The organism is Serpentinicella alkaliphila (assembly GCF_018141405.1).
In the GTDB taxonomy this organism is placed as follows: Bacteria; Bacillota; Clostridia; order Peptostreptococcales; family Natronincolaceae; genus Serpentinicella; species Serpentinicella alkaliphila.
Genome location: NZ_CP058648.1, coordinates 822,401 through 880,071, shown reverse-complemented (window position 1 = coordinate 880,071; position 57,671 = coordinate 822,401). Strand labels below are relative to the sequence as shown.

The 57,671-nt window shown below is 33.3% G+C and carries 43 protein-coding genes and 1 pseudogene (2 of these 44 running past the window's edge); 31 read left to right on the top strand and 13 right to left on the bottom strand.

The genetic code is table 11. The annotated features are described in order from the left end of the window. Window positions 1-1,217 carry the 3' portion of an aminotransferase class I/II-fold pyridoxal phosphate-dependent enzyme gene (locus HZR23_RS04325; protein ID WP_132848744.1) on the top strand. The gene continues 253 nt to the left of window position 1, outside the view, so the window shows 1,217 of its 1,470 coding nt (coding positions 254-1,470); the start codon falls outside the window, past its left edge; it ends in the stop codon at window positions 1,215-1,217. Between the two features lie 107 nt (window positions 1,218-1,324). Beyond that, entirely contained in the window at window positions 1,325-2,287 is a 963-nt protein-coding gene (locus HZR23_RS04320; RefSeq protein ID WP_132848743.1) for an LCP family protein, read from the top strand. 19 nt (window positions 2,288-2,306) lie between these two features. Here the strand turns inward: HZR23_RS04320 and murC are convergent, their stop codons facing one another. Then, window positions 2,307-3,701: a UDP-N-acetylmuramate--L-alanine ligase gene (murC, locus tag HZR23_RS04315; RefSeq protein WP_132848742.1), complete on the bottom strand. Its 1,395-nt coding sequence runs from the start codon at window positions 3,699-3,701 to the stop codon at window positions 2,307-2,309. 301 nt (window positions 3,702-4,002) lie between these two features. On the opposite strand from murC, the gene purR reads away from it, so the two are divergent. From purR to HZR23_RS04295, 4 genes are all read left to right on the top strand, one after another. Continuing rightward, a complete protein-coding gene (purR, locus tag HZR23_RS04310) occupies window positions 4,003-4,821 on the top strand; it encodes a pur operon repressor (protein ID WP_132848741.1) in 819 nt (272 codons plus the stop codon). Between the two features lie 155 nt (window positions 4,822-4,976). Next, the gene (gene spoVG, locus HZR23_RS04305; RefSeq protein ID WP_132848740.1) at window positions 4,977-5,261 is read left to right on the top strand and encodes a septation regulator SpoVG; all 285 of its coding nucleotides are present in this window, start codon (window positions 4,977-4,979) and stop codon (window positions 5,259-5,261) included. Window positions 5,262-5,386: 125 nt separating this feature from the next. Continuing rightward, window positions 5,387-6,757 (top strand): bifunctional UDP-N-acetylglucosamine diphosphorylase/glucosamine-1-phosphate N-acetyltransferase GlmU, encoded by a 1,371-nt coding sequence (gene glmU / locus HZR23_RS04300; RefSeq protein WP_132848739.1) that lies wholly within the window; start codon window positions 5,387-5,389, stop codon window positions 6,755-6,757. 3 nt (window positions 6,758-6,760) lie between these two features. Next, window positions 6,761-7,708, top strand: a complete 948-nt coding sequence (locus tag HZR23_RS04295; protein ID WP_132848738.1) for a ribose-phosphate diphosphokinase — start codon at window positions 6,761-6,763, stop codon at window positions 7,706-7,708. Window positions 7,709-7,850: 142 nt separating this feature from the next. Here the strand turns inward: HZR23_RS04295 and HZR23_RS16895 are convergent, their stop codons facing one another. From HZR23_RS16895 to HZR23_RS16885, 3 genes are all read right to left on the bottom strand, one after another. After that, window positions 7,851-8,363, bottom strand: a complete 513-nt coding sequence (locus HZR23_RS16895; RefSeq protein ID WP_249536748.1) for a transposase — start codon at window positions 8,361-8,363, stop codon at window positions 7,851-7,853. 117 nt (window positions 8,364-8,480) lie between these two features. Continuing rightward, on the bottom strand, window positions 8,481-8,846 hold the full coding sequence (locus HZR23_RS16890) for an IS110 family transposase (RefSeq protein ID WP_249536747.1): 366 nt from the start codon (window positions 8,844-8,846) through the stop codon (window positions 8,481-8,483). Window positions 8,847-8,863: 17 nt separating this feature from the next. Further along, a complete protein-coding gene (locus HZR23_RS16885) occupies window positions 8,864-9,007 on the bottom strand; it encodes a hypothetical protein (protein WP_249536746.1) in 144 nt (47 codons plus the stop codon). Window positions 9,008-9,302: 295 nt separating this feature from the next. On the opposite strand from HZR23_RS16885, the gene pth reads away from it, so the two are divergent. The 10 genes from pth to yabP all read left to right on the top strand — a co-directional run bounded on the left by pth (window position 9,303) and on the right by yabP (window position 19,388). Beyond that, window positions 9,303-9,860, top strand: a complete 558-nt coding sequence (gene pth / locus HZR23_RS04285; RefSeq protein ID WP_132849772.1) for an aminoacyl-tRNA hydrolase — start codon at window positions 9,303-9,305, stop codon at window positions 9,858-9,860. 50 nt (window positions 9,861-9,910) lie between these two features. Then, a complete protein-coding gene (locus HZR23_RS04280) occupies window positions 9,911-10,297 on the top strand; it encodes a hypothetical protein (RefSeq protein ID WP_132849773.1) in 387 nt (128 codons plus the stop codon). Window positions 10,298-10,315: 18 nt separating this feature from the next. Further along, entirely contained in the window at window positions 10,316-13,822 is a 3,507-nt protein-coding gene (gene mfd / locus HZR23_RS04275) for a transcription-repair coupling factor (protein ID WP_132849774.1), read from the top strand. 53 nt (window positions 13,823-13,875) lie between these two features. After that, window positions 13,876-14,838, top strand: coding sequence for a peptidylprolyl isomerase (locus tag HZR23_RS04270; RefSeq protein WP_132849775.1), 963 nt, complete (start codon window positions 13,876-13,878; stop codon window positions 14,836-14,838). Window positions 14,839-14,977: 139 nt separating this feature from the next. Further along, window positions 14,978-15,529 carry a stage V sporulation protein T gene (spoVT, locus tag HZR23_RS04265; RefSeq protein WP_132849776.1) on the top strand — a complete coding sequence of 184 codons (552 nt, stop codon included), beginning with the start codon at window positions 14,978-14,980 and terminating at the stop codon, window positions 15,527-15,529. Between the two features lie 98 nt (window positions 15,530-15,627). Further along, window positions 15,628-17,235: a putative polysaccharide biosynthesis protein gene (locus HZR23_RS04260; RefSeq protein WP_132849777.1), complete on the top strand. Its 1,608-nt coding sequence runs from the start codon at window positions 15,628-15,630 to the stop codon at window positions 17,233-17,235. Between the two features lie 163 nt (window positions 17,236-17,398). Next, window positions 17,399-17,677: an HU family DNA-binding protein gene (locus HZR23_RS04255; protein ID WP_132849778.1), complete on the top strand. Its 279-nt coding sequence runs from the start codon at window positions 17,399-17,401 to the stop codon at window positions 17,675-17,677. 73 nt (window positions 17,678-17,750) lie between these two features. Further along, window positions 17,751-17,993, top strand: a complete 243-nt coding sequence (locus HZR23_RS04250; protein WP_132849779.1) for an RNA-binding S4 domain-containing protein — start codon at window positions 17,751-17,753, stop codon at window positions 17,991-17,993. A gap of 65 nt (window positions 17,994-18,058) precedes the next feature. Further along, the gene (locus HZR23_RS04245) at window positions 18,059-19,039 is read left to right on the top strand and encodes a SpoIID/LytB domain-containing protein (protein ID WP_132849780.1); all 981 of its coding nucleotides are present in this window, start codon (window positions 18,059-18,061) and stop codon (window positions 19,037-19,039) included. Window positions 19,040-19,097: 58 nt separating this feature from the next. Beyond that, window positions 19,098-19,388 (top strand): sporulation protein YabP, encoded by a 291-nt coding sequence (gene yabP, locus HZR23_RS04240; RefSeq protein WP_132849781.1) that lies wholly within the window; start codon window positions 19,098-19,100, stop codon window positions 19,386-19,388. 546 nt (window positions 19,389-19,934) lie between these two features. Here yabP and HZR23_RS16880 read toward each other — a convergent pair. From HZR23_RS16880 to HZR23_RS16860, 5 genes are all read right to left on the bottom strand, one after another. Next, window positions 19,935-20,081 carry a hypothetical protein gene (locus HZR23_RS16880; protein ID WP_249536745.1) on the bottom strand — a complete coding sequence of 49 codons (147 nt, stop codon included), beginning with the start codon at window positions 20,079-20,081 and terminating at the stop codon, window positions 19,935-19,937. A 142-nt stretch (window positions 20,082-20,223) separates the two neighbouring features. Further along, the gene (locus tag HZR23_RS16875) at window positions 20,224-20,517 is read right to left on the bottom strand and encodes a hypothetical protein (protein ID WP_249536735.1); all 294 of its coding nucleotides are present in this window, start codon (window positions 20,515-20,517) and stop codon (window positions 20,224-20,226) included. Window positions 20,518-20,528: 11 nt separating this feature from the next. Then, window positions 20,529-20,696, bottom strand: coding sequence for a hypothetical protein (locus tag HZR23_RS16870; protein WP_249536744.1), 168 nt, complete (start codon window positions 20,694-20,696; stop codon window positions 20,529-20,531). Window positions 20,697-20,910: 214 nt separating this feature from the next. After that, the gene (locus HZR23_RS16865; protein WP_249536743.1) at window positions 20,911-21,102 is read right to left on the bottom strand and encodes a hypothetical protein; all 192 of its coding nucleotides are present in this window, start codon (window positions 21,100-21,102) and stop codon (window positions 20,911-20,913) included. Between the two features lie 17 nt (window positions 21,103-21,119). Further along, window positions 21,120-21,335 (bottom strand): hypothetical protein, encoded by a 216-nt coding sequence (locus HZR23_RS16860; RefSeq protein ID WP_249536655.1) that lies wholly within the window; start codon window positions 21,333-21,335, stop codon window positions 21,120-21,122. 378 nt (window positions 21,336-21,713) lie between these two features. On the opposite strand from HZR23_RS16860, the gene yabQ reads away from it, so the two are divergent. From yabQ to HZR23_RS04210, 5 genes are all read left to right on the top strand, one after another. Continuing rightward, window positions 21,714-22,226 (top strand): spore cortex biosynthesis protein YabQ, encoded by a 513-nt coding sequence (yabQ, locus tag HZR23_RS04230; RefSeq protein WP_132849052.1) that lies wholly within the window; start codon window positions 21,714-21,716, stop codon window positions 22,224-22,226. Window positions 22,227-22,257: 31 nt separating this feature from the next. Next, entirely contained in the window at window positions 22,258-22,551 is a 294-nt protein-coding gene (locus tag HZR23_RS04225) for an FtsB family cell division protein (protein ID WP_132849053.1), read from the top strand. A gap of 123 nt (window positions 22,552-22,674) precedes the next feature. After that, window positions 22,675-23,109, top strand: a complete 435-nt coding sequence (locus HZR23_RS04220; RefSeq protein ID WP_132849054.1) for a S1 domain-containing RNA-binding protein — start codon at window positions 22,675-22,677, stop codon at window positions 23,107-23,109. 350 nt (window positions 23,110-23,459) lie between these two features. After that, the gene (gene spoIIE, locus HZR23_RS04215) at window positions 23,460-25,847 is read left to right on the top strand and encodes a stage II sporulation protein E (RefSeq protein WP_132849055.1); all 2,388 of its coding nucleotides are present in this window, start codon (window positions 23,460-23,462) and stop codon (window positions 25,845-25,847) included. A 74-nt stretch (window positions 25,848-25,921) separates the two neighbouring features. Beyond that, window positions 25,922-26,971: a DUF7309 domain-containing protein gene (locus tag HZR23_RS04210; protein WP_132849056.1), complete on the top strand. Its 1,050-nt coding sequence runs from the start codon at window positions 25,922-25,924 to the stop codon at window positions 26,969-26,971. Window positions 26,972-26,994: 23 nt separating this feature from the next. Here HZR23_RS04210 and HZR23_RS04205 read toward each other — a convergent pair whose 3' ends face one another. Next, window positions 26,995-27,789: a hypothetical protein gene (locus tag HZR23_RS04205; RefSeq protein ID WP_132849057.1), complete on the bottom strand. Its 795-nt coding sequence runs from the start codon at window positions 27,787-27,789 to the stop codon at window positions 26,995-26,997. Between the two features lie 151 nt (window positions 27,790-27,940). Here HZR23_RS04205 and HZR23_RS04200 point away from each other — a divergent pair, with 151 nt between their 5' ends. From HZR23_RS04200 to HZR23_RS04160, 9 genes are all read left to right on the top strand, one after another. Further along, on the top strand, window positions 27,941-29,788 hold the full coding sequence (locus HZR23_RS04200; RefSeq protein ID WP_132849058.1) for an ATP-binding protein: 1,848 nt from the start codon (window positions 27,941-27,943) through the stop codon (window positions 29,786-29,788). Window positions 29,789-29,948: 160 nt separating this feature from the next. Beyond that, entirely contained in the window at window positions 29,949-33,152 is a 3,204-nt protein-coding gene (locus tag HZR23_RS04195; RefSeq protein WP_132849059.1) for a PAS domain S-box protein, read from the top strand. Window positions 33,153-33,396: 244 nt separating this feature from the next. Next, window positions 33,397-39,516, top strand: coding sequence for an IPT/TIG domain-containing protein (locus tag HZR23_RS04190; protein WP_132849060.1), 6,120 nt, complete (start codon window positions 33,397-33,399; stop codon window positions 39,514-39,516). A gap of 33 nt (window positions 39,517-39,549) precedes the next feature. After that, window positions 39,550-42,348, top strand: a complete 2,799-nt coding sequence (locus HZR23_RS04185) for an S-layer homology domain-containing protein (RefSeq protein WP_132849061.1) — start codon at window positions 39,550-39,552, stop codon at window positions 42,346-42,348. A 15-nt stretch (window positions 42,349-42,363) separates the two neighbouring features. Continuing rightward, complete coding sequence (locus HZR23_RS04180) at window positions 42,364-43,851, top strand: S-layer homology domain-containing protein (RefSeq protein ID WP_132849062.1); 1,488 nt, start codon at window positions 42,364-42,366, stop codon at window positions 43,849-43,851. Window positions 43,852-44,106: 255 nt separating this feature from the next. Further along, window positions 44,107-45,237: an efflux RND transporter periplasmic adaptor subunit gene (locus HZR23_RS04175; RefSeq protein ID WP_132849063.1), complete on the top strand. Its 1,131-nt coding sequence runs from the start codon at window positions 44,107-44,109 to the stop codon at window positions 45,235-45,237. After that, window positions 45,237-48,359, top strand: a complete 3,123-nt coding sequence (locus tag HZR23_RS04170; RefSeq protein ID WP_132849064.1) for an efflux RND transporter permease subunit — start codon at window positions 45,237-45,239, stop codon at window positions 48,357-48,359. Before HZR23_RS04175 ends, HZR23_RS04170 begins: the two co-directional genes overlap by 1 nt. Before the next feature lie 193 nt (window positions 48,360-48,552). Further along, window positions 48,553-50,154: a CTP synthase gene (locus HZR23_RS04165; protein WP_132849065.1), complete on the top strand. Its 1,602-nt coding sequence runs from the start codon at window positions 48,553-48,555 to the stop codon at window positions 50,152-50,154. Between the two features lie 157 nt (window positions 50,155-50,311). After that, window positions 50,312-51,631 (top strand): ArnT family glycosyltransferase, encoded by a 1,320-nt coding sequence (locus HZR23_RS04160; protein ID WP_132849066.1) that lies wholly within the window; start codon window positions 50,312-50,314, stop codon window positions 51,629-51,631. A gap of 64 nt (window positions 51,632-51,695) precedes the next feature. Here HZR23_RS04160 and HZR23_RS04155 read toward each other — a convergent pair whose 3' ends face one another. Both HZR23_RS04155 and HZR23_RS04150 read right to left on the bottom strand, forming a co-directional pair. Then, window positions 51,696-52,655, bottom strand: a complete 960-nt coding sequence (locus tag HZR23_RS04155; RefSeq protein ID WP_132849067.1) for a lysylphosphatidylglycerol synthase transmembrane domain-containing protein — start codon at window positions 52,653-52,655, stop codon at window positions 51,696-51,698. Between the two features lie 83 nt (window positions 52,656-52,738). Further along, on the bottom strand, window positions 52,739-53,602 hold the full coding sequence (locus HZR23_RS04150; RefSeq protein WP_243098247.1) for a decaprenyl-phosphate phosphoribosyltransferase: 864 nt from the start codon (window positions 53,600-53,602) through the stop codon (window positions 52,739-52,741). Window positions 53,603-54,121: 519 nt separating this feature from the next. On the opposite strand from HZR23_RS04150, the gene HZR23_RS04145 reads away from it, so the two are divergent. Next, entirely contained in the window at window positions 54,122-56,404 is a 2,283-nt protein-coding gene (locus tag HZR23_RS04145; protein ID WP_132849068.1) for a stalk domain-containing protein, read from the top strand. Between the two features lie 847 nt (window positions 56,405-57,251). Here HZR23_RS04145 and HZR23_RS04140 read toward each other — a convergent pair. After that, a pseudogene (locus HZR23_RS04140) lies at window positions 57,252-57,671 on the bottom strand (IS1634 family transposase) (it continues 1,295 nt past the right edge of the window).

Below are 57,671 nucleotides of genomic sequence, written 5' to 3'. Positions count from 1 at the left end.
CTTTCTTTTTAGTTAATGGAACAACCGCAGGAGTGCAAGCCATGATAATGAGTGCCTGTAAGCCTGGGGAGAAGATAATTTTACCGAGAAATGCACATAAGTCAGCTGTATCGGGAATTATTTTAAGTGGTGCAATTCCAATATATATTCAACCAGAAATTAATGAGGACTTAGGAATTGCCATGGGAATTTCAATTGAAAGCTTAGAAAAAACAATAGGTAGACATCCTGATGCAAAGGCAGTTTTTGTTATAAACCCAACTTACTATGGAATGACAACCAATTTAAAAGAAGTAGTTTCAATTGCACATAGAAATGGAATGGCAGTTCTAGTAGATGAAGCCCATGGGGCCCATATGGCTTTTCATAGGGACTTCCCCTTAAGTGCTATGGAAGCTGGAGCGGATATGAGTGCTGTTAGTACTCATAAAACCGGTGGCTCTTTAACACAAAGCTCACTACTGCTTTTAAGACAGGGTATTATTGACCCGTTTACAGTTAAAAAATCTCTAAACTTAACACAAACGACAAGTGCCTCATATTTACTTATGTCTAGTGTTGACGTTGCAAGAAAACAACTGGCAACTAGGGGTTTCCAATTATTAAATGATGTTTTAAAGCTAGCTAGGGATGCAAGAAAAGCTATTAATCAAATTCCAGGTCTCTATGCCTTCGGTGAAGAATTAATTGGTTCACCAGGAATTTATGACTTTGATGAAACAAAGCTATCAGTAAATGTTGCTAAAATTGGATTGACTGGGTTTGAAGTGTACGATCTATTAGTTGATCAATATAATATACAGGTAGAAATGGCAGACTACTATAATATAATGGCTATAATAAGTGTTGGGGATACGGAAGAACCAATAAATGCGTTAGTACAGGCCTTAAAGCATATTGCGGAAAATCATAGAAGACCTGAGGAAGTAAAATTAAAAAACAGTGTTCTTAAAAACCCAGATGTTATTGTTTCCCCAAGGGATGCTTATTACAGTAATAAGAAAACTGTAAAACTAGAGGAGGCAGTGGGTGAAGTAAGTGGAGAGTCTATAATGGCCTATCCCCCAGGAATACCTTTAGTTGCACCAGGGGAAAAAATAACTCAAGAAATAATAGACTATATTCTTCTATTAAAGGAAGAAGAGAGTTTATTACAAGGAACGGAAGACCCATATATTGAGTATGTAAGAGTTTTAGGGTTTGGTAGTAAGTACTAGTAAAACTAACCAATACCATATAACTTATGACATAATAATAGATTTTTAGACATTAATTTGATATAATCATACAATATAAGGGCTGACTAAAGAAAAGTGGGGATAAGATGAAAACATTTTTACGGGTGTTTGGTATATCTTTTATATGCTTTGTTTTACTTTTTTCAAGTATTATTTGGGCATTTAATACATTTATGAAGGATAATCATCCAAATGCGCATGTTCCAGTTATAAGGGATGTGGACGATAGTAACTTTGAAGATATTGATGAGCCAGAGCTTAAAAAGTTAGTAAGGAAAAACAATAGAATTAATATGGTTGTGTTAGGTCTTGATGAAACAAGAAGCGATACAATAATATTTGTCTCCTTTGATCCAAAGTCTAAGAGTGCAGATATGATATCGGTACCAAGGGATACCTATTATCCTAGAGCTGGTTTCAATGGGGCTGCTAAGAAGAAAATAAATTCTGCATATGGGGATCACGGGGCTACTGGAGTTAAAGCAGTAATTAGTGACTTGTTCTTTGGAATTCCAGTTGATTACTACGTAACCTTAGATTATAAGGGAGTGGCATCAATTGTTGATTCTATTGGAGGAGTGCCAGTATATATACCTCAATTAATGAAATATGATGACCCATGGGATAAGCCACCGCTTCATATACATTTTGAAAAGGGTAATCATGTTTTAAAGGGTAATGATGCAGTGAAATTTTTAAGATATCGCCAGCCAAATGCAGGAAGTGGTGCTATGGATAGAATGGGTGATGTGGGTAGAATAAAGGCTCAACAGGAATTTGTTCAAGCAGCAATTAAAAAGGCCTTAACTTTAGGTAATTTACCTTCTTTAGCAACAAATGCAGTTCGATTTGTTAGAACAGATGTAGAATTACAAGAGGTTACTAGATTGGCTTCTAGTGTAGTTGGAATAGATACTAGTAATATTAAAATGCATACCTTACCAGGAGGGGCTTCATATCAAGGAGGAGCATCATACTTTTTCCACGATGCAACTGAAACTAAAGACCTTTTAATAAAAATATATTCTGGTGAAACAGAAACTGAATAACATACAAAAAAGACAGAGTTTACTCTGTCTTTGCTTTATTATCTAATAACATTTGGCCAACCTTATATATGTCCCCTGCCCCCATTGTTAGTACTAAGTCTCCAGTCTCTAATTTTTCATATACAAATTGAGCAATATTATCAAAGCCCGAAATATATGAGACTTTAGCGGAGTCGTTTATTTTATTTACTAAGTCTAGGCTTGTAATTTCACCAGTATCCTGCTCTCTAGCTGCATAAATATCCGTAATAATAACGTAGTCTGCCAAAGTAAAGGATTGAGCAAAATCTTCTAGCAAGGTTTTTGTTCTAGTGTATGTATGGGGCTGGAATATACACCACAGTTTATTATGTGGGTAATTTCTTGCGGCTTCTAAGGTTGCCTTAATTTCTGCTGGGTGGTGTGCATAATCATCAACAATTTTAGCACCTTTTACTTCTCCAAGAAGATCAAATCTTCGGTGGATACCTTTATATTTTGGAATATATTCTTTTAATCTATCAATTTCAACACCTAGAGCGCTTAGGGTAGTTATGGCTGCTAAAGCGTTGTATACATTATGCTTTCCAGGAATACTCAATTTAAATGGTCCGTAGGTTTGACTTAAATGCTCAATATAAAAAATAGGCAATCCTTCTTTAGTAAATTCTATATCCTTAGCCTTAAAGTCCCCTTCTTTATTAATAGAATAGGTTAATATGTTACATGCTAAATCCGAACTTATATCTCTAACATTTTGATCATCCCAATTTGCAATTAGAAAGCCCTCTTTGGGTATACTTACTGCAAACTTTCTAAAGGATGACTTTATGTGCTCTAAGTCCCTGAAATAGTCTAAATGGTCTTCATCAATATTTAGAATAATAGCGATAAAAGGATTAAATTTAAGGAAGCTTTCAACATATTCACAAGCCTCTGTGATAAAGTGTTGGCTTTGGCCAATCTTTATATTACCACCAATTTCATCTAACTCACCGCCAACCAAAATAGTAGGATCTAATGAAGAGTATTCCATTAAAAGGGAGACTAAGGAGGTAGTTGTTGTCTTACCATGACTGCCTGAAACCGCAATAGATTTATTGTATTTTTTCATTATTTGTCCCAGCATTTCTGCTCTATCGATTTCAGTAATCCCTAATTTTTTGCCTTCAATTCTTTCAGGGTTATTTTCCTTAATAGCAGCGCTATATACTATTAGGTCAGGGTTTTTTATATTTTGTGCAGAATGGCCTATAGATATTTCTGCCCCTTTTTCACGTAATCGGTTTAATAGTTTAGAATCCGAAAGGTCTGAACCAGAAATAGCATAGCCTTGGTTTAATAAAACCTCAGCAATAGCACTCATACTAATACCACCTATACCGATTAAATGAATATGCTTTATTTTATAATCATTAATGTCAAAGTTATTCAACAAAGTCACTCCCCTAATATTTAAATCCTAATATATTTTATTGTTTCCATACTTTACATTTATATGAATACGACAACAATATTATAGCACACAAGTTATAGTTTTCTATTAAATATTTTTTCATATAAAGGTATAAACAATTAATATTCATGACTTCACAAAAATTTAATTGGAAAAGTCAGGGTTTATTCGTATTTTTTCTTGTATTTATTATGAAAAGAGAATAAAATAAGGTTATATATGAGATTATGTTAATATATGGATGGACCGTATATCACATCTAGACTTGGAGGACGGAGTAATGAGCAAATTTAAAAGAAACGAAAGAATAGCCGCTATGGTTAAAATTTTATCTGATTATCCAAATAAACTTTTTACGTTAAATTATTTTACAGATAGATTCAATGCGGCTAAATCTACAATGAGTGAAGACATAGTTATGGTTAGACAGGCTATGGCTAAGCTAGGTTTAGGAAAGGTAGAAACAGTAGCAGGTGCAGCGGGAGGAGTAAAATATGTTCCCTTTTCTACACCTGATCAAAATAGAGAAGTATTAAATGAAGTTTGTGAAAAGCTTATAGAAAAAAATAGAATTTTACCTGGTGGGTTTTTATATATGATGGATGTTATATTCTTCCCATCAATTATGCAAAAAGTCGGAGAAATATTTGCTAGTCAATTTGATTATAGTAAGGTAGATTATATTGTTACTGTAGAAACCCGTGGGATTCCTTTGGCCTTAATGACAGCTAAAGCAATGAATTTACCTCTTGTTATAGTTAGGATTAATAGTGAGGTTATGGAAGGTTCTATGGTGAGTATAAGCTATATATCTGCAACAACAGGTGTGATACAAAGAATGTCACTTTCTAGGAGAGCAATAAAACCAGGTTCGAGAGTAATCATTATAGATGATTATATGAGGGGCGGCGGAACTGTAAAGGGGATTATTGATATGATGCATGAGTTCGACACAGAGGTTGAAGGGGTGGGAGTATTAGTAGCCACAAAAACTCCAGAAAACAAAATGGTTGATAATTATGTTCCTTTGTTGATCTTTGAAGAGGGCATGACTGAGGATAATAAGATTAATATTTATCCAAATCCAAATATAACATAAAAAACGTAAAATACTAAAATAATTCTGAAAATTTATAGATTTCAAGAAGGAAATTGAAGATTTATGCAGAATAGATAGATATAAGGAAAATTTTACAATTTATTTAGCATCAAAAAAAACCATATGGACGGACAGAGGAAGGTGGTGAAAGACGTATGCACGTAACTGACGTTAGAATCAGAAAGGTGACTGTTGATGGCAAGATGAAAGCTATTGTATCAGTAACTTTTGATGATGAATTTGTAGTTCATGACATCAAGATAATTGAAGGGCAAAGTGGTTTGTTTATAGCAATGCCAAGCAGAAAGATGGGAGAGGGAGACTTTAGAGATATAGCTCACCCAATTAAATCAGAAACTCGTAACAAAATTCAAGAAGCTATTTTTGATGCCTATGAAAGAATGAACAGTCAACCAGAAAGCGAAGTCGTAAATGCATAGGTCGTTTAGCGGAAGCCTTTTTACTAGGCTTCTTTTTTATGTTTAAAAGGGTTTATTATTTTTGAAAAATAGTATAAACTAATAATGGCAAAAAAGATAGAAGAATTTAATAGGCGGTGAAGTTAATGAAAATGCAAGCTATAATACTAGCTGCTGGGGCCGGAACGAGAATGAAATCTAAATTACCGAAGGTTTTACATAAGGTTTGCGGAGATACGATGTTAAACCATGTAATTGATTCTGCCTTTGCATCAAATGTAGATGAATGTATAGTTATAGTAGGACATGGGGCAGATGAGGTTAGAAAAACTTTAGACCCCAAAATTAAAACAGTTTTACAGAAAGAACAACTTGGTACAGGGCATGCATTAAAGATGGCATATGATGAAATAAATAATGAGGGCACTGTTTTAATTTTATGTGGAGATGGGCCATTAGTATCAGAGGATACAATTAAAGAGTTAATTCATTTCCATGAAACTAGCAACGCAAAAGCTACTGTTATGTCCACTAGCTTACATAACCCCTACGGTTACGGCAGAATTATAAGAACAGAAAGTAACGAATTAGCTAAAATAGTTGAGGAAAAGGATGCAAATAGTGAGCAAAAGCTTGTTGCAGAAGTTAATTCAGGTACTTACTGTTTTGATGCCAGTGCTTTAAAGAAGGCTTTACCGCTACTTAAAAATGATAATGCTCAAAGAGAATATTACCTGCCAGACACATTAGCAATTATTAAAGAAGCTGGTGAAAAGGTCGGAGTATATAAAATTGATGATTTTGAAGATATAATGGCAGTTAACTCTAGAGTTCAGTTAGCTGAAGTTGAGGCTATTATGCGAAAAAGAATTAATGAGAAACATATGACTAATGGAGTAACACTTATTGATCCTAAAAACACCTATATTGATAAGGGAGTTAAAATAGGCCAGGATACGATAGTATATCCGAATGTATTTTTAAGTGGAGAAACTGTTATTGGTGAAGACTGTGTAATAGGTTATAATACTAAAATACACAACTCACAAATTGGTAATGGGGTAGAAATACAAAGCTCTACAATTTTAGATAGTACTGTTGATGAGGACACTACTATTGGACCATACGCTTATTTAAGACCTAATAGTAAAATAGGAAAGAGAGTTAAGATTGGAGACTTTGTAGAAGTAAAAAATTCCACAATTGATGATGATTCAAAGGCTTCTCACCTAGCATATATAGGAGATGGAGAGGTAGGGAAAAATGTAAATATCGGCTGTGGAGTTGTATTTGTAAACTATGATGGTAAAAACAAGCATAAGACAGTTGTAAAAGATAATGCATTTGTAGGAAGCAACGCTAATTTAGTTGCTCCAGTAACAATAGAAGAATCAGCCTATGTAGCCAGTGGATCTACAATAACTAAGAATGTTCCTCAGGGTAGTTTAGCCGTAGAAAGAAGTAAGCAGACTACAATCGAAGGATGGGTTGAGCGAAAAAATAGAGGGAGGCAATAACAAATGAATACAAGTGGTAGTGAAATTAAAGTTTTTTCTGGTAATGCAAACATTCCTTTAGCTGAAAATATAGCTAAAGCTTTAGGAATTCCACTAGGTGATTCTTTGATAGGAAGATTTAGTGATGGTGAAGTATTTGTAAATATTAACGAAACAGTTAGGGGTACAGATGTATTTATTATTCAACCGACACATACCCCAGTAAATGAGCACTTAATGGAACTTTTAATTATTATAGATGCATTTAAAAGGGCTTCTGCTGGAAGAATAACAGCGGTTTTACCATATTATGGATACGCTAGACAAGACAGAAAAGCAAAGGCAAGAGATCCAATTACCGCGAAATTAGTTGCAGATTTATTAACTACTGCTGGAGCAGATAGAATATTAGTAATGGATTTACACGCTGCTCAAATACAAGGTTATTTCAACATACCAGTAGACCATTTATTAGGGGTGCCAATATTAGCTAAATATTTCCAAAATAAAAATTTAGAAGATATTGTAGTAGTTTCTCCGGATCTTGGCAGTGTAACGAGAGCAAGAAACTTTGCTAATCATTTAGATGCACCTATCGCAATAATTGATAAAAGAAGACCAAAAGCCAATGTTTCTGAGGTAATGAATATCATTGGTGATGTTAAAGATAAAAATGTTATTCTAATTGACGATATGATTGATACAGCAGGTACTATAACTCAAGCTGCTGATGCCTTAAAGAAATTTGGAGCTAAGGATGTTTACGCATGCTGTACTCACCCGGTACTTTCTGGACCAGCAATCGAAAGAATTCAAAACTCTGCTATAAAGGAATTAATTACAACAGATACAATTCAACTTCCACCGGAGAAGAAAATAGATAAAATAAAAATAATGTCAGTGGATAATTTATTTGCTGAGGCTATAAGAAGAATATATAAAAATGCATCTGTTAGTGAAATTTTTGAGTAAGGATTAATGAGACTAACTATATGAAGTCAAGAAAAATTTCGTATTTAAAGAAGTCATGAAGAAAATAATTTTAAAGACATCTATTACAAAAAAATGCATGACAAACAGAGCAACTCAGTTGCTCTGAAAAAAATAGATTAAATTAGACTTGTGGAACAAATGCAGTATTGTTTTTTAGGAGGTAGTAAATTACCCTAATTAACTTTTTACCGACATGGCATCTGGCAACATTGAAGTGTTTGCCTTCAGAACGCTTTTTGACCATATAATCACTAAAGACTTTATCGCGCATAGCAACAAGTCTAGATGCTTGCATAATAGCCCACCTAAGGTATGTAGAGCCTCTCTTAACCATTGGAGTTTTAGATGCATTGTAAGTCCCAGATTGGTAAGTAGAAGGATCCATACCTGCAAATGCAAGAAGTTTAGCTGGGTTGGAGAAACGATCAATATGACCAATTTCACTAATATAATGGCAAAATAGAGTATATCCAATGCCAGGAATAGTAATGAGTGGGGTATTGAGTTCTTGTACGACTAATTTAATTTGATTATCTAATGCATCTATTTCTGTTTGTACAGATTGTATGAGGCGAATAGTTTGTTGTAATTCGAAGGTCAGAGCGATTGCTTGACCCAATAGATTTGATAGCAAGCTCTTTTAAAGCAATTGCTTTCTCTTTGCTATATTTACCTTTAGAGGTCATTCTTATTAGGTTTGTCAACTTTGTCAGATTGCAGTTGTAAATACTATCGGGGGTTGGTAATTCAATTAATAATGCATAGCCGAACTTTGGTGTATAGACCAAAATAAGCTTGGCAATTCAGGAAAAATGATATCTATTAAGCGACTAACTGAAAGTTTAAGTCTAGAACGGTAACTAACCATTCTATGACGGTGTCTTGTTAGTGACTTTAGCTCCTGAATCTGATATGATACTGGTGAATAGGATTTAGATTCATCAGTAAAGAGCATAGTTGCAATGACCTTAGCGTCGGTCTTATCTGTTTTAGTTTTCCTAAGGGTTTGAGCCTTACGGAAAAGATTAGTAGCCAATGGATTTAGGATGGTGACCTGAAAGCCTTTGGAATACAGATAATTTGTGATATTTGTCTTTGTAATGACCTGTTGATTCAAGTCCTATTTTTACGTTGTTAATACTCTTGGCCAAGAGCAGAAAGGATAGAAGAATATAGGGTATCAAAACCTTCCTTAGAATTAGAAATACGTAAAGAATTAGTATGAATAACACCATCAGAGTCTAAGATACAAAGAATCGTGTTTAGCTTTGGCAACATCAATGCCCACAAATAACATAGTAATCAACTCCTTAAATATAGTACGCTATGTTTCCACAAACCCTATGTTAAATGTATCCTTGCTATATATAAAACGTCAAAGCGTTATCTAACTAATTAACAAATGAACATAGAGCTGTGGTTATAGCCTCAAAAGAAACAGTCGGCTGTATAGGGACAGCTGCCGTAGGTGAACAAACTAATCCACAGCGCCTATAAAGATTATATAGAAAATAATCTAGAAAGGAAAATGTATAATGACTTCCCCTATGTTTTCATTATACAAGGTGAATAAATGTTTGTCATTGTTGGACTTGGAAATCCAGGAAATAAATATGAAGGAACTAGACATAATGTTGGATTTCATACTATAGATTTACTTGGGCATAAGTTTAATATTTCAGTAAATAAATTAAAGCATAAGGCCTTATATGGGGAAGGTAGAATAGGCTCAGAAAAGGTTCTACTTGGTAAGCCTCAAACCTATATGAACTTAAGTGGAGAAAGTGTGATGGATATTGTAAACTACTATAAGGTTCCAATAGAGAAAGTAGTAGTAGTATACGATGATATTGATTTAGAGGTTGGAAAACTTCGAATAAGAAAACAGGGCAGTGCAGGGACTCATAATGGAATGAAATCAATAATCTATAATCTTCAAAAAGATGAATTTCCTAGGGTTCGTATAGGGATTGGACGTCCAGAAAAACAAAATCTTGCGGATTTTGTATTGAGTAGATTTTCAACTTCTGAAGAAGTGGCAATTAAAGAGGCTATTGAGAAGTCAGCCGAGGCAATAGAATCAATTGTTACAGAAGGAATAGACAGAGCAATGAATAAATATAACGGATAATATGCAAAATGTAAGTAATAAAACTTACTTGATGCTAGGAGCAAAACTAAATGACAAATATTATTTTTGCAGGAATATTATCCGGGTTGTTTTCTTATATATTAAATAAAATAATGTTAAAAGGGTTAGGAGAGAGGGCATTAATTGCCCTTATACCCTTTATTGAAGAAATGTCAAAAACCACCTTTGCAGTTATGTTTAAAAGCTCTATTATTGGAGTACATTTTATATTTGGAATAATTGAAGGTGTATATGATTTAATATTCTCATCTAAAAAAATTGGCAAATGGGCAGCACTAGCTAGCCTTATTAGCCATAGTTTTTTTGGAGGGGTTACTTATGTAGTTTTTGAAAGAACTAATACACTAATTTTAAGCCTTTTAGTTGCATGGATTTTTCATAGTGCTTGGAATTGGTTTATAATGGAGAAACTATAGTCTGAACGGATGGTGTTTATGTTTCAACAAAATGTACTATTAAATCCTATAAGGCAGGCGGGCTTTTACGAAACTCTAATTAGAGGAATTGAAAGTAAAGGCGGGCCCATTGTAATACAAGGTTTGCTGGAGGGCCAAAAGGCACACCTAGCCTATGGCTTATTTGAAGATATAAAAAAACAAATTTGTATTATAACTTATACGGAGATGGAAGCTAGGCAGATTTATGAGGATTTAAAGTATTATTTTAAAGACAATGTTTTATTTTTCCCTAAAAAAGATTTGATGTTCTATAACATCGAAACAATTACTGAGGATAGTAATGAGGAAAGAATAAAAACTATAGAAAAATTGTTAAGTAAGGAGCCCTATGTAGTAGTTACAACAATAGATGCTCTTTTATTAAAACTACCTCAACCTGGACTATATAATAAATATCAGTTAAGTTTTAAGGTAGGGGATAAAATTAATTTGGACGAGATTTTAGAAACCTTCGTTATTCAAGGATATGAGCCTTCTGAGATGGTGGAAACTAGAGGGCAGTTTAGTGTGCGCGGAGGAATTGTTGATATATATCCCTCAACTGAAGAAAACCCAATAAGAATAGAGTTATTTGATGATGAAATAGATTCTATTAGATTTTTTGAGGTAGGTACTCAAAAATCCATAAGCAAGGCTTCTGATGCAAAAGTTTATCCTATGTCTCAATCCATAATAGAACCTAAGGATAAGACAAAAATAATTGAAGAGATTAATAAAGAGCTAGCAAAAAGAGTGAAGGGCTTAACCCCAGAGAAGAAAGAAAATTTAGAAAAGAAAATAAAATATTACATTGAAAAAATTGAAAATTCAGCTAGTTTTAAGGGAATGGAGATTTTTTATCCCTATGTAGATTCTAAGGGCAGTAATTTATTACATTATATGAATCATGACGCTACAGTTCTGTTAGATGAACCTAATCGTTTAAAGCAAATAGCTAATGATAGTATTGAAAATTTTAGAGAGAACTTTAAAAATTTACTGGAGATTGGTGAAGTACTACCAAAGCAAGGGGAAGTGCTATTCTCTTATGAGGATATTTTAGAGAGCTATGAAAAACACTCACTAGTACTTCTTAGTTTATTGCCTCAAAACATGCCTATTGCATATAAAAGAATATTTCAGATTTTAACTAGACCTACTCAAATGTTTCACGGGAAAATTGATATATTTACTGAGGAGCTAGGTCAACTAGTTAAAAGAAAATATAGTATAGTTATACTTTTAGGCACTAAGGAGCGTGCTTTAAGCATATTAGAGGAAGTTAGGGCTGCGGGTATTAGAGCAAAATATATTGTAAATGATGAAGAAATAGATCCTAATGTAGTAAATATAGTGCTAGGAAATATTAATAAGGGCTTTGAATATGTAGAACAAAAATTTATAGTATTCACAGATTATGAGATATTTGGAGTTCATAAACGTAAAAAACAGGCAAAGAAGATTAAAAATACCTCGCCTATAAAGTCATTTATAGATTTAAAGGTAGGAGACTATGTAGTACATGAAGGCCACGGAATTGGAAAATATGAAGGAATTGATCAATTAAGGGTTGAGGGAGTTAAGAAGGATTATTTAAAGATAAGTTATGCAGGCCAGGACAATCTCTATGTCCCTACGGATCAAATGGATTTGATTCAAAAATATATTGGCTCTGAGGAGAAGGCCCCTAAGCTTAATAAGTTAGGAGGAACAGAATGGGCTAAAACAAAGGTTAAAGTTAAAAAGGCTATTGTAGATATGGCCGAAGACCTTTTAAAGCTATATGCCCAGAGACAAAAGATGAAAGGCTATGCCTTTTCCGAGGATACGGATTGGCAAAGGCAATTTGAATATATGTTTCCTTATGAGGAAACACCGGACCAACTTAAATCTATAGAGGATGTAAAACGGGACATGGAATCCGATAGACCTATGGATAGGCTACTTTGTGGTGACGTAGGATATGGAAAAACAGAGGTTGCCATAAGGGCTGCATTTAAATGTGTAATGGATGGAAAACAGGTAGCATTTTTGGTTCCAACAACAATTTTAGCTCAGCAGCACTACAACAACTTTAGACAAAGATTTAGTGAATTTCCTGTTAGGGTAGAAATGTTAAGTAGATTTAAAACCCCTACTCAGCAGAAGCAAATTTTAGAGGATGCAAAGGAAAACCAAGTAGATATAATTATTGGTACCCATCGTATATTATCTAAGGATTTGAAGTTCAAAAATTTAGGTCTATTAATTGTAGATGAGGAGCAGAGATTTGGAGTAAAGCATAAGGAAGTATTAAAGCAGCTGAAGCAATCTATTGATGTTTTAACCTTAACCGCAACTCCAATACCAAGAACATTGCACATGTCCTTAGTAGGTATTAGGGATATGAGTGTTATTGAAGATCCTCCAGAGGAAAGATATCCGGTTCAAACCTATGTTTCTCCATATAATGAGGCATTAATAATAGATGCTATAACTAGAGAAGTAAATAGAGGTGGACAGGTTTTTTATGTATTTAATAGAGTGCAAGGAATACATAGGGTGGCTAGTCACCTAATGGATTTAATACCTCAATTAAAAGTTGCAGTTGGTCATGGTCAAATGAGTGAAAGAGAGCTTGAAAAGCTTATGTTAGATTTTTACCATGGGGAATATGATGTTTTAGTTAGCACAACTATAATTGAGACGGGATTAGATATTCCTAATGTAAATACAATAGTTATACATGATGCAGATAGGCTAGGTCTTTCGCAACTTTATCAGTTAAGGGGTAGGGTAGGTAGATCAAACCGTCAAAGCTATGCCTATTTACTTTTTGAAAAGGATAAAATTTTATCTGAGACTGCAGAAAAAAGGTTAAAGGCGATAAAGGAATTTACTGAGTTTGGATCAGGCTTTAAAATTGCAATGAGAGATTTAGAAATAAGGGGTTCTGGAAATCTTTTAGGGGGAGAGCAGCATGGACATATGGCAGCTATAGGCTATGACTTATATGTTAAGCTACTGGAAGAAACTATGGCGGAGCTTAAGGGTGAAAAAATTGAACGATATGAGGATACAGTTATTGAAATAAATGTAGATGCATATATTTCAGCTAAATATATTAAAAATCAGAACCATAAGATTGAAATATATAAGAAGATAGCCCTAATTAGAAGTCTACAGGATATGTATGATATAGAAGAGGAGATTGAGGATAGATTTGGTGAAATTCCTTCAAGTGCAAGAAATCTTCTACTAATATCATATATTAAGGCTACTGCTCAGAGTATTAGGGTTCAAACTATATCTCAAAAGGATAAGGATATAACTATTAGCTTTAAAGATTTAAGTAAGGTACCTTTAGAATATATATCAGAGGTTTTAAATAAGTATAAGTTTAGACTGACCTTCCACGCTACGGAACAACCATATTTTGTATATACGATTAAAACATTAGACCATTATGTGATTCTACAGGAATTAAAAGACATTATAGAAAAAATTAGTGGTATGCAAAGGTAGTAAGGTTAGGTATAATGGTGAGTAAGGTTTAAAAATAGTAAGGAGGGGAAAAAGTGAATACAATCAAAAGAAAATTTGCTTTGGCTATGGCAATTATTATGGTTATGATAACTGTTCTAGCAGCCTGTACTTCAGAAAAGGCTTCAGCTAAGCTTCCAGATGGGGCTATTGCAGTTGTAAATAATACTGTTATTTCTATAGATGAGTTTAATAAAATGGTTGCATTGCAAAAACTGAGCTACGAGGCACAACTAGGACCAGGCATTTTAAATGAAGTAGTAGATGGGGTTACTCTTCTTGATCTATTAAAACAGAATGTGCTAGATCAAATGATTATGGATGAATTAGTAATACAACAGGCTGTTAAGAAAAATGTTGAAATAACTGAAGAAGAAGTAATGAGTAGTTATGAAACGTTCTTATCGATGTTAGGTGAGGATGAAGATTTTCTACAAGTACTTCAGGAAAATGGCTTAGATGAAGATTTTATTAAAAATGTAATTATACGAAAAAGCTTAATTACTGAGTTTTATGCAAATGAATATTTTTATAGCATTGAAGTAAGTGAAGAAGACGCAAGAGAACATTATGAAACTAATATAGAATTGTATAAAAATGAACAAGTTAGGGCAAGACACATTCTAATAAGTGATGAGGAATTAGCTAAAGAGCTTTTAGAAAGATTAAAAAATGGCGAAGACTTTGCAGCTTTAGCTAAACAATATGGTGAAGATGGTACTAAAGAAGTTGGTGGAGATTTAGACTACTTTAGTAGAGGACGTATGGTACCTGAATTTGAAGAGCCAGTATTTAAGCTGGAAGTTGGACAACTAAGTGATATTATTCAATCAAGATTTGGATATCATTTGGTGCTATTAGAAGATAGAATTGTAGATGAAATTCCATTTGAAGAAGAAAAACAATATATTATGGATGAATTAAGATCTATAGCCTTTGAAAAACATCTACAGGAGCTTCAAGAGAATTCAAAAATAATTAAAAGTGAGAAACTATAAAAGTAGCGAAGGCTTTGACCTTCGTTACTTTTTTTAAAATTATTCCAATAACTAAAAATTTTCTCAATGAATAAAAAATAACCCTTGGTAAAATACTATGATTACACTAAAATTTTACTTTATGTAGGAGGGAAACATAGTGAAAGCAACAGGAATTGTTAGACGTATTGATGATTTAGGGCGAGTTGTTATTCCTAAAGAGATTAGAAGAACTTTAAGAATAAGAGAAGGTGACCCTCTTGAAATTTTCACTGACCGAGAAGGAGAAGTTATACTAAAAAAATATTCTCCAATTGGGGAACTAAGCGAATTTGCCACTGAATATGTTGAGTCGCTTTATGAGTCATTAGGGAATCTTGCAATTATAACAGATAGAGATACTATTATTGCAGTAGCAGGTAATTCAAAAAAAGAATATATTGATAAAAGGGTTAGTAAACAATTAGAAAGGCTAATGGAAGAAAGAGAAGTAAGTGTACTTAATAAAGGTGATAAAATAGTTACATTAACATCGGACGAAAGCGATGAAAACAAATATTCAGCTCAAGTAATAGCACCCATTGTTACACATGGAGACCCTATTGGGGCAGTTATAATATGTTCTAAGGAAAAAGGGACTACTATGGGTGAAGTTGAAAAGAAAATAGCAGCCACAGCCGCTTCATTCTTATCAAAACAAATGGAACAATAGCTTAGATATGGCTCCGAGTCTTTCGGGGCTATTTTTTTTAAAAGTATTTTGATATAATGGAGCAGGATTGTAGTTTAATGAAGTGGAGGCAGTATTGAATGAAAAAGGATAATTTTCTTAAAGGGGCATTTATTTTAGGTGCCGCTGGTATTATTATTAAAATTATGGGAGCGTTCTTTAGAATACCCCTAGGTAGATATCTTGGTGGAGAAGGAATCGGATATTATCAAGTAGGATACACAGTATTTAACTTTTTAATGGCGTTTACAGTAGCTGGACTCCCAACGGCCATTTCTAAATTAGTATCAGAGAAAAGGGCAAGCCAAGATTATAAAGGTGCCCATAAAATATTTAAGACTTCTTTCTATTTGTTACTTGGCCTAGGTATTGTGGGATCCCTTATTATAGCTGTAATGACTAGGTACCTAGTAGATAATGTTTTTAAAAGTCCCAATGCTTATTATGCCGTACTAGCAATGGCACCAGCATTGTTTTTTCTATGTCTGCTTGCGTCCTTTAGAGGGTATTTCCAAGGTACAAAAAATATGACTCCAACAGCAATATCCCAAGTAGTAGAACAGTTTGTACGGGTAGTTATAGGAATTGCCTTAGCCCTTTATTTGTTAAAAAGACTGGATATAAGGTTTGCTGCTGCAGGGGCTTCCTTTGGAGCTGCAGTAGGAGGGGCTGCAGGACTACTAGCCATAGCTTATATCTATAAGAGAAGTAAAGGGAGTTTAGTACCAGTCGGTGTAGAACATAGTCAATTTGAGGAGCAAACGACTAAGGAAATAATTAGAAACATTTTAAAAATTTCTATACCAATATCTCTAGGTGCAGCAGTAATGCCCTTAATTAATATGCTAGATACATTTATAGTTTTAAGAAGATTGCAGGATATAGGATTTACTGCCAGTGAAGCTACAAGACTATTTGGACAGCTTTCAGGGATGGCAAATACACTAATTAATTTACCACAGGTAATAACAGTGGCAATAGCCATTAGTGTGGTGCCTGTCGTAGCAGAGGCTGCGGAGAGAAAGGATTTAGACACTATTAATGACAATGCACAATCAGCAGTAAAACTGTCACTATTAGTCGGACTGCCTGCTGCAATTGGCTTAGCTACCTTAGCAACACCTATAATGACTTTATTGTTCCCAGATGAGCCAGGAAATCCTGGACAGGTTTTATTATTTCTATCCTTCGCGGTTGTATTTTTAACACAAATACAGTCCTTAACAGGGGTTCTTCAAGGTCTAGGCAAGCCCCATGTGCCGGTAGTCAACCTGTTTATTGGAGCCGGCTTTAAATTAGTAATAACCTATGTTTTAACTGGAATACCACATATAAATGTTAAGGGTGCAGCGGTTGGGACTGTCTTTGCGTATTTTATTGCATACATGTTAAATCTATTATCTGTTAAAAAAGCAACCGGTGTAACCTTTGGAATAAAAGACTTTTTCTTAAAACCTGTATTATCAGGGGTTACGATGGGAATTATAGTAATAGTAGTATATAGGCAGCTAGTTCCTTTTCTAGGCAATTCTCTCTCAACTATAATAGCAATAGGTATAGGGGCAGCAACTTACGGCATAATGCTACTAAGAACAAGTACAATTACAAAAGAAGATTTAGATGTTTTACCTAAGGGTGAAAAAATTATTAGTCTATTAACTAAGATTAAATTGATGAAAAAGGCTTAAACTTAATGCATATATTGACATTTTTTTAAGAAAATACTATAATATGAATAATATTGAAGAGAATTTGGCAATATTAAAAATAAAATTGCTTGAAAAGAAGGAATTTACAAATCTACAGAGAATATGACTATACGTATTCTAATTTTAAGGAGGTATTTTACTTATGAACAAAGCGGACTTAGTATCAAAGATGGCTGAGAAAAGCGGATTAACAAAAAAAGATGCGGAAGCAGCATTAAACGCTTTTATGGAAAGCGTTGAAGGGGCTTTAGAAGTAGGAGAAAAAGTACAATTAGTAGGATTCGGAACTTTTGAAGTAAGAGAAAGAAAACCAAGACAAGGAAGAAATCCAAGAAACCCAGAGCAAGTAATCGAAATCCCTGCATCAAAAGCACCTGTATTTAAAGCAGGAAAAACTTTAAAAGAAAAAATAAATGACTAATACACTTATATTTAATAAGAATCAGGCCTGGTGTCCTGATTTTTATTGTTTTATAGTATAAGGAGAGAGGTAAATGCGTTTAGATAAATATTTAAAAGTATCACGATTAATTAAAAGAAGAACAATAGCTAAGGAAGCTTGTGAAAGTGAGAGAGTTTTCATTAATGACAAAGTAGCAAAACCTGGAACAGAGGTTAAGGTAGGGGATATAATAGAAATCCGATTTGGGGATAAAAGTGTAAAGGCAGAAATATTAAGTATAACGGAGCATGTTAAAAAAGATGAGGCTAAGGAAATGTTTAAAATTTTAGATTGATTATACTGTATAGGAAATCCTTTTTGTCAAATAATATTAACAAATCTAGAAAAAGGAGGATTTCCATGCACAAATATAAATTTAATAAGTTTTTTATATTACTACTAATTACTTTCCTTATTTTAACTGGCTGTAGACCGAGTCCAAGACCAGAGGGGGAAAGACAAGCAGTAGAGAAACCCCCAATACCTGAGGGTATAAGTCAGGGAGAGGGACAAGAGCCAAGGGTTAATGTATACTTAGTAGAAACTGGTGAAATAAAGGAAATGGCTTTTGAGGAATATTTAAACGGAGTTTTAGCCGGTGAAATGAGAAACAATTTTCCTTTGGAAGCTTTAAAGGCTCAGGCTATATTAGCAAGAACCTTTGTTATGGAATTTGTAACAGAAAAGGGTCAGTCCAAATACGAAGGGGCCCATGTATCTACTGATATTCAAGAGGCACAAGCTTGGAATGCGGAGGAAATCAATGATTTAATAAAGCAGGCGGTTCAAGAGACTAGAGGTCAAGTAGCAGTATATGATGGCAAATATGTTAAGGCTTGGTTCCATGCCCATGCTGGCTGGCAAACTGCAACGGCAAAAGAAGGAATTGAACACGAAGGTGAAGAACCCCCATATATACAAGTAGTTGAGTCTCCGGATTCTCCAGAAGCCCCAGAGGAAGATTCTAATTGGACTGCAACCTTCACTAAGGCTGAAGTAGTTGAGGCCGTAAGAAATGCTGGTCAAGAACCAGGAGATTTTAATGATATAGAGATACTTGAAACAGGTCCTTCCGGTAGAGCAACAAGATTACGTATAGGAAATGCAGAAGTTTCTGCACCATCCTTTAGACTTGCTTTAGATAGTACTAAGCTGAAATCCATGAAATTAGAGTCAGTTAATGTAGAAGGTGACCAAGTAACTTTTAAAGGCGTTGGATATGGTCATGGTGTAGGCATGAGTCAGTGGGGTGCATTCCAGATGGCTCAAGATGGTAGAAGTGCCGAAGAAATTGTAAAGCATTACTTTAAAGATATTGAAATAGTCAAGCTTTGGGAATAAACTGTGGTTCTATTTAACACCTTCCGTTCATAAAATGTGGTGATAGGGAGGTGTTATTTTGGAGGAACGTAAAGTAGAAAGACAACTTAAACATAGTTTGGCCCTAGATAATCGAGAGAAGATTAATTTATCCGGAGTAGAAAGTGTTGAGAGCTTTAACAGTGAAATAATAGTCATGGTTACATCCGGAGGGATACTCACAATAAAAGGACAGGAGCTTGATGTTAAAAAGCTTAACTTAGATGACGGGAATGTTACTATAACTGGAAGAGTATATTCTCTAGTATATAGTGACAGAGAAAGCTTTTCTGCAAAAAGTTCTGGTTTATTAGGAAAAATGTTTAAATAGCTATGGAGTAAATGTCCATAGCATTTTTTTGTTTATTTTTAAAAGCAAGTAAATAAATAATTGTTTTTGTAACATAATTTCTTTCCCCTCATATAATAGTTCCTGAGTTTAGAACTTAGAGGCGAATAAAACGGTATAAACGTTAATATATAAACATTTATACCGCTTTATACTTGTCCTATTATTTAAGATTTACTGATAAATCAAGTTTTGTGCAAGCTCTGAACTTCGTTAATGTCATATTACTTTTTAGTGTAGATAATTTTAGTATCTCAGCTAAGACAAGATAAGATTGAGAAATTCGTGTAGGTGTGACAACAACTTTTGGAAACTTGCCTTGAACCAAGACTAGTGGTTCTCTTATCGCTTCCATAATTTCAGCCACTGACACCTGCCTACCTTGTTCACTTGATAAAAGGTATTGCATATATCGTAAAATACATAAACATAGAAAGCACATTGTAAAATGCCCTTTAATATGATTATCACTCCACACGAATACTGGACGAGCTCTTAGGTCTGTCTTTAATATACGAAAGCTTTCTTCTATTTTCCAAAGTCCCCGTATATTTTCATTACTTCTTCTGTACTTAACTCTAGGTTGTTTGTTATTATTGCATAATAACCATCATAGCGTGATGCTTCATTTATTTTATTTTCATCTAATTTCCAGCCCTCTGTATCTAATTCCATTTCAAGATATTGATTACATCCTCTTCTTGAGCCGCTTTTAATTGGTATGGCTTATCCAATTTCTTTTTTAATTTTTCAAGCATTCTTTCTCTATCTTGGTTATCTTTTTTAGCGCGTTTAGACGACCATGTCAGATGAATCTTTACTGGTATTTCTTCAATTCTATATTTTTAGGCCTACCCCGTTTGCCAATTTCTGAAATTTCATCTTCTTTTAGAGGAACTTTAACTTCTATATTTTGATTAACAACCTTACTGCGATATATGATTTCACCACTCATTGGATCTGTAGTGTTATTCCAGTTACTTTCATCCCAAACCATTTCTTTGAATCGTTCTTTAGAACGTTTCAAAGTATAACTAATTACAAAGTCTTGTCCACCTTTGATAAGGTATTCTAAGTTACTTCCACTATTAAGTCCTCTATCTGCTACCACGGTAATCTTCTCTAACCCATATAACTTTTTAGTTTTTCAACAGATTGTACTAAAGTATTTTGGTCCATTGTGTTCCCTGGAAAAAGCTCAAATGTTATTGGAATGCCGTTATTATCCATCAAAAGCCCCATTACTACTTGAACTTCATTATTTTTATGATCTTTTGAAAATCCAAACATTCTAAGTTCGCCCCATTTGGTACTTTCGAAGGAATATGTCGTTACATCATAGTAAGCTTCAGACTCTTTTCGGTTCGTTTTCTTTTGAAAAAGTCTGCTAAATGGGCTACCACAAATTCTTTTTGGTCGGCAAGAACGTCTAAAACATCATAAAATATATCGTTTCCCAGAATTGGTACTCCAAAGATAACGTTTTTGCTCTGAAGCCGCTAGATTAATGCTTGATGGGTGTGCGCAGGCGATGAGCAATTAAATAATAAAGTGCTTGGGCCACAGTCTTTGCATTGCGCTTTCCAGAACTAACTTCAAAGAAGTTATCAAGGGCCATATTACTCCATAGTTGGTTGATTAGTGCATGACCGAAGTTATAGGAAGGAACAACATCAGTAGGAGACAAAATATCCATAACGGGTACTTCAAGAGCTAAAGGTGCAGTAGAAGTTTTCTTTGCCTTAGTAATTTCAAATTTGCTTCGGCTTTTAATTTTGCAATAATATCTGGATCTTCTGCAAGCATACGTTCATAGTTGCCAATAGTTTTTACAACATGAGTTTTCTTGCGATTAGTTCCCGGAATGCGAGTATCTTCTCTAAATTGAATTACACGAGCCTTTCCTGAACCTGTTATTGCAACGTACATAACCTGTTCCCCCTGAATAATTATTTATATTCCTATTATACCATTTTTAAGTATAAATGGAAAGAAAATAATAGGAAATAACAGGACAAAATATATTAAAATTTTACAAATAAAAAGATCTCTGAAAACCGCTTCATTAGCAATCCTCAGAGATTCCTATTAAATTTAATGGGCATAATATCTTCTAAAGTCAGGGTTCTGGTTTATTAGGAAAAATGTTTAAATAGCTATGGAGTAAATGTCCATAGCATTTTTTTGTTTATTTTTAAAAGCAAGTAAATAAATAATTGTTTTTGTAACATAATTTCTTTCCCCTCATATAATAGTTAAAAGGCTATTTTTAGTTGGCATTTTATTATTATATAAGGTGGTGGGGACATGCAGATGTATAGTCTTTCGCAAGAGGCATACATTTTATTAGCATCAGTATATGGCGGAATTTTAATAGGATTTATATATGATCTTTATAAAATAGTGAGACTAATCTTTAATCCGAAAAAAATTGCAACCTTACTTCAGGATTTAATTTTTTGGGTAATTATTTCTTTAGTCGCATTTTATGTTTTAATTATTAGCAATGATGGAATAATAAGATTCTATAACTTTTTAGGCTTTATACTAGGAGCATTTATGTACTATCATATACTGAGTGCCTTGGTTACTAGAACCATTATATATATTGTACAATTGACTAGAAGATTTATTTTGGATTTGTGGCAGTTAATAAAATATCCTTTTCGTGTAGGATTATGTCTATTAGAGGGACCTTATTCTTATTGTAAAAAAAGAACAAAGCCTGTATACTATAAGTCAAAGAGAATTATAGGGTTGCCGAAAAGGGCTTTTGTTAATACGAAGAAAAATATTAAAGTATATTTCACTAAAAAATAACCCACATACTTAATATTAGGAGGAATTAAAATTGGCTAATAACAAAAGAAGAAAACGTAAAAAGTTTATAACAGTTTTTGCTATTGCCTTTTTAGTCTCCTATTTTGGATATACACTATATCAACAGCAAAATGAAATAACTACTTTGGAAGCAAGAAAGAAGATTTTTGTTGAAGAAATTGAGAAGGCCCAAAAAGAGCTAGATAGATTAAATGGAATATTAGAATTAGGTGAAAGTGATGAATATATAGAGAAGGTAGCTAGGGAACAATTAAATATGATTGGAGAAGGTGAAATAGTTATTAAAGACATATCTCCCCGATAAAGAATATACAAAAAGAGTATGTACCTTTAATAAGGGGTATGGTATAATACAAGTATTGTGAATCATTAACATAAATATATAATTTTCGATGAATAATCGATCAAGGAGGAGAATTGTAGCTTTATGCCATTAGAAGTAGGAGTTATAGTCGAAGGCACTGTGTCAGGAATAACAAACTTTGGAGCTTTTGTTGAACTAGGAGAAGGTAAAACTGGTTTAGTTCACATCTCAGAGGTTGCAGATGATTACGTAAAAAACATTAGAGAGTACTTACAAGATAAGCAAAAGGTGAAAGTAAAAGTACTTTCAATTAATCCTGACGGTAAAATAAGTCTATCCATTAGACAGGCAGCTCTACCTAAAAAGAAGTCGACTAAGCCGACAGAAGTTGATTGGGGAAGCCTAGGCAACAACAGTCATGGTGGTTCTTTTGAAGACAAAATGAGCAGATTTATGAAGGATAGCGAAGAAAAGATGCAAGTTATAAGAAATAAAAATAAAGCTAGTGGTGGCGGTGGCCGTAGAAGTAATGGTCATGCTAATAAAAAGAATGTTTAGTAATATGTAAATTCAAGCCGGGATATATAATTCCCGGTTTTATTATTTTTTGTATTATTTATTTTAAATTATAAAAATAGTATATATGTTTTTTAAACATAATTATGATTAAAAACGTTCATCAAAGAGTAGCATTAGTCGTCAAAAAACATAGGTATTTTTATATAAAACTTTCTAAATTAATAAAATATATTAGTAAGTAGGTATATATTTGCATGTTATTGTCTAATAAACCTGTATATTTGTCAAAAATTTTTAAATAGTTGTCCCCTATCTATGACAAAAAAATCTAAGCTACCTTGATAAAATAGCCTTACACTCTTTACAACAATTTAATAGGGGGGATTAAAATGCCGAGCAGATCAACGGTATTAACATTCAAGGAACGGCAGGAGCCAAAAAAAGAGAATAGGCAATTTATTTTTATTAAAAACAAGAATCTTCTTCTTTTGCATTCAGTAGCTTTTCTAATGAGTAGAGTAGCATTATTACAAAACCTTAACCCTTTTGGAATAGGGTTTTATGCTACCCTATTATTTAAAGATAAAAGCCTTGCATTAGCAGGTCCCTTGGCACTACTGGGCATAGTTTCAGTTAGAGGGATAAATCATAGCATACCATATGCTATATCTATTGGCATTATATATTTATTGTTGTATCATGTATTTGATATGCGAAAAACGAAAGTAATGAAGCTGGCTTTTTTAAGTGCACTAACGCACATTACTGTAATGACCATATTTGCCTTGTTTAAAACATTTTATATATATGATTTATTAATGACCTGTTTCGAGGGTACTGTAATTTTTGTTACAGTCGTAATATCGAACTACGCTATACCTATTTCTCTTCAAAAAACAAATAGAAAAATATTATCAACAGAGGAAATAATTTGTTCAGCAATTATTACTGCCCTATGTTTAGCAGGCATCAATGAAGTAAGTATAGTTGGTATTTCTATTAAAAATGTGGCTGGCATACTAATTACTATGCTATTCGCTTATAACGGTGGAGCAGCTGTAGGGGCTTCTGTGGGTATAATTTTAGGTTTAATTTCTAGTATGACATTTGGTAAGATCCCACCAGTTATAATTGGAATTTACGGATTTTCAGGACTACTATCCGGTACCTTTAAGGAACTAGGTAAAATAGGCTCTGCCATTGGATTTATACTAGGTAATGTAATATTAACATTCTATATTAATGGATATTATGAAGTGTTCATCCAACTGAGAGAAATATTTGTAGCATTTGTACTATTTCTATTTATACCCATGGGGTGGATGGAGTATATATCAAGATTTTGCAATCCAGTGGCTGGAAAGCTCTACTCTGACAGAACCTATAGTGAAAGAATAAAAGATTTACTACATGATAGAATACATAGCTTTGCAATGACATATAACGAACTTTCTGCAACCTTTGAAGAAATTATTGATGAGGAAGAGGGTTTTAACCAAGAGGAATTATCGAGATTAATAGAAGAGGTCGCAAATCACTCCTGCTCTACCTGTGGGATGAAAAGAAATTGTTGGGATAGAAACTTTAATAGTACATTTCAAAGGATGAGAGATTTACTAGTAATGATAGAAACCCAGGGATTTATAGAATTTTCATCTTTACCGAAGGAAATGCAAAAACAGTGTATTAGGCCAAATAGTATTATACAAAAGATGGTCCATCTTTATGAGCTAAACCACCTTAATATTACCTGGAAAAAAAGGATGGGGGAAGGACGAAAGCTTGTTGGAGAGCAGCTAAAAGGAGTGTCCCAAACTTTAAGTGCTTTAGCTAATCGTATAAATGAAAATATAACCTTTGATACGGAGTTGGAAGATACTCTGTATGTAGCCTTAGACCAGGCTGGGTTGGCTGTTAAAAAACTAATGGTAACAAATAGTGAAAGTGGTACATTAGAAATTATTTTAGAGAAAAAGCCCTGCTTTAATAGGGAGAGCTGTACTGAAAGATATATTCCGGTAATTTCTAAAGCCTTAGGAACTAATTTAGTTAGAAAATCTAAAGGCTGCCAAGTGGAGGATAAGGCTGGATGCAGATTTACATTAGTTGAGGCTAATGTTTTTGAGGCTACAACTAAAGTTGCTGAAATAAGTAAAGGGGGAAATAGATTTTCAGGGGATAGTTACTCATACATTAATATTGGAGACAATCAATATATGATGGCTATAAGCGATGGTATGGGAACCGGAGAGAAGGCGTATAGGCAATCAAGTGCAACTATAACTATGCTTGAAAAGATGATGGAAGCCGGCTTTGATAAAGAAATGACTATAAAGACAATTAACTCTATGTTAATTTTGAAGTCTTCAAAAGAAATGTTTTCTACGGTTGATTTAGCCTTAGTAGATTTACATAAAGGGAATATAGATTTTATAAAAATTGGGACTGCACCATCATTTATTAAAAGAAAAGATGGATCAATTGAGAGAATTATATCCTCTACTCTACCAGTGGGAATAGTTCAGGATATTGATATAGAGCTATCTAGTAAAAAGGTGGATGATGGAGACTTTGTTGTAATGGTATCTGATGGTATTTTAGAGGTAAATAAGGGAGAAGGGGAAGAATGGTTTATAAATCTACTAAGTAATTGTGATACAAGGAACCCTCAATTTTTGGCAGATGAAATTTTAAAGAAAGCCTTACAATTCACAGGAAATGAGCCTCATGATGATATGACAGTTATGGTAACGAAAATATGGAAAACCGCCAATTGATTGGCGGTTTTTTTAAAATTGTGGTAAGATATGAACTAGTGTCATTAGAAACTTAAATTAAAGGGGTGTACTTAGTGAAAACAAGGGAATTTACTAAGGAAGAGGCTATAGAACTATTTGAAGCAGCTAAAGGATTAAATAAAATTAAGCCATCGGAATGGATAGAAGAAAATGAGGTGTTTGGAATTAAACTTCCTAACCAGAAAGGTATACTATTCTGTTCTGTATTAGGCAAGAATAAGGAAGCCTATGGGATTGAACTGTATGAGGGTGCTCATGGTATAGAAAGCTATTTCAAATTAGTAAGTAAAAGATATGATTTAGAGGAAGAAAAAATATATATTAAAAAATGCATAAGACTAACCTTTGAAGATAGGAAGGCTATTTCTAAGGATGATTATGAACTAATTAAGCTATCAGAAGTTATATTCAGGGGTAAAAACCAATGGCCAAAATTTGAATATTTAGAGCCGGGTTTTGTTCCTAGAGGCTTAACAACAGAGGAACTATTTTTAATGACTGATGCTATAAAAGCAGTGAAGGATTGTTGTCTTTATTTAAAAATTAATAAGGATAAGACTGGCCTAGTAAAGAAGAATAAATGCTATGTAAGGGAATATGATAGTAATAATAATTTCAAAGAGGTAGTAGTTGATATATATGAAGATATTCTAGCGGATTTACATAAGGATAGAGTAATTCCTAAGCTTTATAATGATTTCGATCTAAATAGGTTAAAGAGTATTTCAAGTGTAACCAATAAGTCATGGGAGATTGATTTTTTCTATAGTTTTATACCAGATGGTGGGGAAAACCCATATTATCCAGCAATACTGTTAATTGCTGATGTAGAAAAGGGAGTAATTATTGGTTCGCATACGGCCCATCCAAATAATATGATAGAGGAATTTCAAAGCTTCATTTTATCTTTTATAGATAAAAACAAAGAAATACCAAGTAAAATAACAATGTCAAATATTTATCTGTTAATAAGTCAGGAAGAGCTTTTTAGAGGATTAAATGTTATATTGAGGCCTACTACGAAGCTTAATCTAATCCCAATTATTAAACAGGATTATTTTAAGCTATTAGTTAATAAAAAATTAGTGGAGTATAAAGGCTAAAAGCACTCATATGAGTGCTTTTATTAGTTATAGTAAAAATATAATTGGTTATTTATAGTCTCAAAATCCGAAAAATTTCTATTTCCAGAGTGATAATTATAGTCTAAAATATAGCCCTCTATTCTAGCGTTATTATTTAGTAAGTCTCGAATTGAATAATGCATATCCCTTAGCCAATTTTCAACAGAGCTAGAGCTAACACTGGAGAGAGATCGGTTATGGCTATGTATAACAATTGTTAGCCTATAATTATTGTTACCTAGAGAACTTAGAGATATAGTGTTTGGAAAATCATTAAAATAACTATAATAGTCACGTAGATATCTTTGCATTTCCGAAGTTGTGTATATATAAGGATAATAATCATAAGGATAATCATAATATGAATACCTATAATCCCTATAACCATATTTATACCTATCTAACTCTTTTTCAGTAGCTTTTAGCTTCTTTTCTAGCTCTTCTATTTCTTTATTAAGCTGGTCTATCTTAATTCCTCTTTGTTGTAAAGCCCCGGAATATTGAGCCATACTACCATAAGGGATTCTATTTGTATCAATTTTAAGAGTTTTATTGTCTTCGCTATATGAGGAGCTAAACAGTAAAGCATCGCTTAGGTCATCAATAGGAACATATAGAGTATTATTGTAGAAAAATGGTTCCCTAGGACTTTCTATAATCCTTCCATCAACATTCATTTTGATACCATTAAACCATGCGGTTATTGTTCTACTATAGCTTTGTCCAAAGCTTAAGGAAGAAAAAATAAAAACAAATAATAATGCGAGTATGTAAATTCTTATTTTATTTTCTCTCATATAACACATCTCCTTTCATTAATATAATTATATCGGAAAAATTTGTTAATTTCATTATTTTATTTTGTTAAAATAGTAGTTGAGTTATATGTTATGATTAAGAAATAGATATGAGCTACATAAACATTAAAATGTTAGGGGAAAACATTGGATGAAAATAAATAGTAGACGGTCAAAATTAATATTATTGAGTATTGCCCTATTACTTAGTTTAGCAATAATAATTAACATCGCACTTTCCATAATTACTAAAAATTACGTAAAGGAATTATTAGGAGAAAAGCTACTAAAAACCGGGAAAGTAGTAAACCTTAATATCGATGGGGATAGATTTGAAGGAATCGTATACGAAGGGATTAATAATGAATACTATGAGGAGCTTCGTGTGTATTTAAATGATGTAAGAGAGGAGCTAGGTTTCCTTTATGTTTATACGGAATCTGATATTAAGGATGGGAATAACATCTATGTTGTAGATGGCTATCCTATGGATAGTGAATTTTTTTCACCCTATGGAACTGTAGAAAATAATGACTACAATAAAGAGTTAAATCAGAAGTATAATGATGCGTTAAAACTAGGTATTGCTAGCTACACCAATATATTATTAGCAGATGATTGGGGTTGGGTCATGACAGCAAATATCCCTATTATAAACTCTAGGGGAGAGATCGTTGGAGTTTTAGGTATTGACTACTCTGCTGATAAAATATATGGCAGAGTTATAAAGATAATGACTTGGATTAAAGCTGCTATTTATTTAACAACGTTAATAATAATTGCTATATCTATCAAATATATTTCGGAAATAATTAGCCATCAGCATAGCTACGAAAAGAAGCTTATTAAAGCAAAAGCAGATGCGGAAGCGGCTAACATAGCTAAAAGTCAATTTTTAGCTAATATGAGCCATGAAATTAGAACGCCTATGAATGGAATTTTAGGTATGACACAATTGACACTGGCCACTGATCTAAATAGTGAACAAAGAGAAAATCTAGAAATAGTTCAAAAGTCCACTTACTCTCTTTTAAGAATTATTGATGATATATTAGACTATTCCAAAATTGAAGCTGGAAAAGTAACGATAGAAAATAGTTCATTTAATTTAACAGAGCATATAAGTGAAGTGGTTGAACTATATAAAAATATGGCTAAGGAGAAGGGTATAGAGCTTCTATTAGAAATTGACTCAACAACCCCAGAAATAGTTTATGGGGACTCTTTAAGGGTTAGACAGATTTTATCAAACCTAATAACAAATGCCATTAAATTTACTAACGAAGGAAAAGTAACGGTGTATGTTGAAGGACAAGGACTAAATGAACATGATACCTATATAAAAGTTGATGTTAGGGATACGGGAATTGGGATACCAAAGGACAAGCTAGGTCTTTTATTTAATAGATTTTATCAAGTGGAGGAACCCTATGGGAAAAAATACGAAGGTACTGGCTTAGGATTAGCTATTTCGAAAAAGTTAGTCGAACTTATGGGTGGCAACATGTCGGTTGAAAGTATTGAAGGTGCCGGCAGTTGCTTTTCATTTACATTTATAGTGAAACTTAAAAGCAAAAACTTAAGCTCTGAACAAGCTAAAGATATAGACCATAGGGAAATAAATAACTCAAATATATATGAACAAAGAAAAGTGCTTATTGCTGAAGACGATGGAACTAATAGATATCTAATAGAAAAAATACTAACCTTTTTAAAAATAGAATATGTGGCTGTAGAAAATGGAGAAGAGGCACTTTATATTTTGAAGGGTCAAAGATTTAATTTAATTTTAATGGATATACAAATGCCACTTTTGGATGGAATCGAAGCAACTAAAAAAATAAGAGAAGCGGGTATTAAGACTCCAATTATTGGGGTATCTGCCTGGACATTAGAGGAGGACAAAATGAGGTGCATGGATGCAGGTATGAATGATTTCATATCAAAACCACTAAATATTGAGGAGCTTAAGGAAAAAGTATATGTGTGGATGGATTAAATATTAACTATAGTAAGGAGTTTAAGGGCAGTCTTCGGACTGCCTGTTTAATTATTACAAAAGTATTTTTAATTTATCTATTGCATTTAAATAAAAATATAGTAAAATATTAACAATTGGTATGACCAGTTAACGAATTGTTTTTTAGGAGGAAAAAAACTTGAATCACTATTGGTATAAACAAATAGTTGAAAAATTACCTTTAGCCTGTGGCTGTTTTAAAATTATATGTGACAAAGATAATATACCCTATGATTATGAAGTGCTTAATATAAACTCTGCTTTTGAACAATTAACATCTCTGAAGAAAGAGGATATTTTAGGAAAGAGTGCATTAGAGTTATCACTTCTAAAGAATAAATATGATGTAAGTTTAATCAGAATATTTGGAGATGTAGCCTTAAATGGTATAGAGCTAGAAGTAGTTAACTATATGGAGTTATTAAAAGGGACTTACAAAATAAAGGTCTTTTCTCCTGAGAAATATTATTTCATCACAATAATATCTGAGAAGGATAATGGAGTTACATGCAATGCGGAGAAGGGAGAATTCCTCAATAGAATTGATGAACTAGAAAAGTTTTTTGAGCTAAATTTAGACCTCTTATGTATAGCAGATATAAAGGGGAATTTCCTTAAGGTTAATAAAGCATGGGAAGAAGTATTAGGTTATTCTACTTATGAGCTAGAAAATAGTAATTTTTTTGAATTTATTCATCCAGAGGATATGGAAGCAACCTTAAGCGTATTATTAAAATTAGAAAAACATGAGCATGTTTTAAACTTTGTTAATAGATATAGATGTAAGGATGGCTCATATAAATATATTGAATGGCGCTCTTACCCATACGGTAAATATATTTATGCTGCTGCTAGAGATATTACAGATAAGGCTAATGAAAGAATTGCCTTAGAAAAAATGGTCAATATTGCTGAGGACTATCTAAAATATTATGGAAATGATTTAGATTACAATAAGGCTGCAGAGGATATTTTGCAAATAAGTGGTGCGAAGTATGCAATGATAAATTTATACGACCAAGGTGATAGTTCATTTACAACGGTTGCTGTTACAGGAACATATAGATTCGAAAGCAAGCTTAAGAATATATTAGGATATAACCTAATAGGCAAAAAGTGGCTACACAATGAGTCGCTAATAGAGAAAATTAAGAATGAAAGAGTAACAAAATTTGATTCCCTTAGTAAAATAACTGAGGATTTAATACCAGAGAAAGTTTTTAAACTACTCGAGAGAATCTTTAATATTGGTGAAACCATAGTAATAAAACTTATGCAAAATGATGTGATGGTAGGGGATTTCATTCTTATTATGGAAAATGGAAAAAAGTTTACTAAGGAAAGTTTAGTAGAGCTATATTCTAAACAATATTCTATACTGATCGCTCGTATTAAAGCAGAAAAAGAACTCAAGGAAAGTCAAGAAAGACTTAGTCAAATAATTGAAGCTACAAATGTGGGGACATGGGAATGGGATGTAGAAAAAGATGAAACTATTATAAACGAAGTATGGGCACAGATAATAGGATATACCCTAGAAGAAATAACACGCCCAGTAAATACAAACTACTGGAGAAGTATTATACATCCGGAGGATATAGAAAGAGCAACGGAACAATTAAAAATGGTTTTTTCTAAAGAAAAGGAAAACTATGAAACTGAATTTAGAGCTAAACACAAAGATGGGAGCTTTAGATGGATACATTCAAGGGGAAAGGTTGTTAACTGGTCCTCAGATGGAAGTCCATTACAAATGTATGGTACTCATACAGATATTACTCAGAAAAAAGAAATGGAAATTGCACTACAAAATTCTTATAACCTTATGAATTATGTAATAGAACATAATAGATGTGCAGTGGCTATACATGATTTAGATTTAAAGTATATTTATGTAAGCGAGAAGTATTTGGATGATTTTAGGTTAGAAAAAAATATTATTGGTAAACATTTGCATGAAGGATTCCCTAGAATACCGAAAAAATGGCAGGCTGTTTGTCAAAGAGCAATAAGCGGAAAAATATTAACTGGTGATGATGACCCTTATGTACATGAAGACGGTACTTTTGATTGGACTAAATGGGAATGTAGGCCATGGTATAAACCTGATAAATCAATAGGCGGTATTATCGTATACTCAGAACTGATTACTGAACGAAGAAATAAAGAGTTAGAAATAGTAAAGGCAAAGGAGCAGGCAGAGGCAGCCAATATAGCCAAAAGTAAATTTTTAGCAAATATGTCCCATGAAATTAGAACACCCTTAAATGGAATTATGGGTATGCTCCAACTCCTTCAATTAACAGAATTAAATGAAGAGCAGTTAGAATTTATTAGAATATGTAAAACTTCTTCTGATGTACTTTTGAAGGTAGTAAATGATATTCTCGATTATTCTAAAATTGAGTCTGGACATTTAGAATTGGAAAAAAAGGAGCTAAACATTCGTGAAATTATTTATGAAGTAAAAACTATGTTTATGCCCTCTCTTCAAAATAAGGATAATACCTTCAATCTATTTGTTGATGAAAGAATACCGATAGTTTTGCTAGGGGATGCCTTTAGATTAAGACAGGTATTATATAATATTATAGGAAATGCGGTTAAGTTTACTACTAATGGTGAAATTAGCATATCCGTATCCTTAATAGAAGAAATTAATGAAAATTCACTACTTCTAGGTTTTTCGATAAAAGACACTGGCAGAGGTATTCCTGAGGATAAGTTAGAACAAATTTTTGATAGCTTTAATCAAGCGGATAGTTCGATAACAAGAGTTCATGGGGGTACTGGCCTAGGACTATCTATAACCAGAGGGTTAATTGAAAAAATGAAGGGTGAAATATGGGTAAGTAGTGTTGTGGGTGAGGGAAGTAATTTCAAGTTTACTTGCCTGTTAGAAGTTACAAATACAAATATGAATAAATCAGATCATATAAGCAAAAACATAAAATTAAAGAATGGAAGTTTTAATATTTTAGTTGTTGAAAATGACCAGGGAAGCAGAATTGTAATGGAAAGGTTTGCAAAGCAAAATGCTTGGAATATAGTTATTGTTAAAAATGGAAAAGAAGCTGTAGATGCCTATAGATCTAATAGCTTTGACTTAATACTTATGGATATTCAGATGCCCGTACTAAACGGATATCAAGCTACTGAAATAATAAGGGAGTTTGAAAAATTCATTGGAAGGTATACCCCTATTATTGCAATGACTGCATATGCTTTAAATGGTGATAGGGAAAGATGTATAGAAGCAGGAATGGATGATTATTTGAAGAAACCCCTAGATATGAAAGAGCTGTATTTAACGGTTAACAGATGGATAGAAAAGTCAAAATAAATAATATTTAATAATTCTTTAGCCCTTAGGGCTATTTTTTTTACATTTTTTTCGACATATTTCATTTTGTTTACATTTACGTTAAGAAACAAAGTGTGTGCAAATGCTGTGGTATAATGTAAGTAATTTACCAATATATACATGTGAATATAATTGGTAAATTTGTCGATATATTTCTTGAGTGGAATAATTGTGAGTTTTTATTAATTATTTAACATATTTGATAAAGAGTGGGGGACTGATTATGGCAAAAAGCATTAAAAGGCATTTAAGTTGTTTTATAGTATTTGTTTTACTTTTAAACCTATTCCCTAGTGGATTATTTTTAAAGGCGGAGGCGTCACCCAACAATTCCGTTACAATAACAAATACCTATGTTAATCTTCTTAAGTCTCAGAAGACTATTATTATTAGAGATGATGAAATGATAGGACTTACAAATAAGAAGTTGACTGTTATGCTTGTTAACAATACATTTCAAAATGTTACAAATATTCAAATATTTGAACCAGATATTATTCAAGCTACAATACCTCCAGAGTGGAATATAGCAATGGCCAGGGTAACTGGAAATAACTCTGATGGAGATCTTATAACTATTGATTTTGACGGTATAAATGAGGGGAGTCTGCCACAAATAACTTCTGTTGTTACACCAGTAAATCAAGGGGACCCAATAATTGCAAACGGAACTGGACTTAATGCAATTGCTGGCACAGGATATACTGTAACCGTAGGGGGAGTACCTGCAAACGTTAATGGGAGTGTTTTAAACCAAGTTAGTCTTTCAAGTGTAGGTTCCGGTGGGTTTCACCAAGGAGAGCAGGATATTGTTGTTACACATAATAAACAAGTTACTGGAGCAAAGAACTATACATTACAAAATATATTTGAATATAAAAGGGCTGTAAGGGTAGTTGGTAAATTAGATTTAGACGGAATAAAAATGTTTCCTACTATGGGGGAGCCTGGTAGTGAAATAAGGTTTACGAGAAATGATCTAGCAAACTATGATATTTATTTTATTAGGGATTTAAATAATCCAACCTTTACTCAACAAAATAAAGCTACAAATGTGAGTGTTACACAATCTGCTACTGTTAGTGGAGAAACTGTCATAACTGCTAAAGTACCTAACGTACTGGTGGGGCCGTACCATATTGTTTTCACAAATGTGGGGGATATAAATGTTAGATATGTAATGCCAGATCAGCAATTTAGAGTTATTACAATTCAGGAAAAGCCAACAATATCAAGTGTTACCCCTAGCTCCACACCGTCTATGACACCTACAAAGGTTGATATATATGGTTACTACTTATCAAAACATAATATTTCTGGTTTCAAACCAGATAATCAGTGGAATAAAGATATGATATCCATAGAAAATGGAAAGCTATCCATTAATTATGGTGAAGGAGATTTGACTCTAGGAGATCAAGATAATTTAAAATACCGTGTCGAGGTTATACGAGAATTTGAAATATATATAGGTAATGCATTACCCGTGTTAGAAGTTGATATGGAAGATGATAATGGAATACAAAGAATAAGAGTAGAGACTATATCTGAGGCCTTAACTCAAGTCGAAGAACGAGACGTTATAGTTAGGATGGAGACAAAGATAATTTCTAAAGGAACTCCAGTATTTAATGGAGTAATGTTTAGAGAAATTATAAGGCCAAATGCATTTAGGTTTTTACCTGCAACTGAAATACCAACAGTCACATCTGTAACCCCAAAGATTATCCCAATTCAAGGGCCAGGTACAGACACCCTACATTATATTAACAGCTCAATTGATGAATTACATTTAGCAATTATAGGCAGTAAATTTTTAGTTACTAGGTATTTAGTTGGTCAGGATGAAAAGGTAAATATGCCTATAATTAATATAGGTGGAGAAGAAATACGAATGGACCATCCTAATTTGATAGGTTATGAGATATTAAACGATGGGGTTTTAGTTAATGGAACTGAAAATAACGAAATAGGTAATACTATTTTACTTAAGTTTAGAACTGGGCCTAATGGATTTAAAATATCTAAGCCGGAACACAGACATATTATAATTACCAACCCTATAAGAAAAAGTAATTCACCTTCAGATCCAAGAAGATTTGATGATGTTGTAGAGTTTAAAAATATTTCACAAAATGATTTTCCTGTTATTCAAAATGTACATCCTAACTTTGTAGCAATAGAAGGTGGGGATGATATCGTAGTAACTGGAAGCAACCTAAGATCCGGGGCAAAGGTATTTATAGAAAATAAAGAGGTTACTGGAGTAACTATTTCAGGAGATAATACTAGAATTACCTTTAAGGCACCTAAAGGGTCTAGAGCAGCAACAACACAGTTACAGGTAGTTAATCCTAATGGGGGTATAGGGACTTATCCTTTCATTTATACAACTACATATACTTCTCCAAAACTAACACTAATAAACCCAACTGAGGGAACTATAGGCACAATTGTTACTGCAAAGGGAGAAAGTTTTCTGAAGCCAGACCCAACTGTTGTTACAGAGAATATTACGACCTTAGGTGGAGCTGAGATTTATCGTTTAATTGGTACTAGAGTGCTACTAGATGGAAGAGACATAAATGATTACAATATGGTAGGTAATTATATTAGAATGACGCCTTTCGTACATGGATATGAAATCGCACCATTGGTTTTTAGAAATGTAAAGGAAAATATATTCGAATGGCGTAATGATATAAAAGAGATCGAGCTTGGAGAAAGCTTTAATAATGCTGTTTTATTTGATGAAACTAGTAAAAAGTTCTACACTTTGACTAGAAATGCTAGTAACGAGTTTGCTATCGAAGATGGCTTAGGTAATAACTATAAGGTTGAATATGTAGACGGAGGATTTAGGGCAATCTTAAGTGGGAATGTATTTCCTATTAGTTTTCCAAATAGAGGTAGAATGACCATTGGAAGTATTACATTTACGGCATATACTCCATATTTGATTGAAAGAAAAGCTGACGGATTTGATTATATTACTGGAAACAGAGTCCAATTTGTAGATAGCAGAACATTACTGTTTACTATACCTAAATTACCTGTGGATGGAACTTATGATGTTACAATAATAAATCCTGATACAAAAAGGCAAACCTTAAAAAATGCTTTCCGTTACTATGGAGATCCAATAGTAATTCCTAGGGTAAGTGATATAGTTCCTAATCAGGGACCTGATAAGGGTGGGAACATTATAACTATATATAATGACCCTACACCAATTGATGGAAAGCCAAGTCGGTTTGAGGAATACGAAAATGATAAGATTAAGGTGTTTATTGGTGGACAAAGGGTACCTAACAATAACGTTACAGTGTCACCTAATGGCCGGGAACTAACAGTAGTAGTACCTCCGCATCCAGACAACATAAAAAATATGGGATTAGATAGAATTACTGTCCCTATAGTTTTAGTAAACCCAAATGGGGGATCCTTTAATATTTCATATAGTGAACCGATAATTGTTGACAGTAAGGCTATAAGAGGATATACATACGTAGTTCCAACTAGTAATCCAACAATAACAAGAATTTCACCTACTACTGGACCTGTAAATGGTGGTAATATCGTAGAGATTTTTGGTAGTGATTTTAGGGTTTATGAGAACGGTGAAATTTTACCAGAAGTATATTTTGGGACAAATAAGGCTCAGATAGAACATTATTCGCCAGGGTATATGCAGGTTAAGGTGCCGACCGGCACAGGTGTTGTAGATGTATTTGTAATAAATAATGATGCAGGCATGTCAAATAAAATAAAATATACATACAGAGCTTCAACTCCTACAATAAGAAGTGTTTTGCCAGGTACAGGTAATAGAATAGGCGGAGATTTAATTGAAATAGAGGGGACTGGATTTGAACAAGGGGAAATTACAATACTCAATCCTTCAGGAAACTCAGCTGTTAAAATAATGCCTTTAGTTAAGTTTGCCAATAGAACAAATAAAGATGTAAAGAGAGAAGAAGAAAATTCAGGAGTAATATATGGTGGAACCACTGTAAGCCTAGCTGGTGGAGTAACAGTTACCTATACGTCGAGTAACGAAGCTTTAACCGTATCTATTAGAGATAGGGGGAAGGACTATAGACGCACCTTTACAGGGGTTGGGCCTGAGCCAGTTTTCATTAATACTAGAGATTTACAAACTAGCGATAATGAGGCTTACCCATATGAAGAATTAATTCAATTCAGAATAGTAGATAATAGATTAATTGTAGATGGTGGATACTCACCAGATACAATTTTAAGAAGTGAGAGACAGATTACAGCAAGAATACCATTCTATCATACGGTCGGTAAAGTAGACCTATACGTAATTAACCCGGATAGTGGACAGGCTAAATCTAGCTTTGATTACAGAAACCCTGACAGCAGACCTACTATTACTAATATCTTAAGAGATGGTAGGGAACCTGAAGTTCAACAAAGAAATGGTTATATAGGCAATATCAAAGTTGTTAAAGTCAACCACAAGGGTGGAAATGTGATAGAAATTGAAGGAACTGATTTTAGACAAGGGGCGAGAGTTCAAGTTTCAAATTTAACAACTGTAAATCATCCAAATCTTAAATTTGATAGTAATACAAAACTTAGCTTTACTATGCCAGCCGTACCGGAATCTAACGTAGGTACATTGCACCGACTAATTGCTCTTAATGAAGATGGTGGAGTGGCAACGTCAGATCAAGCAACACCACCAATATATATAGAATTTATAAAGGGAGAATCTGCTCCGAGGATTGATAAAATTACTCCTGACAAAGGTCCAGCCTCAGGTGGGACTAGAGTAAAAATTGAAGGACAGGACTTTAGAAGGACTATGGATGGCTTTGATGGAAACACATTAAGTGTTCTATTTGGTGGGGCAAGAGTAGAGTTTAGTGAAAGCAATAACAATATTGAGTATATTGACTATAAAACTATATTTGTTAGAGTTCCTGCAAGTACAAATACAGGACAAGTTGATGTGCGGTTAGAAAATCCTGATGGTGAGTTATCAAATGCTGGAAAGTTCACCTATATAAGCAAACCTGTAATTACAAATATAACACCTGATAAGATATTTAGAAATGATAATAAAACAGAAGTTCAAATAACAGGAAATTCGTTTATGTCAGGTGCAAAAGTAGTAGTAGGTGGTCAGGTTATAGCCGAAAACGATGTTAAGGCAGGAATGGAAGTTAGAGGCAAAGGTATATCTGGGGTAAATAGTAGTGGTGACAATATTAATGTAGCAGTTGTAGGTGGAATTGAGCCAGCTTCAATTACTGTAAAAGATAATAACACTATAATTGTTAAATTTAATGTAACTGATAAGGAATTAGAGGCAACAAACGTTATTGTTATAAATCCTGATGGGGGAATATCGGATCCGTATAATAACTTTAAATATGAAATCCCAGTTCCAGATAAACCATTAGTATTAGAGGCTATACCAGGGTTTGAATCGACAATGAAATTAATGTGGTCTAAGTCGAATCCAGAAATATTAAACGCATCAGATAGATACGAAATATATGCAAAGAGACAGTCAGACAATCAATACTCTTTTGTTGGGGTAACGAAAGAAGCGGAATTCCTAATAAGAGGGTTACAGCCGGGGACAATGTATAACTTTAGAGTTAGAGCATTAAATTCCTATGGTGCGGCAGTTGAACTGGCAGATGCTTCAGCAAGAACGTTAAATGAAAATCAGGACCATAAGCTAAGGGAAAAGCAAGAGGAACTAGAGAAACAGCAGCAGCAACAAAATAGAAATGGTAAAGAAGAGCTTATAGACGGAAGAGCAGTTAGAACTGTAGGAACCCAGGAATTCCCTAGACTTATTGATTTTACCTTAAGTAAATATAAGGAGCAGAATAAGTTTACAGTAGCAATACCGTTATCTATTATTGAAAATTATCCTGGAGATATAACTATAAGAGATTCAGAGGCTACATTTAAATTTAGACCTAGGGATTTATATACTAGAGAAGTTATTTCTGTCCCTAGAAGTTCAATGGATGATGCCTTTGTAAGAGTTAATTTTGAACCTGCAAATAGTAATGCTGTTTCAACGGCAGTTCAAAGAACACAGCTGCAGGCATCTAGTTCATATGATTTAACCTTTGAGCTACAGGTTGGTAGAAATATTACAGCTATTAATCCAGTACTTAGGGATGCAACCTTAGGGTTAAGATTTGATAGCAGGGCGTACCCTAGGGTAGATGGAAGTAAAATATTTTTCGGGAAATATAATACATCAAGAAATGAGTTTATACCAGTTAATAGACAGGTAACAGCAGGGATTACGGAAAGAGGAAGATATATGTTAGTTGCTAACAGATAGGTACCGTATTTTAAGGATAGGAGCGATTTCTCCATGAAAACTAACAAAAAAATACTCAGCATATTATTAATTTTGATTATATTTTTACAAGGAAGTATACTTTCAGTTTATAGTAACGAAAATCAATTGACTTTCCAAAGCTATGAAGGAATAGGGCATGCTTCGGAGCTACTAAACACTATTAATTTCCAAGATATTAGAGGCCATTGGTCAGAGCCTGCCATACAGCAGGCCTCTGCCTTAGGCTTAGTAAGAGGAATTGGGAATAGAAGATTTGGGCCGGACCAACCTTTAACCTATGCCCAAGCATTAACTATTTTAGTGAATGGTTTAGGGTTAGAGGAAGAGGCACAAAAGTATGGAGAAAGCCAAGCTATGCCTAGAGTTAGAGATTTAATTATTTTAAGTGCTGCAGATGATTGGGCTAAGGGGCATATTCAAGTAGCTACTCAGGAAAATATAGTTACTCAGGATGAAATCAATAAAATATTAAATTTATCTGCAAGCAGAGCCGAGGTGCTAGAGAATCAAGTTCAAAACCAAATGGACAGATATTTAAATATGGATTTAAATAATACGGAGCTTGGAAGCATAGAAAATCAGGTAAGAGAATTAACTCAGCTAGGAGCAACTTGGAATAGACCTGCTACAAGAGAGCAATTAGCTATATGGGTAGCTAGAGCCTTGGAGTTAGAGCCTGTTTATGGAGAAAATATTGTAAAGGTTTATGGATTATCGGATTGGAGAGAAATAGAAACTGCAAACATACCTTATATTGAGGCTATTTTACAGAAAAATATTATGACTGGAGTAGGAAATAATAGATTTTCTCCTAGAGGACAATTTACTAGAGGGCAAATGGCTCAAGTAATATCAAACATTAAGGATGAGCTATTTGAAAAAAGAGGTATTACAGTTAAACGAGGAGAGGTTGTTAATTCCGAGGAGTTACAACAATCTGGGAGTACAAGAGGCTTATTAACTATTTATAACACTGATGGTTCACAAAATCATATATCTGTAGAGCCACCATCAAAGGATATAGTCGCACAAAGGAATAATAGATTAGGTCTTTGGAGTACCCTTCAAAATGGAGATTATATAACCTATTACATTAATGAAAAGAATGAAATAATTTTTGTTCAAGTTGGTGCAGAGCAAGAAAAAAAGGTAGAAGGCTTTATTGACTTTGTTGATAATGTAAATAACCAGCTTATAGTTACAGATTTTAGTAACAGAAAACATATTTTAGAGGTGCAAGCTAATACAGTATTTTTTATTAATGATAAACCTGTTTCCTTAAAGGATTTATTGTTTGGACAGGAAATACAGGCGATAGTTGTAGGAAATAGAGTTAGAAGGGTTAACGGATATTTAGATGAAGATCCTTCGAAGCATGGATATATAAGTCCTGGAAGTAAGACAAAGGTTGGAGATGTTTTATTCATTAGTAAGGACGATATTGAAATAAAGACTAGTGATGGAAGAGAAAAATATATAATAACTAGCTTCACTGGTATTTTAAGAGGAAATGGTAAGGCTCAGCTTTTCGAAATTAAAACAGGGGATAGGGTTATTCTTTCCTTTGATGATATATATAGCCCTGAAATAGCAACTATTAGAGTTGAAGACAATGAGAGACATATTGAAACTGTCTATAGGGCGGTAATAGAAGGGGTTAATCCTAGAAGAAATGAAATTATCCTTAAGGATGTAAGTTTCTATAGAAATTCAAGCTGGAATAGACATTCAAATCAAAAACTAACCTTAAGGGCTGAAGATAATACTATATTCGATGGTAATAGAAAAGTTACCCTGAGGGATTTAGAAAGGGCCATTGGCACAGAGGTATATGTGGCAGTTGAAAACAGCTTTGGGGTTCCTAGAGTAGCTAAGATGCTTTTAAAGCAAGGATCAACTGTAAATCATGAAAGTAAAATTTCTAGTATTCAGTTTGGCACGAATCAGATGGTTGTTGATAACAACAGAGTAAACTTCCATCAGGGAACTATAGTTGTTAAAAACAATAGATTAGTAGATGTTTTAAATCTTGACTTAAATCAAACGGTTTATGTTGTAGCAGATTTACTAAGAGGTGTAAGAAATAGTGCCTTTATAGCAATTGAGGGAGAAGGGCTACTAGACCCTAGAACAGATGAAACTCAAATTAAAATTTACAGAGGTAAAATTGAGGATATTTACGATTATTCTGTAACTATAGGAAGATTGGCATATAGCTTTAATTATCTTCAATTACTTAACAATCAATGGTCTCAAGTACCTAATAGACAAAGAGTGACTTTAACAGATGACACTTATATATTTGATAGCCAACTTAAATTAGAAGTTCCAACTAAAGCATTCCTAGACTCTAGATTTATTGATCCAAATAGAGTATGGGATTCAGAATTAAGAGACAGATTAGAACAAGGCTACTATAGAGATAAGACTGCATACTTTATTGTTAGGGAAAGTAACTATGGTGGTGAACCATACTCTGAAGTACTAGCAATAAATATTACCCCTTCAATTAGTAGTTCAAGTAATGTAAGATTTGATCATAGTGCTATAGGAAATGTAGAATCCATTAATTTAGATCAGGAACAAATAACTTTAAGGGATGTTAAGCATTGGAACAATCTAAATAGCAGATGGGAGCCAGTGAGAGCTACTGAAGTTGTAGATCTAACAAGGGCAACTATTATAGTAAACGACAAACCAGTAGATAGAGATAGTTTTTACAGAATTAAAAAAGGTGCACAAACTTATCTGGTTAAAGTTAAAAACACCTCTTCCGGCGATGAAGCATATGTTCTTATAATAGAGCAGTAGAAAGGATGGAAAAACATGAAAAAAAGAATATTACTTTTAGTATTAGCATTAATCATGACCTTAACAACATCCACCTACGCATTAGAGATACCAGGATATGATGGTGGCATTAAAAACGAGATGCTCTATAGAGAAGTTATCTTTATAACCGGTGAACCTGTAGTTGTGGAGGGAGTAGTAAATATTAGTAATAGTGCCAATAGCATATCTATTACCTTTAGAAATTTATCTAATGCAGATAAGACCGTTACATTGACTAGAAATGTAACCTACGGAAAATCTATTAATAGTAATGGTAGTGATCAACGTACAGAAACCTATTCCTTAAATAGATTTAGGGAAACTATAACTGCTAATGGAGTGAAGTATGAGTCTACTGAAAAAACAAATCAGTGGAGTAAATCAACTATTATGCATAAAAAACCAGGAGTTGAATATTTTAAAGGTAGCTGGGATGGTAGAAGGGTATATACTATAAATAAGAATCAGGGTACTGTTGAAGTGACAACCGTAGGGGACACTTACGGATATGAGCAGCATTGGGGGGCCACAGAAACCCAAAGGATTCAGCACTATATAAGCTATAATAGAACATTACCTGGGGGTAATGGAGCACAAAATAGAGTTAGTTGGCAGGGGACTGCTGAAATACTAACATCCCATAATACAACTAAGGACTATAGCTATGAACCAAATATTCCTACTCAAAGTAGCTTTAAGGGAGCATATATGTTAGTAGAGCAGCAGGAAAATGTATTAAAGTATAGCTATGACTTACCTAGATTTAATGATGCTGGAGAAATATTAAGTCAACGAAATACAGGTGTTAATAGCTTAAGCTTAAATACTAATCCTGTTAATCAAATGCTATTTATACCTGCTATGACAGATATATTAGGCAATACTAATGAAAGAGATATACTATTTTTAGCAAGCTTAGGTGCTTTAAATCCAAATAGTCAAAGTTTTGGACCAACTCTTCCTATGAGCAGAGGGGACTTTGCAAGGTCTATGGTAACTATATTAGATCTGTTAGAAAAGGAACAGACAAATGTAAGACAAAGATCTACAGCAGTACAGGAAAAGCCAAGAACCTTTATTGATGTAAGAGAAACTGACCCTAATAGTAAATATATAGAGGCGGCCTTTAAAAAGGGTATAATGCAAGGGGCCGGAACTAATCAGTTTTTACCTAATCAGTATTTAACAAAGGCTCAAGCAATAACAGTAATAGTTAAGGCCTTAGGCTTTGAACACTTAGCACCTATTCAAAGATATTTTACTGGATTTAGAGATGATGACCAAATTCCAATTTGGGCAAAGGATTCAGTTTATGTAGCTAGAGAATTAGGCATACTAAGAGATACAAATGATGGGTACTTACAACCAAACAAGTGGTTAACCAAGGCAGAGGCCGCAGAGCTATTAGTTGATTTTGTAGATTACCTTCAACATGAGTTAAGATATGACTATAGAGAAAGAATTTTGAACTACTCACACTAAAAAAACCAGTATAGAGGGGCCTAAGGGGCCTCTTTATACGTTATATGAAAAGCTAGTCTACATTAAAGGGTTATAAAAGTTTAAAAAATAGTTAATGCTCTCTAAGTATCAATAATAATTTTTTATTAAAACGTTTTACTATTTTTACTAAATGGGTTGAAAATGGAAAAAATAAGTAGTAGCATAGATATTGTGCTAAAAATTATATTAAATGGAAAGTTATATCTATTAAGGAATAAATGGAGGGAAAATTAATTGAAAAGTAAAATCGTAAGCATAATCTGCATTATTACAACTATGTTAATGCTAGTTGGATGTAGCAAAGAAAGTAATGAAGTACAATCAATTCAGACTGAAAAGGTTGTAAGTGTTGAGTCTATAGAAGTAATCAAAGAGGATATTACACTATCAACTATACTTACGGCTAGGGTAACACCATTTCAAGAGGCAACTATAGTACCGAAGATTCCAGGAAAAGTAGATGTAGTATATGTTCAATTAGGGGATAAGGTTAAAAAAGGTCAAGAACTATTTGCCTTAGATGCTAAGGATATTTTAAATCAGGTGAAGCAGGCTGAAGCTGCATATAAGCTGATGGAAGCTAATTTAAGAAGCTCTAAAAAGCAATTAGACAATGCTATGTTAAATCTAGAGAGAATGCAACAACTATATGAGGCAGGGGCAATTGCTAAACAACAGTTAGAGCAGGCAGAACTACAGGCATCTACTGTTAACTTAGACATTTTAGAGGCTCAAGCTGAGCAGGCTAGGGTTTCCTTGGAAATTGCCAGCTCTTCATTAGCTGATATGGTGATTAAAGCTCCAATTGATGGATATATTACATCAATTAACGTAAAGCCAGGGGAGATGGCATCAAATGCTATGCCTTCTATAACGATGGCAAATATAGATAAGGTTATTATAGAAGCAACTGTTTCGGAGTATTTAGTAAATACTTTAAAACCAGGGGGCGTAGTAAATGTAAAAATTCCTTCTGCAACTAATGAGATACTAGAGGGAAGAATTAGTAATTTCTCACCTACAACTGCACCAAACTCTTTAACATATCCTGTTAAAATTGAGCTAAACAATGAAGATGGCTTAATTAAAGGTGGTATGTTCGCAGAGGTTATTATTGAAACAGAGAGAAGAAGTGAGGTTATTGCTATACCCTCCGACGCTGTAGTTATTAAAGAGGGAAAAACAATAGTATTTGCTTTAAATGATGATAGAGTTTCTATAAAGGAAGTTAAAACAGGATTAGATGACGGTAAAAAGGTAGAAATTTTAGAAGGATTAAATGAGGGTGAGGAAATAGTAAGCAGCGGACAAAACTTTTTAGAGGATGGTCAGTTAATAAATGTTGTTAATGGGGGTAATAAATAATGAGGCTTTCAGAGATTTCAGTTCGCCGTCCTGTAACGACCTTCATGTTTATGCTAATAGCTATTCTATTAGGGGTTGTGTCTATTACAAGGCTGCCCGTTGACTTATATCCAGAGATTGAAGTGCCGGTTGCAATTGTTAGTGTAGATTATAGTGGGGCAGCTCCAGAGGAAATAGAATCCTTAATAACTATACCTTTAGAGCAGACTCTATCTACTGTTGGAAATTTAAAGGATATTTTCTCCTATAGTAGAGAAGGAAACTCTCTAGTAGTTGTTCAATTGGAATACGGAACAAATATGGATATGGCATCACTAGAAATAAGGGAAAAGGTGGACTTAATTAAAGGATTTTTACCGGATGGGTCATCAAGTCCAATGGTACTTAAAATTGACCCTAATGCCTTTCCAATAATGCAAATAAGTGTTTCTGGTAATATGGATTTTGCTCAGATGCAACAAACTGTTGAAAATGAGCTTTCTTCAAGACTAGAAAGAATTGATGGAGTAGCATCTGTAAGTAGTTTTGGAGGTATTGAGCAGGAAGTTAAAATTGGTTTAAACCAGTCTAGATTAAAGGGATATGGTTTAACCCTAAGTCAAGTACAGGGATTAATTAGAGGTGAAAACCTTAATTTACCTGGAGGTAGGGTAAATAAAGGGGACCAGGAGCTTTTAGTTAGGGTCTTTGGTGAATTCCGTTCCTTAGAGGACTTTAAAAATATGCCTATTTCTACTCCTACAGGGGAGGTATTAAGGCTTCAAGATATAGCAGAAGTAAGCTTAGGATATAAGGAAGGAAAAACAATCTCAAGGTTAAATGGTAGCGATAATATTACACTTTCTGTTACAAAGCAGTCAGTTGCAAATACTGTAAGGGTTGCCCAAAGAGTTAACGCAGAGATTACAAAGCTACAAAATGAATATCCTGATTTAAATATAATTGTAGCTTTAGACTTGGCTGAGTTTATTAATGATTCTATAAGAAACGTAACATTAAATGCTATTATGGGATCACTTTTAGCTATATTAGTTCTATTCCTTTTCTTAAGAAACTTAAGATCTACAATTATTGTAGGAATAGCCATACCGGTTTCTATTATAGCTACCTTTGCATTAATGTTTTTCGGTAACATAACTATAAACCTTATTTCTTTAGGGGGGCTAGCCCTGGGTATAGGTATGTTAGTTGATAATGCCATTGTAGTTCTAGAAAATATTTATCGCCATAGGGAAGAAGGAAAGTCTAGAATTGAATCTGCAATTTTAGGGGCAAAGGAAGTTTCTATGGCAGTAACAGCATCTACTGCTACTACTATTGCAGTATTTTTACCGATTGTGTTCGTTGAAGGCTTCACTTCAATTATATTTAAGCAATTAGCCTTTGCTGTAACATTCTCGTTACTAGCCTCGTTAGTTATGGCATTAACAGTTGTACCTATGCTTTCTTCAAAGATTTTAAGAATAGAAAAAGACTTAAATATTAAAAAGAGAAGAGGCCCTATAACTAGACTTTTAGATTTATTTACTAAATTAATAGAATTTTTAATCAAAGGGTATACAAATATATTAAAAAAAGCAATTAAACATAGAGCAATAACAGTAATAATTGCTATAGCAATATTTGTTTCATCTTTAGTACTAGTAGGCATGGTAGGTGGAGAATTTTTCCCAGCTATGGATGAGGGGACTTTTAGAGTCTCTATAGATGCGCCCTTTGGTACTAGTTTAGCAAAACTCGATGGAGTTGTTAAGGAAATCGAGACCATTATATCTGAAGTTCCAGAGCTAGATAGAGTATTAACTCAAATAGGAGCAGGAGAAGAGTTTAGTAGAACCAATGATAATAGGGCTACAGTTACTGGGACACTGGTTTCACAAAAGGACAGAGTACGTTCAACAAAAGAAATTGTTGAAGAGCTTAGGGATAAGACAGTCCATATTACAGGGGTAGATATATCTATACAAGAGACCTCATCAATGAATATGAGTGGTGGGGGATATCCTATTGAAATAGAAGTTCGTGGGGATGACATTGAAGTTTTAAGACATATTAGTAATGATTTCTTAGAAATATTCAAACAGGTACCTGGTACAGCAGACTTATCTACGGATACAGAGGACGGTGAACCAGAGGCTAGAGTAGTTATTAACCGTGAAGTAGCTATATATTATGGCATTACAGCTTACGACATTAATAATAGTCTAAAGGCGTCTTTAGACGGGGTTAAGGCTACTACTATAAAGCTATCAGGCAAAGAAGTGGACGTAAGAATTCAAATGGATCAAACTGTAAAAGAGTCAATACCAAATATGCTTCAAATTTTAATTCCTACAAGAATGGGTGGATCTGTTCCCTTAGGACAGATTGCAACTATAGAGTATGGAAATTCACCATCACAAATCTATAGGGAAAACCAGGTTAGAACGCTGACCATCTTCTCTAGATTAGAAGGAAGAGATTTAAGATCCGTTACTAACGATATGCAAAAGGCCGTAGAAGAATATAACTTACCACCGGGATATAGTTATAGCTTTGGTGGGGAGCAACAGGAAATGGCAGAGGCCTTTGGGGGCTTAGGATTAGCATTAATTCTATCAGTATTATTAGTATATATGATTCTAGCTTCACAATTTGAATCATTAATTCATCCATTTACAATTATGTTTTCAGTACCATTTGCATTTACAGGAGCATTCTTATCCCTATTTATTACACAAAAAGCCTTATCTGTACCAGCATTTATCGGTATGATAATGTTAGCAGGTATAGTAGTAAATAATGCCATTGTATTAGTAGACTATATAAATCAGCTAAGAAAAGCAGGAATGAATAGGGAAGAGGCGGTTGTAGATGCAGTAGCTGTTCGTTTTAGACCAATCTCTATGACGACATTAACTACGGTATTGGCTTTATTTCCACTAGCCCTAGGCTTAGGAGAAGGTGCAGAAACTCAAGCACCATTGGCTGTAGTAGTAATTGGTGGTCTGACTTTTTCAACTTTACTAACAATGGTATTAATTCCAATTCTATATACATTATTTGATGATCTTAAGGAAAAAATAAAAAGGGTGATAAAAAGAAAACCATCACAAAATAATATTGAAAACGTAAATCTCTAGTGATATAATATTAAAGTCGTAAAGTTAGGTCGCCCAAATTAACAGGCGGCCTAACTAATTTTTAAGTCGATTAAAAAAGAGGTTTATGAATAGTTTATTAAGGTTATGCTAAATTAAAAAACTATCGCAATTATTATAAATTTCATATACTAAATATACTTAAGAGGAATAATTAGAAAGGATGTTTTAAGCTATGACCACCAAATATATATTTATTACTGGAGGAGTTGTATCTTCCTTAGGGAAAGGGATAACTGCTGCATCTCTAGGCCAGCTTTTAAAAAGTAGAGGACTAAAGGTATCTATTCAAAAATTTGACCCGTATATTAATATTGACCCAGGAACAATGAGTCCTTACCAACATGGAGAAGTATTCGTAACAGATGATGGTGCAGAGGCGGATTTAGACTTAGGACATTATGAGAGATTTATTGATATTAACTTAAGTAAAGCCAATAGCGTAACCTCAGGTAAGGTTTATTGGAGTGTACTAAGCAAGGAAAGAAGAGGTGACTATCTAGGAGGAACAGTTCAAGTTATTCCTCATATTACTAACGAGATTAAAGACAGAATCTATAGAGTTGGTAAAGAAGGTCATTTCGATGTAGTTATTACTGAAATTGGTGGTACGGTTGGAGATATAGAGAGCTTACCTTTCTTAGAGGCTATTAGACAAATTAAGTACGATGCTGGAAGAGAAAATGTAATGTATATCCATGTTACTTTAGTTCCTTTCTTAGGTAAAGCTGGAGAGTTAAAGACAAAGCCTACTCAACACAGTGTTAAAGAATTAAGAAGCATCGGTATACAACCGGATGTTGTTGTATGTCGTACTGAAAAACCTATTTCACAGGAAATGAAGGATAAAATAACAAGTTTCTGTGACTTAGAACCTGGACATGTTGTTCAAAATATTGATACAGACAGTTTATATGCAGTGCCATTACTTCTAAAAGAAGAGGGCTTGGATAAATTAGTACTAAATAAACTTCATTTAGAGGCAGGGGACTATGATTTATCTCAATGGGAAAGTATAGTAACTAGACATAGAAACCTAAAGGATTCAGTAAAAATTGCCCTAGTAGGTAAATATGTAGAGCTAAGAGATGCTTATTTATCAGTTATGGAAGCTTTAATTCATGCAGGTATCCATAATGATGTTAAGATAGACATTGACTGGGTAAAAGCAGATGATGTAAATAAGGAAAATGTTGTGGAGCTTCTTAAGGATGCGGATGGAATTTTAGTTCCAGGTGGATTTGGAGATAGAGGAATAGAAGGAAAAATTGAAGCAATACGCTTTGCTAGAGAAAATAGAGTGCCGTTGTTTGGTATTTGCCTTGGTATGCAATTAGCTGTAATTGAGTTTGCAAGAAACGTAGTAGGATTAAAAGGTGCTAACAGCTCAGAGCTTAATCCAGAAACTCAATACCCTGTAATTGATCTTATGCCAGATCAAAAGGATATAGAGAATAAGGGTGGAACTATGAGACTAGGTCTTTACCCATGTAAAATATATGATGACACTAAGTCAAAAGAAATTTATGGTGAAGAATTAATTTATGAAAGACATAGACATCGTTATGAGTTTAATAACGAGTATAAGGACCAATTAACAGAGGCTGGTTTAATAATTGGTGGTATTTCACCGGATGAAAAATTAGTTGAAATAATTGAGCTAAAGGATCATCCATGGTTTGTAGCTGGACAATTCCATCCAGAGTTTAAATCAAGACCAACTAGACCACATCCTTTATTTAAGGATTTTATAAGGGCAGCTAAGGAAAATAAATAATAGAAACGAAATCTTAAAAACAAAAAACTAAAATAAATCTAATAATAAAAACTAAATAACATACAATAACAATAACGGTGGGAAGCATTAGCTTTCCCCGTTATTTGCATTTTGGGGTAATATTTCAAAAAAATTCAATTAGAGAGAGGTACTTCATATGCAGAAATTTATAGGAAATACAAAAGAAGTAGTTTATTTAACTTTAACCACACTAATAGCCATTTTTATTAGATTATGGTGGATTATTAATATACCTACTAGACAAGTTTTTGACTTTGAAACCTATCACGATATTGCTACAAATATATATTTAGGTTTAGGACACACTTATTTAGGAGAACCCATTGCTTTTCAAGGGATGGCTTATCCATATGCTTTAGGTTATGTGTTTCGAATAGTAGGAAGTAATAGTATACTAATTGCTAAACTTTTTAACCTTATGCTATCAACCCTTACACTAATACTGTTCTACTTTATACTTAAGAAACTAACAAATAACAAAAGAACAATTTTTATAGGGTACACTATACTAGCCTTATTACCAAACTATATAGCATATAACAATGTAGTTGGAACAGAGGTATTTGCAGCATTTAATTTAGCCTTAATTATATTTCTTCAATTATATAACTTTGATAATAAATTTAGATATCCAATGTTAGGTATAGCTATAGGAGTTGCAGCTTTAACAAAGCCTATATTTTTAGCGTATCCAGTTGTAGCTACAACATCCTATTGGCTAAAGCATAAACAATTTAAGGAACCTCTTTTCAAACTTGTAATTTTAACCTTAGTAATGACTATTACAATAGCACCTTGGACTTATAGAAACTATAAAAGATTTGGAAGATTTATTCCCGTTTCATATAACGGTGGTTACGTTTTCTTTTTAAATAACAATGCAAATAATACTCATGGGGGATGGATGCCTATTCCAGATGCTGCTATGTCAGTGGAAACAAGAGAAAGAGTTAATGAAATATTACAATATGGGGCAAGAAGTGAAAAACTGGCCCATGAATTAGACCCCTTATTACAAAGTGAAGCTATAAAGTGGATTAAAGCAAATCCAATACAATATGCGAAGTTAGGCATAATTAGACTCCATACAACCTTTTATGGCGGAGTCTGGGATATAGATGCATGGACAATGAATGAGTTAAGAGAAAGACAACCAGAAAATAGATTAACAGAGTACGAAAGAAATATGAGATTTTTTAGATCTGTAACAGATTCTATTATCCATATATTAAGCACTTTAACCTTTGGATATATAATTATTAACATTAAACCTATAATTCTTTCCTTCTTTAAAAGAGAAAGATATATTAACAGTTCTGTATCAATTCCAATACTCAATATGTTATTCTTTATAGCAGTCTACTTTGTATTTGAAGGACAAGCTAGATATAACTTTCCACTACTATTTTTAATGGTAGCATCTAGTGTTCTATTTATAGAGAAACTAAGGGGCTAAATATAACACACAAAAATCAAAAAAAATAAAAAAATAAAAAACAAAAACTAAAGGACTTCAACCTTTAGTTTTTATTATCAAAACTTCTTTGTAATATAATAAGTCCAATAAAACCTATAAGGACCCCTAGCCATAGGGTAGAGAATCTTGTAATTAATGTAGTGGCTACGGCTACATCCCTGGGGAGATCCATCATAATTAATAGTCCTAAAATACTTCCTTCAGCTGCCAAAAGTCCTCCAGGCATCATAGAAATAGCACCAACTATAGAGGAAAAGGAAACAACAAATATAGAGGCTAATAGCGTAAAAGTCAAACCCATAGCTTTTATAGTAAAGTAGATAACTAGACCTTCAAAAAACCAAGATACTACTCCTATAGATATAGCATAGCTTAAAGGTTTCGGTTTAAGTAACATATGAGCATGCCTATAGAAGTTTTCAAAGTCAGATTTAAACCTTTTTAATATAGGTATTCTATGTAATAAGTCTAAGAAAAAGTAAACAATAGATGAAAACTGTATTATTACAATAAAAGCTACCATACAAACTAGAACAAAAAGAAACACTTCTAAACCATGTTTATATGAAAGAATCCCTAAACTAGCAAGTATAAGCATACTAAAACCATCTGTAATTCTTTCTACCATAACTAATGGGGCAGAACTACTTATTGGTAAATTAGCTTTTTCCTTTAAAAGATAGGATTTAAAAAACTCACCAATTTTACCAGGAGTAATAGTCATAGATAAACCACTAATAAATATAAGGAAGTTATCTTTAATAGTTATATTTACACCTATTAGCTTTAAGTAATATGACCATTTTACAAAGCGCAGCAAATAGTTTAGAGGAGCCAAAAGTAAAATAATAGGGATATACCTATAATTGAAAGTAACAAACACTCTTCGAAGTTGATTAATATCTGAATATATAGATAAACCTGCAAACAATAGCATAGCGATTATTACAGATATAAACATACTTTTCTTTAGTCTTTTAAAATCTATATTTTTCTGCTCCATAGAATTCTCCTACATAAAAGATTACTTAAAACACCGAACTAAATAATCAATAAAAAAACAAATCAAAATTATCAACCAAAATATCAATCAAAAATATACAAAATAACTATACAAGTTAAAACCCATAGAAAGATATTTAAAACTAAAGGTAAATCCTTTAGTAGTATTAACTCAGGACTCTCACCTAGGCCTTTCTTCCCTTTTTTATGTAATATATATTGATATCTAAATACTCCATAAATAACAAAAGGTATGGTAACCATCATATAGGTAGTATGTTCAGATGTGAAGGTATATAAAGCATAGGCCATTACAGTTGAGGCTGTAACAATATTAATCATATCCCTAACTAGCTCGGGGGAATACTCCTTAAGTATTTTTCTTGTATTTACTTTATCTACATCAACAGCTAATAACTCACTCCTTCTTTTATTTAGAGCTAGAAACATAGAAAGAAGTAAAGTACAGGACAAAAGCCATGGTGATATTCTAACACCAATTAATACGGTTCCAGCAACTGCACGTAGTATAAAACCCATTGCAATAGTCATAACATCTATAATCACTAAATGCTTTAATACAAAAGAATATAGGGTAATTAGTAGGAAATATATAAATCCTACTAGGGCAAAAGTCGGATTTAATAAAAGTGCACAACCAAAAGAAAAAATAAACAAAATCACACCAAAAACAAAGGCCTGCGAAACAGTAATCTTACCAGATGGTATTGGCCTATACTTTTTCTTATGATGAACAGCATCTTTTTCCCTATCTAAAATATCATTAATAATGTACACACAACTTGAAAATAGACAAAAGAGAAAGAAGCCTATAGTTGTAATAATTATAAGGTTTATGTCTAAAAGGTGATTTGAAAACACTAACCCAGCATATATAATTAAGTTTTTAGTCCATTGTTTAGGTCGCATAATCTGTAAAAAGCCCAACTTAACTCCTCCATTTAGAACAACTGCTTCAATAACACATATATTAAATAAACATCTCTCTTTACTATTGTTACTATCTTTACTATTGTTACTAAATAAAGCTTATATTATTAGATCTAAAAAGATTTTTAAAATATAACTATAAAAGAAGGAATTTTATACGATCCGTAGAATATACATTATGGTGATAGTTAAAACTTGGACAAAGTAATGACATCGTAATCATTTGTAACATTTCTGTAATGGTATTTATACATCCATTTATGTATAATACAAATAGAGAAAACATTTGAAACATGCCAATTAATTTGTTACATTATTATTACAAAATTGGAAAGAATGTTGACTCATTAGGCAGATTTGGTTATAATCGAGAAGTAGGATTATCAGTTGTTGTCCTTTTAAAACCTGCTAATAGATTGATTATATATAGCAAGCTTTAAAAGGGTAATAACAGTAAAAAACTACATACTTACCCTAGAAAAAACATTAATACACAAATTAAAGGAGGTTTTTTTAGTGAAAAGAAAAATATCAATTTTATTGGTATTAGCAATGGTATTATCAATGATACCGATGATGGCTTTTGCTGAGCCAAGCATGTACACTACAGTAGCAAGCATTGACAAAACAAGCATTACTGCTGATGGTTCAGATGCTGCTAAAATTACAGCATTTGCTTTCGAAGCAAATGGGAACGAAGATAACTTCGGAGTAGCAAACCCTGTAAGTAATTTTGTTGTAGTATCATCTAGAATAGGAGTAGACACTGTAAGTTCTGCGGTTTATACTGCTGGTGAGAATAAAGTAGAATTTAATGTTAGATCTACTGCGGCTGGTAACTTTAAAGTTGCTGTTGCACTTTCAAACCAAGCTGCAACTCCAGCAACATTAGTTAATGACGTTAGAAATTACTTAAATGGTTCTGGAACATTAAGTGCTGCACAATTAGGAATCGTTCAAGTATTTGACTTAACTGCTACTGCAGGAACTTTAGATGCTTTAACTGATGTAAGCACAGGTTTAACAGGAGCAGGGACTCAAGCATCTCCATACACTGGTAAAAAAGCTAATGGAATTGAGTACTATGAGTTAACTTTTAGATTAAGATCAGGCAACGTTCCTGTAGTTGGACAGGAAGTTTCATTTAGCACAAACAGAACAGCTGCTAGATTAAACAAAACAACAGCAACAACTGACGCAGCTGGACGTGTTACTGTAAGAGTATCAAGTTTAATTCCAGGCGGATACACTGTAAGAGCTTCTGCAGGCAACCAAAACAAAACAGTTCATGTAAACTTTGGAGCAACAGGAGTATATACTTTAGATTTAGTATCTGGCGGAAACGAAGTGACTGCTAAAGATCATGAGTATAAATTAGAATTTGCTTTAAGAGATGCAAATGGAAACAAAGTAAACGCATCACTTCTAACAGATACAACAGCTGCTGCAGTTGCTGCTAATGCTACTTTAGGAAATTTCAGAGTAGAAACAGTTACTAAGCCAAGCGGTTCAAATCTTGCAAACAGAATCTATGAATCTGCAAACCTTTCTGATTATAAGTTTACTACAAATGCTAGCGGAAACTTAGAATTAACTATAGCTGGCAGCAGATTAAACAAAGAAGGCGACTATGTAGTTAAAGCATATGTTGATACTACAGGTAGATTCATTGATATACCTTTCACAGTTAAAAAACAAGGTGATGTAGTTAAAGTAACAATCTCTTATAGAGAAAGTGCAGTTCCGTTAGGAGCTACAACAAGTACTCCAATAGTAAAAAGATTTGATGCTGCAGGAGTAAGTGTAACTTTAAGTGACGCTGACAAAACAAATGAAATGCAATTCGTTTTAAGTGATGTTAGAAAAGGTTCATTAGCTACTACTGGTGCATTTACTGCTACAACTAATGATAAACACACAGGAAAAGTAACAGTTACTGCTATTGATAAAGAAAACACACTTACTGCAACTGCTGTTATTGAAGCAGGAGTAGAGCCAAGTGGATTAAAATTAGAAGTTAAAGATAGTGCTATTGTTGACAAAGACATTACTTTAGTAGCACAAGTATTAGATGCTAACGGAAATCCTATTGCATTAGGACAACAATTAGCTTCAGTAACACCAGAGTTCTTTGTTATCAAAAAACCTAATGGTTCAATAGTTGAGACTAGAGAAAAATCAACACTCCTTACTGATATGAGAAGAACAGGTAAATCAGATATCACAATAGCATCAAACAAAGAAGGTCATGCTGAAATTCAAGTTGTAATAACTGCAGTAGTAAATACTCCAACTGCGCTTGATCCAGCTGCGACTACAACATATGTTGTTTCTGACAAAATAGAAGTTCACTTCGGAGCAACTCCAGTAGTTAAAGAAGTACCAGGAGCAAAAAGTGTAGTTCTTACAATTGATAACGCGGCTTCAGTTGTAGATGGTAAAGTTCAAACATTAGATGTAGCACCATTTATCCAAAATGGCAGAACTTTTGTTCCAGTAAGATTTATTGCTGAAGCTTTAGGAGCAGAAGTATCATTTACTCAAAATGCTCAAGGATTAACTGACACAGTAACATTAACAAGAGAAGATAAAGTAGTTACAATGACTATAGGAGCAACTACGTTAACAGTTGTAGCAGATGGTAAAACAACAACAGTTACATCTGATGTTGCACCACAAGTTGTTTCAGGTAGAACGGTTCTTCCTTTCAGAGCTTTAGCTGAAGCTATGGGAGCAGAAGTAGACTACGGAATGAAAGCTGATAACTCAGGAGTAGCTTGGGTTAGCTTCAATCAATAAGATTAAATAGTGAAATAAACCGATGGATAACCCATCGGTTTATTTTTATGGTTTTTGGGGTTTTTGTGAATTAGTGTTGGTGAAGAAAATTTAAAAATTTTGACTAATAAAAGGAAATGTCTTAGAATAATATGAATATCCTAAGTTGTTTTATAAGAAAATCATACAGAAAGATATTATTGCTACTCGAGTTTAATGTGAGTTTACACAAGTAAAGTAGTAAAACACAAGGAAAAAATTTCAATAACATTAGATATTAAAAAATAAATTGTACTATATGTAATGAAGGAGAAATTGGAGGGTGCTAAAATCACTGAACCTACGCCTAATCCCATCCATTATAATGACAAATAAGTATACCCAGGCAAGTCTAATAAAATAAGTTCTTCTATCAGGGACTGAAGAAATAAAGCTAAAACCATATAATAAAATTAAACACTCTCTGTAGACATAGTCAACTTTTTTAGTGTTGATACTTAATGTATTAGCAATAAGTTTCTATTGGTATAGGTTTGAAGACTACATTTGTTTTTAGAAGAATATAAGCTTCTTTAAAAAATTCTATTTAACTACTAAAATTCATTTTGGTATTAGTTTATCGTGATTTATTTTTAAAGGAAATTAGTAGGTTTTGTTTCACTTATTAATCTATTACATAAATGTAAATTATAAATATTATGGTAGCATAGCCAAATAGGCGATAAAACTTAAGTTTTATTAGTTGTAATTATATGAAAAAAAAATTATAATCCCATCTTTGACAGTTAATAAAGAAAAAAAGCTTGTAACCTGTTATAAATAGTAGGTTACAAGCTTTATATATTTGTCCAAAAAGTGCGTAATTTTTTTATCTTTTCGTATCTTTAAAAATATTTTTCATATGTGTGTTTTTTATTATTTGATAATCCGTTCTGAAGCCAAAAGCCTCATGAAGTGCATCTGTAAAATCTGTGCGTGTGTAAGTTGGAATATAGCCATCGCCAAGGATTTCATAAAAATTCATACCCCTTAACTCTCGTATGATTTCAGTACAGGTGAACTTGTTATCTAAGTGTTTTTCAAGATATCTATAAAGCACCATTGCCAAGAAACAAGTTGTAAAGTGTGCTTCTATACGATCATCTCTTGTTAAGTACACTGGTCTTGCCTTAAATTCACTTTTCATAATTCTAAAGCATTCTTCAATCTCCCAACGTTTATGATTAACTTTAATAATTTCAGAAGCTTCATCTTCTAAATTTGTGCATACAGCATAAAAACCATCATA

Coding starts and splice junctions, on each gene's coding strand:
- HZR23_RS04320 (WP_132848743.1), top strand. CDS start 1,325: ATGAAAACATTTTTACGGGTGTTTGGTATATCTTTTATATGCTTTGTT.
- HZR23_RS04200 (WP_132849058.1), top strand. CDS start 27,941: ATGAAAATAAATAGTAGACGGTCAAAATTAATATTATTGAGTATTGCC.
- HZR23_RS04280 (WP_132849773.1), top strand. CDS start 9,911: ATGACAAATATTATTTTTGCAGGAATATTATCCGGGTTGTTTTCTTAT.
- HZR23_RS04220 (WP_132849054.1), top strand. CDS start 22,675: ATGCCATTAGAAGTAGGAGTTATAGTCGAAGGCACTGTGTCAGGAATA.
- HZR23_RS04245 (WP_132849780.1), top strand. CDS start 18,059: ATGCACAAATATAAATTTAATAAGTTTTTTATATTACTACTAATTACT.
- glmU (WP_132848739.1), top strand. CDS start 5,387: ATGAAAATGCAAGCTATAATACTAGCTGCTGGGGCCGGAACGAGAATG.
- HZR23_RS16865 (WP_249536743.1), bottom strand. CDS start 21,102: ATGGATATTTTGTCTCCTACTGATGTTGTTCCTTCCTATAACTTCGGT.
- HZR23_RS04185 (WP_132849061.1), top strand. CDS start 39,550: ATGAAAACTAACAAAAAAATACTCAGCATATTATTAATTTTGATTATA.
- HZR23_RS04180 (WP_132849062.1), top strand. CDS start 42,364: ATGAAAAAAAGAATATTACTTTTAGTATTAGCATTAATCATGACCTTA.
- HZR23_RS04190 (WP_132849060.1), top strand. CDS start 33,397: ATGGCAAAAAGCATTAAAAGGCATTTAAGTTGTTTTATAGTATTTGTT.
- pth (WP_132849772.1), top strand. CDS start 9,303: ATGTTTGTCATTGTTGGACTTGGAAATCCAGGAAATAAATATGAAGGA.
- HZR23_RS04160 (WP_132849066.1), top strand. CDS start 50,312: ATGCAGAAATTTATAGGAAATACAAAAGAAGTAGTTTATTTAACTTTA.
- HZR23_RS04250 (WP_132849779.1), top strand. CDS start 17,751: ATGCGTTTAGATAAATATTTAAAAGTATCACGATTAATTAAAAGAAGA.
- spoVG (WP_132848740.1), top strand. CDS start 4,977: ATGCACGTAACTGACGTTAGAATCAGAAAGGTGACTGTTGATGGCAAG.
- HZR23_RS04205 (WP_132849057.1), bottom strand. CDS start 27,789: ATGAGAGAAAATAAAATAAGAATTTACATACTCGCATTATTATTTGTT.
- HZR23_RS16885 (WP_249536746.1), bottom strand. CDS start 9,007: ATGTTGCCAAAGCTAAACACGATTCTTTGTATCTTAGACTCTGATGGT.
- spoIIE (WP_132849055.1), top strand. CDS start 23,460: ATGCCGAGCAGATCAACGGTATTAACATTCAAGGAACGGCAGGAGCCA.
- HZR23_RS04295 (WP_132848738.1), top strand. CDS start 6,761: ATGAATACAAGTGGTAGTGAAATTAAAGTTTTTTCTGGTAATGCAAAC.
- HZR23_RS16860 (WP_249536655.1), bottom strand. CDS start 21,335: ATGTACGTTGCAATAACAGGTTCAGGAAAGGCTCGTGTAATTCAATTT.
- mfd (WP_132849774.1), top strand. CDS start 10,316: ATGTTTCAACAAAATGTACTATTAAATCCTATAAGGCAGGCGGGCTTT.
- HZR23_RS04260 (WP_132849777.1), top strand. CDS start 15,628: ATGAAAAAGGATAATTTTCTTAAAGGGGCATTTATTTTAGGTGCCGCT.
- HZR23_RS04165 (WP_132849065.1), top strand. CDS start 48,553: ATGACCACCAAATATATATTTATTACTGGAGGAGTTGTATCTTCCTTA.
- yabQ (WP_132849052.1), top strand. CDS start 21,714: ATGCAGATGTATAGTCTTTCGCAAGAGGCATACATTTTATTAGCATCA.
- HZR23_RS04255 (WP_132849778.1), top strand. CDS start 17,399: ATGAACAAAGCGGACTTAGTATCAAAGATGGCTGAGAAAAGCGGATTA.
- HZR23_RS16870 (WP_249536744.1), bottom strand. CDS start 20,696: ATGTTTGGATTTTCAAAAGATCATAAAAATAATGAAGTTCAAGTAGTA.
- HZR23_RS04170 (WP_132849064.1), top strand. CDS start 45,237: ATGAGGCTTTCAGAGATTTCAGTTCGCCGTCCTGTAACGACCTTCATG.
- HZR23_RS16880 (WP_249536745.1), bottom strand. CDS start 20,081: ATGGAATTAGATACAGAGGGCTGGAAATTAGATGAAAATAAAATAAAT.
- HZR23_RS04155 (WP_132849067.1), bottom strand. CDS start 52,655: ATGGAGCAGAAAAATATAGATTTTAAAAGACTAAAGAAAAGTATGTTT.
- purR (WP_132848741.1), top strand. CDS start 4,003: ATGAGCAAATTTAAAAGAAACGAAAGAATAGCCGCTATGGTTAAAATT.